Here is a 57,671-nt window from a genome sequence, read left to right on the forward strand (position 1 = left end):
GTTTCTTTTTTAAAATAAGTAAAAGAAACCAAAACCCCTACTAACAAAGCAACGGGCAATATATATTTTGAGTTTATGTAAGGAGTTTTAAATTTACCTCTAGGAATATTGGGTTTATTTTGCAAAACCAAAACGCCAGCACATACCAATACAAAAGCAAAAAGTGTACCTATACTACACAAGTCTGTTACCATAGTAAGGTTTAAAAACAATGCCGGTACTGCCACTACAAACCCTGTTACAATCGTAGCATAAGAAGGCGTTTTGTACTTTGGATGTACTCTAGCATAGCGTTTGGGCAATAATCCATCTCTACTCATACTCATCCAAATACGAGGTTGTCCCATTTGAAAAACAAGTAACACACTTGCCATAGCTACAACAGCACTTACAGCTATAATTCCAGACATCCATTTTAAGTTTAATTTATCAAATACAAAAGCTAATGGATCGCCCACATTCAAATCTGAATATTTTACCATACCTGTTAGTACCAAAGCAATAATAACATACAAAACAGTACAAATTATTATTGCCCACATCATACCTTTGGGTAAATCACGTTGTGGGTTTTTACATTCTTCGGCTGTGGTTGAAATAGCGTCAAAACCAATATAAGCAAAGAAAACTGCTGATACTCCTTTTAATATACCACCTACTCCATTTGGGGCAAATGGGTGCCAGTTATCAACATCAACATAAAAAATCCCCACGGCTATAACCAGTAATATAATACAAAGCTTTACAACAACCATTAGATTACTTGCATTTCGAGATTCTTTCATGCCTCTATAGACCAAATAAGTAATAATAATAATGATTAACAAAGCTGGTAAATCGGCTACAAAATGAAACGCACCCATTTGAGGCGAAGTTGTCCATGCAGTATATGCAAATTGTAAACTTTCGGGTAAATTGGCAAAGGTTTTACCGCTATTCATAAGTGCTGTAGCTTCTTTAAAGCCGTTTGAAGCGGTTAAATAATCCATTTGAACCCATTGTGGTAAATGAATACCACCGCTTTCTAGCAATCCTGTAAAATAATCGCTCCAAGAAATCGCTACCGTAATATTTCCGATGGCATATTCCATAATTAATGCCCAACCAATAATCCAAGCTATAATTTCGCCAAAAGCAACGTATGAATACGTATAGGCACTACCCGAAACAGGAACCATAGATGCAAATTCTGCATAAGCAAATGCCGCAAAACTACATGCAATAGCTGTAAAAATAAACAAGAAAATAACCGCAGGCCCGCCATCGGCACTTGCCTTACCTATAGTACTAAAAATTCCTGCGCCAATAATAGCAGCAATTCCAAAGGCTGTTAAATCTTTGGATGTAAGATGTTTTCCTAGAGCTTGATGCCCGTCGGAATCATTTTTAGAAACTTGATTTAATATATCCTGAACAGTCTTTTTTCTAAATAGGTTGGAAAAATTCATTGAATTTTAATTTTACTTCAAAAACAAATATAGTGTTTGTTTTTTATAAATTTTGAAAGTTTTATTTTTAATAAGCATAATCTATACTAAAATAAATTTATATAATTAAAAATAATAGCTAAAACACCAATTCTGCGCTACCTTTGTAGTATTAAAAATAATAACTTAAACTAATAAATATGGCTTTAGTAGGAAAAAAATTCCCAAACATTACTGTTGATGCAATCTCTTTTATGGGAGATAATTTAAGAATTAATGTGCTTGAAGAAGCAACAAAAAACAACAAAAAAGTATTATTGTTTTGGTATCCAAAAGATTTTACGTTTGTATGCCCAACAGAATTGCATGCTTTTCAAGCTGCATTACAAGAATTTGAATCAAGAAACACTATGGTTATTGGTGCTTCTTGCGACACAAACGAAGTACACTTTGCATGGTTAAACACTCCAAAAAATGCAGGAGGAATAGAAGGTGTTACCTATCCAATTTTGGCAGATACAACTCGTAATTTGTCGGCTGCATTGGATATTCTAGACTCAGAATGGGTTTATGACGAGGCTATGAATGATGAAATTTTAGAAGGATCTAATGTAACATTTAGAGCAACTTATCTAATTGATGAAACTGGAAAAATATTCCACGAAAGCGTAAATGATATGCCTCTTGGTAGAAATGTACAAGAATATTTACGTTTGATTGATGCGTACACACACGTACAAACAAACGGTGAAGTTTGTCCGGCAAACTGGGAAAAAGGTAAAGATGCTATGAATGCTGATAGAAATAGTACAGCTTCTTACTTAGCTTCGCACTAATTCGATTCAAAAATTAATTATTATAACAAAAATCAACTTCAATATCATTAATTAAAACACAAAAAGGTTTGTTTTATTTTTCAAATTTTTGCGTTGAAAATTTGAATTTTGAAATTGAAGTTGAATTTTGAAATTTTAAAACTATGTTTACAGAAATAGAAAAAGACAATCTAGCAGAAATAGTGGCTCAAAACGAAGTTGTAGTAGTTCAATATGCTGCTTCATGGTGTGGTAATTGTCGTATTATGAAACCTAAATTTAAAGTTTTGGCAGCTCAACACGAAAATATTCCTTTTCTAATAGTTGATGCAGAACAGTTTCCAGAATCTAGAAAATTAGCCAAAGTAGACAATTTACCTACTTTTGCTACTTTTAAAAACGGAGTGTTGGTAAACCAAGCACAAACCAACAAAGCTGAAGTACTAACCGAATTGGTTAATGAAGTAGTTTAAACACGCTGTATTTTAAGTATAAAGTTTATTTAAATACAAGAAAAAACTTATACTTTTATAAAAAATAAATTATGAAACTACCCGTAATAAAACACCTTCAGCAATTTATAGAAAATAATGATGCTGACTATTTGATAGAAACAATCGAGGTGCTGGAAAATCTTACTGAACTAGAATCGCTTAAAGAAGAAGAGTTAGACGTTATTGGAGAGCTTATTTCTAATATGTACGGCGCATTAGAAGTACACAAAATGATTAAGGAAGGTAAAGACAAAAAAACCGCTCTCAACGATTTTATGAAGCGTGTATTAGGTTCTATTGATAAATAAATTTTAAAATAAATTGAGATTTTCAGTCTCAATTTATTTTTATTGTAAAGTCTTATAGGTTGTCTATTAGGTACTTTACAACACTTCTCTTTTTATTTTCATATATCCAACATCAATATAATATTTTCAAAAACATGGATTTAGTATTTGCTTCGAACAATCAGAATAAAATTATTGAAATACAAAATTTAGTGCCTAAAAATTTTAAAATACTAAGTTTATCAGATATAGGTTGTTATGAAGATATTCCAGAAACTGGTTCTACAATAGAAGAAAATGCTTACCTAAAAGCAATTTACATAGCTAAAAAATATAATTTAAATTGTTTTGCAGACGATTCTGGGCTAGAAATAGAAGCGCTACATGGTGAACCCGGAGTATTTTCGGCTCGCTATGCTGGTATTCCAAAAAATGACCAAAATAACATAGATAAAGTTTTACAAAAATTGGAAAATATTCCCAATAGAAGTGCTAATTTTAAAACCGTTATTTGTTTAAATATTGATAATCAAATGCATTATTTTGAAGGAAAAGTATTTGGTACTATTATTTCTGAAATGCGTGGTACTAATGGCTTTGGTTACGATCCAATATTTGTACCAGATAATTACAACAAAACGTTTGCAGAAATGTCATTAGAAGAAAAATCAAAAATAAGTCATCGAGCTATAGCAGTACAAAAACTTACGACTTTTTTACAAAAATAGTTCCTGCGGGTAAACTCCAGTTATACTTTACAGCAACAAGCCTAAATAATATAATAAAACCACTAGTACAGATATAAAGCATTTCTTTGGAAATAGAAGTTTTTTGAAGTAAAAAAAACAGAATACCACCTACAATACATAAAGTTGCATAAATTTCTTTGTGAAACAATACAGGAATTTCATTGCATAATATATCGCGAATTACACCACCAAAACTAGCGGTTAATGTTCCTAAAACAATACATATCATAGGACTTAATTCATGCTGTAACCCTTTTTCTATACCAATAAGTGTAAAAACGCCTAAACCAATTGTATCAAACAAAAAAAGTGATTTTCTTAACTTATCCAAATAACGATTAAACAATATCGATAGAAAAAAACCTGCTGTAATGATATAAATATATTGGGTATGATGCATCCACCCTACTGGAGTTTGCCCAATTAGTATATCGCGCAGAGTTCCTCCACCCAAAGCTGTTACAAACGCTATAACATATACGCCAAACAAATCCATTTTTTTGTAAATGGCTGTAAGCGCTCCAGAAATTGCAAATACAAGAGTACCAATAATGTCTAGATATTCAAACATGACATATTATTTTTCTAAAATTGCTTTAATATTTGGTTTAAAGTAATTTGGGCCTTTTAAAACTTTACCATCTTCCCTATATATTGGCTTTCCATTTTCGTCCAGTTTACTCATATTACTACGCTGTATTTCGTCAAAAACTTCTTCTATTTTATGCTGTAACCCGTGCTCAATAATAGTGCCACACAATATATACAATAAATCGCCCAAAGCATCTGCTACTTCTACCAAATCTCCATTGTGAGCAGCTTCTAAATATTCTTCGTTTTCTTCTTTTAATAATTCATACCGAAGTTTTATTTTATCTAATCCAATTTTTGCTTTTGGAGTATTTTGATAGCCCAATTGATAGATTTCGTGGAATTTTTTTACTGCATTAAGTTGTTTTTCCATAACATAGAGCATATATAAAGTTATATACTGCAAATATTAACTATTTTTGCAAAAAATAAAGACAAAATGTTTACTAAAGGACAAATTATTTTTGGCGTACTATTCTTTATAGCTTTTGTAGTAGCTATGATTTTTTCTTATAAAAAAGATAAAAATATGCATGTGATGTTTTATAAAGGAAATTATAAAGTATTACTTGGTTTCATCGTATTTATTGTATTTTTATTTGCAATTAAAGTATTTTTAAAACATTAATTCTTTTTTTGTTAAAAAAAATATATTTTTACCACACAAAATACTATTTTATGAGAATTATCAAATATTTGCTTTTAATGTTGCTCCTTTTTGCTATAGGACTTGCAGTATATATTGCTACGCAAAACGCTTCTTTTGATGTACACGGCAGTAGATTGGTAAAATCTCAAAAAAATATTGTGTACGGATATTTAAATGATTATTCTCAATGGGAAAATTTTGTATCGTGGAATTCCATAGAAAAACCTTTACAATTTACTATAAATAGCAAAACCGGAGGTATTGGTGCTCAATGTTCTTGGAAAGGAAAACATACAGGAAATGTTAAAACTATATATGCCAAATTTAACGATTCTATTGCACAAACTATGGTAAACAACGAACAAAAATCGTTTGTTTCATGGAAAGTTAAAGATACTACTGGTGGAACTCTAGTAATGTGGCATACAAAAGGTAAACTTGATTTTATGACCAAAGTTATCGCTTTTTTTAAAGGTGGTGTGAGTACCTCTGCAGGCGATGTTTTAGACGAATCTATCATTAACTTAAATAGATTAATAGACAAAGAACTAAACACATTTTCAATAAATATAAAAGGCGTTGTTACTGTACCTGCTACTTTTTATATTAAAAAATCTATGTTTTCGAGAGAGAAAGATATTCAAAAAAATATTCGTGTTTTATTACCTAAACTCGAACAATATTTCTCCAAAAATAATTTTACAGCAAACGGCAAACCTTTTGTTCAATACACTAAGTTTGATAGAGAAAATGATATTATAGGATTGAATATTTGTATTCCCGTTAAAGACAGTATTGCAATTATGCCTGGTGGAGAAATAACCTCTGGCGAGCGTAAACCCTATCAAGCATTATCAGTTATACTAAAAGGCGATTATGCACATACACAAAAAGCATGGAATAAGGGTTATACATTTATTGCAAAAAACAAATTAGTACGAAATGGCTCTGAACTCATTACAGAAGTATTCCAAAAAGGGAGAAAAGACACGAAAAACCCAGCAGATTGGGAAACAGAAATACTAATTCCGATATATACCAAAAAGAAAGTATATAGAAAACCTGTAGTTTCCGACTCTACCAAAGTAAGTATACCTACACCATCTGTATCAACACAAATACCAACAACTCCAAATTAACAATTAAACCTTTTTACTCTTTAGTAGTCTAATATAAAAATACTATTGTTGGAAGATAAAGAGTTACTTCATTTATTACGCAACGAGAAGACTCAAAATGAGGGCTTCAAATTTCTAGTGCAACAATACCAACGTAGTTTATATTATCATATCCGAACAATTGTTATCAATCATGATGATACCGATGATGTACTTCAAAATACGTTTATAAAAATATTTAAAAATATACATAGTTTTAAAGAAGAAAGCAAACTCTATTCATGGATGTTTCGCATAGCAACCAATGAAGCGCTTACATTTCTTCAAAAAAAAGCAAAACAAAATACGGTTTCTACTGAAGAAGTTTTGCAAAATGCAGTAAACAATTTAAAAGCAGATACTTATTTTGAAGGTACAGAAATTCAAATACAACTACAAAAAGCTATAGCTCAACTTCCCGAAAAACAACAACTTGTATTTAAGTTAAAATATTTTGAAGAACTTAAATATGAAGAAATATCTGAGATGCTTTCAACATCTGTTGGAGCTTTAAAAGCTTCGTATCATTTGGCAGTAAAAAAAATAGAAGATTTTTTAAAAACCAATTAAACCTTTTTTATAAAATAAAGTCTTACAAATATGAGTCAAGAAGAATTTAACATTCCAAAAATAAAATCGGGATTTCGAGCGCCAGAAAATTATTTTGAAAATTTTAGCGCAAAAATGGTACAAGAAATAGAATTGAGTAAAAAACCTACTACTAAAGTTATTTCTTTACAAAAACATTTCTATTGGCTAGCCGCTTGTATTGCATTTATAATTATAACGCCATTTGCTTATCAATACTATAAAAACACAAAACAAAACACCGAAATTGAAAACTATATCACAGAGCAATCTACCATTTCGCAAGATGATTTAGTAGAATTATTAAATGATAATGACATCAATCAATTAAAAAAAGAATTACAACCCGATAAAGAAGTTGTAAACGAATATTTAGAAAACACTAATGTGGAACAAATACTATTAGACTAATGAAAATACTAAAAAATATAACATTCTTATTTATAATATTAGTTTCTTTTAATACTTGGTCTCAAAGAGGTCGATTGGCACAAAAAAAAGAAGAAGTAAAATCGTTGAAAGTAGCTTTTATAACAAACGAATTGGATTTGACTACTGCCGAAGCAGAAAAATTTTGGCCTTTATTTAATGAGTTTGAAAAAAAGCAAAACGATATTAGAAAACAAAAACTAAAAAACTATATTGATCGATCAGATGCTGAAAATTTATCTGAAAAAGATGCTGCAAGTTTATTGGTTCAAATGGAAACCGCTGAAGAAGAATTGTTTCAATTAAGAAAAAAATTTATAGCTAGCCTAAAAAATGTGTTGCCAGCATCCAAAATTATAAAACTAAAAAGAGCTGAAGATAAATTTAGTAAAAAACTTTTACAGCAAATACGAGATAACAAAAGGTAACTTTTGATTATAATTAGATTGAACTTCATAAAAAGTGCTCATACTGTGAGCACTTTTTAAATTTAAAATCTTAAAATTAGATTAAGTATCTTAAAAAAATCTTAAAAACCCATTTTTGGCATACTAATTGAATTTTGCACTACAAGCGCTTATTATCAATTCTAAAAATCATCATTATGAAAACAAAAATATTTTATTCCGTTTTTTTTGTAGCTTGTTCTTTACTATCATTTGCACAAGACAAAACTACAGTAACAGCTACAAGCTCAGAAATAAGTGATAACCTCGACCTTAGAGCTATTGCTTCTATATTTGGAGATTCAAAAGACTTAGAAGATTTTGAATATAAAATAAACGATCCGAAACAACAAATATCAAACCTAGATTTAAACAACGATAATCAGGTAGATTATTTAAGAGTTATAGAAAACATTGAAGGAAACACACATATTATTGTATTACAATCGGTACTTGGGAAAGATCTATACCAAGATGTCGCTACTATAGAAGTTCAAAAAGATAGAGATAATAGAGTACAAATTCAAGTAGTAGGCGATGTTTATTTATATGGTAGAAATTATATTTATGAGCCTGTTTATGTTCATGTTCCTGTAATATACAATACATTTTGGGTAAATTATTACAGACCTTATTATTCTAGATGGTATTGGGGCTACTATCCTACTCATTATTACGTTTGGACACCATTTCCTGTATTTAGATACCGCCATCATATAGGTTTGTGCATCAATTTAAATCACCACTACAATTATGTTCATACTAGAAGATGTCAAGATGCATATAATGTGTATTATGGAAGACGAGCAAATGCTTATGAAAGACAGTATCCAAACCGTTCTTTTGAAAGCAGAAATAATGGATATGCTAATCGATACGAACTAGACCAAAGAAGAACAACTAGAGATGTTGCTTTTCAATCTGGTAGAGAAACTAGAGTACTAAATGCAAATACAAGAGGTGAAAGAACTTTTGAACCAAGAGAAAATACTTCAACAAGAGAATTATCTCCAAGAAATAACTCTAGCGAATCTAGCAGTGTTCGATTGGAAAATTCCACTCCAAGAACGGAAAATCCAAGAGTGCGAGATGAGCAACCAAGAGAAATAAGAAATGAGAGCCCAAGAAAAGAACAACCTAGAGCCGTACGAAACGAAAATCCTAGAATAGAACAACCAAGAAATAACACGCCAAGAACTATGAATATGGGTGGCGGAAGCAGAAATGAATCTGTAAGAACAGAAAGTCAATCTAGCGGAAGAAATTTTGGTGGAAGTGGAAGAGGTGGTTCTTTTAATGGAGGTGGTAGAAGAAGATAATATTCTAATAAAATTATTAAAAACAAAAGGGTTTGACTTAATGTAAAAGTTAAACCCTTTTTTCTAGTATAGTTTAGAAACTATTTAAAATAGAATTTCCGTTATATCTATATGATTTTATTTATTTAAAATATGATAAGCAATAAGCCCATCTATTGGTCGTCTTAATACATTACCAATTTTAATATTATGTTTACTTAAAACTTCGGTAAGTTCATCTTTTAAGTAAAATGATATAGAACCAACAAAGTGTACTGCTACAGAGTTGTGGTTATCAAATTGTTTGATGTAATTTTCAACAAAGTCTTCCATTTCTGCATAAATATATTTTTTGCAAAAATCAGTATCTTTATGTTTGATTAAAAATTTTGCAAAACGAGCCAAATACGCATTCGGATTGGGCTCTTTGTACAAATTATTTTTTACAAAATCTGCATCTAGATTGTATTCTTCTTCAAACTCCAATGCCATTTCTTTTGGCATTTTATTAAAATAATACCCTCTTAATAAGTGTCTTCCAAAACGATTACCCGAACAATCATCCATAGCAATATACCCCAAAGATTGTACTTTTTGGTGAAGTATTGTGCCATCAAAATAACTACAATTTGAACCTGTTCCAAGTATACATACAATCGCTTGTTCGTCTTTTGGAGTTGTAGCATACACTGCTGCATAGGTATCTTCGTGCACAACTACTTTTGCTTGAGAGAAATAATCTGAGAAAACTTCGGTAAGAAAATTTTTCATTCTATCTGTTCCACAACCTGCTCCATAAAAAAATAAATGGGTGGCTTTATCTTTGTTGTGCGAAATATCAAACTTATCTTCAAGTCTATTTATTATTTCCTCTTTGTCTAACACTTCTGGGTTTAAACCGAGCGTTTGGGTTGTAAATAATACTTTGCCGTTATCATCTATGGCAATCCAATCGGCTTTGGTAGAGCCACTATCTACGAGTAGTTTCATTTTTAACTATATAAAAAAATAAAGAGAAAAGAAATAATGTGTATTGTCTTTTCTCTCTATTTGTTAGATTTTTATAAATTTCCTACGTGTACCGCTAAGTCAATCAATTTACTAGAGTAGCCATATTCGTTATCGTACCAAGATACAATTTTGAAAAAAGTAGAGTTTAGACCAATACCTGCTTTGGCATCAACGATAGAAGTACGAGAGTCTGATATAAAATCTTGCGAAACAACATCGTCTTCTGTATATCCTAATATTCCTTTAAGTTCATTTTCTGATGCTTTTTTCAAAACAGCCATAATTTCTTCATAGCTCGTTTCTTTAGCAAGTTTTACAGTTAAGTCTACTGCAGATACATCGGCTGTTGGTACACGCATAGACATACCTGTAAGTTTTCCGTTTAGCTCTGGAATTACTTTGCCTACTGCTTTTGCAGCACCTGTAGAAGCAGGAATAATATTTAAAAGAGCTGCTCTACCGCCACGAAAATCTTTTTTTGAAGGACCATCTACAGTAAGTTGTGTAGCTGTAGTTGCGTGAACAGTAGTCATAAGACCTTCTACAATTCCGAAATTATCATGAATTACTTTTGCCAATGGGGCTAAACAGTTTGTAGTACAAGAGGCATTTGAAACAATAGTATCGGCAGCAGTAGCTTTGGTATGATTAACTCCCATAACAAACATTGGAGCATCTGCAGATGGAGCTGAAATAACTACTTTTTTTGCACCGCCTGTAATATGAGCTTGTGCTTTTTCTAAAGTGGTAAATATACCTGTGCATTCTGCTACTACATCTACATCTACTTTTTCATCATCCCATTTGATAAGTGTAGGGTCTTTTTCGGCCGTTACACGAATAAATTTATCATTAACATAAAGTTGTCCGTCTTTTACTTCTACTTTTCCGTTAAAACGACCATGCACAGAGTCGTATTTAAGTAAATAAGCTAAATGTTCTACTTCAAGCAAGTCATTAATAGCTACTACTTCTACATTATCTCTATTGAAAGATTCTCTAAAAACGATTCTTCCAATTCTTCCAAATCCGTTAATTCCTAATTTTATTTTAGACATTTTTTTAAATTTTTATTTATTTTTTAAATGTGATTGTTATTTGTTGCTTCTTAATAATGATAATTTAATTCTTAATTAAGTTGTCATTATATCAGAAACTCGAAGTAATTCTTGATCTATTTGAGAGTGTCCTTTAATAGCTTGGTCTAATGGTGTTAAACATACTTTATCATTTAGCATACCAACCATGTAGTTTGACTTTCCTTCAAGTATTGATTCTACTGCTTTTACACCCAATCTTGAAGCTAAAACTCTATCAAAACAAGAAGGAGAACCACCGCGTTGCATATGACCTAATACAGAAACTCGAATGTCGTATTCTGGCTGATTTTCTTCGATATAATCTTTTAGTTCAAATACATTTTTACCAATTTTATCGCCTTCTGCTATTACTACAATACTAGATGATTTGCCAGATAGTTTGCTTTTTCTTAGCGATTCTAGTAAACGTTCTAAACCTAAATCTTCTTCGGGAATCAATATTTCTTCGGCTCCTGCACCTATTCCTGCATTGAGAGCTATATGTCCTGCATCACGCCCCATAACTTCTACAAGAAATAATCTATTATGCGAACTTGCAGTATCTCGTATTTTGTCTATTGCTTCGACCACTGTATTTAAGGCAGTATCAAAACCAAGTGTGTGGCTTGTTCCAAAAATATCGTTATCAATAGTTCCAGGAATTCCTATAACTGGAAATTTATATTCTTTATTAAATACTTCTGCTCCTGTAAACGAACCATCTCCTCCTATGACAACCAGAGCATTTACCCCGTATTCAACCAAATTTTCGTGAGCCTTTGCTCTTCCTTCGGGCGTCATAAAATCTTTTGATCGGGCAGATTTTAATATAGTACCTCCTTTATTTACAATATTATTTACCGATCTTGGTCCCATATTTTCAAAATCGCCTTCTATCATGCCTTGATAGCCTCTGTAAATACCTACGCATTCAACATTGTAATACGCACAGGCACGCACTACCGAACGAATGGCTGCATTCATACCAGGAGAATCTCCTCCAGAGGTAAGTACGCCTATTTTTTTAATTCTTTTGCTCATAATCATTACTAATTATGTTCAAATTTACTAAAGATTTCGCAATAAATTATAGCTATTTTTAACGATATTAACAATACAACAAAATTCAATCGTTTTCGTTGATAAGTTTTAATATTTTTAAGAAAAGTGGTTTTGTAGAATAAAGGTTATTCTTCTGTTTTAACAGCTTCTTTGTTTGGAGTAGTAGTATTACTTTCTTTATTCTTGTTTGAAGGTGTTTTCATTTTGATATAATCAGGAAGTTTTTCATTTTCTTCTGATTTATTTTCGGTTGGTACTTTGTCGATTTTTGTTTTGGTAAAAATTTTGTTTACCAACTCTTTAAACGTATCAAAATCTACTTGATATGACACCCCTAGACCTTGTGTATACCCCACGCCTTGCCCTAAATACGTAATGTCATTTTCTCTATTAAAGACTCTTAAATTAAGAGTTCCATCTTCATTTACTCTATATTTTAATTCAAAATTACCCACGATTGTAGATTCATTTAAGCCTCCTACAGGTACTCCAACTTTTCCGTTTATGGTTATTCTATCACTAACTTTTGTAGAAATAGTGGCCACTACCCTACCATCGTTAGGATTTATAGCGCTTTTATCTGCTTGAAAATAATTCAAGTCTATTTGCATATTTCCAGAGTCGTCGTTGAATAGTTTACCCAAAATAGAGCCTGCCGTTTCAAAAGCAAAGTTAGAATATTGCGCTTGCGACAGACCTTCGGCACTTAAAAAACTTCCTGTAGAAAGCAAAAATATAGCTTGCTTAGATCGGGTATCTTTATCGGCTAATTTTGTTTCTATTTCTGCTTTCATAACCGAACTAACATTTGGAAAATTAATATTAAAATCGGGTTCGGGATTGGTAAGTGTTCCCTTTACACCAATAACAACATCTACAGGTGTTTTTTGGTTTACAGATGTGTTGTCTAGCAATACACCTGGGTTGGCATTGGTATTGTATATAGCCTCTAAATTTAATATGGCATTATACGGATTTCCTTCCCATGCAATATAACTACTTGGTGAAACTTTGAATTTTTTATTGATTAAACCTCCATATCTAAAGTTATATTCGCCTTTGTATACAGCAAAATCTCCCCACATATTTAAATCTCCCAAGGTATTAATTCTAAAAAGCATTGTACCTTTACCATTTCCTTTCATACCATGTCCAGATTCTCTATCCAAAATAACTTCTATATCTGCTTCTGGCGTTATTTTGAACTCGAAATTCATTTGCAACCCATTGTAATTAAGTTCTTTAATTACTTTTGGGTCAGGAATGTTATTTTTTTCATTTTTAGTAACAAAATGAATGTAGTCGTTATCAGAAACCGCATCTGCATTGTTTATAGGAATTTTTACAGAAGTTCCCTCTTTAGACTCTGCATTTACATCTATGACTAATGCATTGGTAGGACCTGAAATTCTTGCTTCTCCATCGATAAAAGCTACACCAAAATAGGCTGCATCTTCGCTATCTTTGGTATTTAGTGCGAGTATTTTATTGGATGATAAATCTAAATCTAATTGCCAATTGCCAAATTGTTTGTGTTTAATAATTCCTTTTAAGTCGCCTTCTGTATTAAATTTTGTATCAAACAATTTTGTTGGTTCTATAATAAAACTATTTTGTGTTACTCGTACTACCGAATTGTTTCGTACCGCATAGTCTACATTAAGATACGGAATAGTCATTCCTGCATCATCAACCAGTAATTTGCCACTGTAATTTACATTACTTACGCTACCATTAATTTTGGCATCGCCCGATACATAGCCTCTTATATTACTAAGAACGTCGCCTCCTAATTTTGCCAAAATACCTAAATTAAAACGTTGAAAGTTTAAGTTTAAGTCTAGTTTGGTATCGTTTTCTACTATTTGAAAATTACCTTCGGCTGTTAATGATTTGAAATTTTCATTTTCGACACTTGCTTCAACATCAAATTTTTTGAATGAATTATCGCCTTCTATATCCAAATTTAAATTGCCTAAACTATTATCATTAACAATTAAATCTTTAATTTCCAGCGAAGCTGTTGGTTGATAAATATTGTTATTTTGTTTTAAATATACATCGCCATTGAGTTTACCGTCAAATACAAACTCTTGAATATCGGGAGTAATTTTGTTTAAGTTTACTTCTTCAAAATTTAAATGCAAATCTTTATTTTTAGTACCATTTATTGTACCATTCAATTGCATTTTTTGATTTTCGTGAGAAACTATTATATTACCAAATTCAAACTCTTTGAACGATTTGTCAAATATAATTCGGTTATCTGCACTTTCTTTTTCATTTATATACCAAAGAAAATCTTTAAACATCATTTCCGATTTTCTAATTCCAACTACACTTTTTCTTTGCTTATCTATAGTATGGTATGCATTGATATTGTAAAAATCATTACCGCTTTCGCCTCCTTTAAACTCAGTTCTAAAATTTAAGGTGTCATTTGAAGTGGCATTAATTAACGAAAAGTCTCTTATTTTGTAATACTTTGTTTTAATGCTATCGAGTTCAATATATGTATTGTATAACGGGTTTTTATTATCTAAACTTACTTGTACATTGTCTAGATGAACATCAAATCCGTCAAGGTATTTTGCGTTAAAATTAAATTTAAAATCGTTGTCGTCTCCATTTATAGAACCCTGAATAACAGCGTTTTCGTCTAATGATATTTTAGGGTTTAGTATCTCAACAATTTTGTTGAAATCTGAAAAATTAAATTTTATATATTGCCCTTTTCGTATTGCATCGGGTTTATAGTTTGAATATAAACTTCCCAACGAATTCATTACCATTTTTTCTATTTGATTGTAATCAAATTTACCTTTTATAGAACCATTTATAGCATCGGGAGATAGTAGAGTTATGGTACGCTCGTTGTCCAATCCAAATTGGGAACTGAGTGTAACTTCATCAAAAAAATAAGTGTCTTTTTGATTTTGATAGGAAGCATTTGTTAATGCTACCGTACCTTTCATATTGTTTAAATTACTCCCGCTTAAGTTACTATCAATTACACCTCTAAAAACCGAAACAGCATCATTCATAAAACCAAGCTTTTTTAGATTTGCATAATCTACTTTGGCATGAAAATCATATATTTTATTTCGTTTATTTAAGTTTACGGTCCCATTAAAATCTAAGAATAAATTTGGATCATTAATGTTTACTTTACCTTTAAAATAAGGCTTTTTAAAACTTCCGTTTGCTATAATATTTTGATAGGTATAGCCATTGTATGTAGCGCTAGAAATTTCTCCAGAAAATTTTGTGTCTAAATATTTTTCTACAAAACCTTTTCCGTCTACAGCAACATCAAGAGTTACTTTGCCTATTTCTTTTTTGTTTAAAAAAGTTCCTAAATCAAATTGAGTTAATGTAATGTTACCATTGTAAATTGCCTTATCGATGTTGTCTAAATTTTTTATAGATAAATCTGAACTTACATTACCTAGTTTTGTTTCTAAGTCAAATACAGCATCAATTGCTTTTGTGGTTACTTCGGCATCTCCTATCAAATTAAACTGACCTATTTTTCTTAAAGAAGTTGGTAACTTTTTACCCAATACATTTGGCAGTAAGGCGGTAAGTTTTTCATAACTAGAAGATACCTTTTTAAACGAGCCTTTCATGTAAAAATCACCCTGATTGGGTTTTGCAAAAAGGTTTTTAAAACGTACATCGCCTTCTATTATTGAATGATTATCGGTAAGTTTTAAATTTTTTGCAAAAAAATCATTGAGTGTTCCATCTACTTTTCCGCTAAACTTAAACTCTTGGTCTTTACCCATTTCTTTCCAAAAATATTTAATATCTGTAGACGAAATGAGTGCAGAATTGGTATTGATATCAAAAACTACTTTATTGTTAAAATCGGCGAAATCTTTTCTGTCATATTTTAAGATAACATCTCCATTAAAATTGGAATATTTGGTTTTAAAGTCTAATTTTTCTAAACGAATATTTTGTTTGGTATATGTAAAATGCGATGCTAAACTCTCTACTTCCATGCCTCTGTGGTCTTTAAAAGACATTTCGTTGATTTGAGTTGTTACGTTTGGCCCTTTAATTTTAAAATTGGTAAGAACGGCATTAAGTTTTGTAAAATCAACATCGAGAGGAACTTCTCTATTTTCGTCTATTTCCATAAAACGACTGTCTGAAATATTGATTTTTTTGGAAGTCATTAAAAATTTACCACTTGAAGGCTTTCCATCGTCAAAAGCTGCAATAAATTCATCTAAACTTGAATCTTTTTCGCCTTTGTACGTTTTAACAATAACAGTCATGCCGTCGGCTCGCATTGCGCCAAATAGTAACTGACCATTAATTAATTTATTGAAATCTAAAATACTAGTATTGATACGTTTGGCATAAATAAGCGTGTCTTTATGCTTATCTTTTATCATTACTTTTTTGAGCTTTACACTACCAAAAACGGTAATAGCTACCTGATCTACAGATATGTCTGTACCAAAATCTTTATTGATTTTTTCTGTAGCGTAATGAGCAATTTTTGTTTGTACAACAGGCAAAGAAAGAGCTATTGCAATCAGTAGCAATAAAATAATAAGTACTAAAATAGTACGAAATAGTATTTTTCTGACAGTTTTTATAACCCGAATATATTATTTTTGCCAAATATAGTTCAAAAATTGTGCCCAATGCAAACCAAAGATACATTTATTCTTGCTATCGAGAGTTCGTGCGATGATACTGCTGCTGCTGTATTGAAAAACAGCAAAGTATTGTCTAATGTTGTGGCAAGGCAAAGTATACATGAAGAGTATGGCGGAGTGGTTCCAGAACTTGCCTCTAGAGCACATCAACAAAATATCGTACCTGTAGTAGATGTGGCTTTAAAAAAAGCTAATATATCTATTAATCAGTTAGATGCTATTGGCTTTACACAAGGTCCAGGACTTATGGGTTCTTTATTGGTTGGGACTTCGTTTGCAAAATCTATGGCTATGGCATTAAATATTCCGCTTATTGCCGTAAACCATATGCATGCTCATATTTTGGCTCATTTTATTGATGAAGAAGGCTATGACAAACCTGAATTCCCTTTTTTAGCACTCACAATCTCTGGTGGTCATACACAAATTGTAAAAGTTAGTAGCTTTTTTGATATGGAAGTTATTGGAGAAACTACTGATGATGCTGTTGGCGAAGCCTTTGACAAATCGGCTAAAATTATGGGACTGCCCTATCCAGGTGGTCCATTAATAGACAAATATGCTCAAAACGGAAATCCAAAAGCATATAAATTTACAAAACCCAAAGTAGATGGTTTGGATTTTAGTTTTTCAGGCTTAAAAACGCAAATTATGTATTTTATTCAAAAAAATACAGCCGAAAACAAATCATTTGTAGATGAAAATTTAGCCAATATTTGTGCCTCTATTCAACAAATTATTATTGATATTCTTATAGAAAAATTAAAGCTTGCTGTAGCACAAACAGGAATAAAACAAATTGCTGTAGGTGGCGGTGTTTCGGCAAATTCGGGTATTCGAAAAACATTACTAGAAGCACAAACAAAATATGGTTGGAAAACATTTATTCCTAAATTTGAATATACTACAGATAATGCAGCTATGATTGGTATTGTAGCTTACCATAATTTTTTAGCACAAAAATTTAGCAAAAACAATATAACATCAAAAGCAAGAATAGAAATGTAATGGGAACTTCTAAAAAAAAGTCGTTTGATAGCAATGTAAATCAAATTGCCGATACTTTTAAGTCGATTGCACATCCTGCCCGATTGCAAGTATTGCATATTTTATTAGAAAAAAAGAGCGCTTCTTGTGGAGAAATTGTTTCGTTGCTACCTCTATCGCAATCTACAGTATCAAAACATTTGATAGAGTTAAAAAAAACAGAACTTATTGGTGAGATATTTGACGGGAAAAAGACTATTTTTTTTCTAAAAAAAGACTCCCTAACACACACCTCTTTATTCTTAAATGACTTTCTAAAGAAAGCTCAAGAAAGTAATTCTTTTGAACCCATTCAAAAAAAATCTTTAAAAAAGAAATCTATTGGAATTATTAACGATATTTTTGTTCAAGCGGTAAAACCTAAAAATAGAATAGCAAATCCTGCTTTAAAGAGTTACAATCATAAGTTTAGCTTTTCAAATAAATTAAAAAACTAAATGCAATTATTTTATACTAATCAAATAAATATACACAATAACCAGTTTACTTTTTCCAAAGAAGAAAGCAAACATATTATTAAAGTATTACGTAAAAAAGAACAAGATAAAATATTTATTACAAATGGTTTAGGCTACTTATTTGAAACTTGTATAACAATTGCTTCAGATAGCCGTTGCACCGTTTCTATAGTTGAACACACCCAACAGAGTGAGCCAGAATTCCATCTGCACTTGGCGGTTGCTCCTACAAAAATGAATGACCGTTACGAATGGTTTTTGGAGAAAGCTACAGAAATTGGAATACAAGAAATTACACCTATTTTTTGTAATCAATCTGAAAGAAAAGTAATTAACCTAGAGCGATTTGAAAAAATACTAGTATCGGCAATGAAACAATCCAATCAATTGTTTTTACCAAAAATTAATGAGCCTATTTCGTTTCAGCAATTTGTTAGTAAAAACTTCGAAGGTCAAAAATTTATAGCTCATTGTGCTGAAGATGATAAAAAATCATTAAAAAATTCATTAGTACAAAATCAAGATGTTTTAATTTTAATTGGCCCTGAAGGAGATTTTTCTGCTAAAGAAATCCAACAAGCGTTGCAGCAAAATTATACTCCAGTTAGTTTAGGAAATACAAGATTACGCACAGAAACCGCTGCTGTAGTAGCGTGCCATACGGTACAATTATTAAATGAAAAGTAAGTATATTTGTAAGAAATTATACCCATTAAGCTAACACATTGCTCTTTATGAAAGTAACAAAATATTTAGTTCTATTTTTTATTTTTAGTATAACCATAACTTCTGCACAAGAAATTGCTTTATTAAAATACAGCGGTGGCGGTGATTGGTACGCCAACCCTACCTCGTTGCCCAATTTAATTAAATATGCCAATCAAAACATAAAAACCAAAATAAAATTAAAACCTGCAACTGTAGAACCAGGTAATCCTGATATTTTTTCATATCCTTTTATTCACATGACAGGTCACGGCAATGTGGTTTTTAGTTCTGGCGATGTAAACAATTTAAGAAATTACTTGCTTTCGGGAGGTTTTTTGCATATAGATGATAACTATGGCATGGATGAATATATTAGAAAAGAAATAAAAAAAATATTTCCAAATAATGATTTAGTAGAAATACCCGCTACTCATCCTATATTTCAAAAACCATATACGTTTGCAAATGGGTTGCCAAAAATTCACCTACACGACAATAAAAGACCACAGGCTTTTGGTGTGTTTGAAAACAATCGATTAGTACTACTTTATACTTATGAATGCGATTTGGGAGACGGTTGGGAAGATCCTGATGTGCACAATGATCCAAAAGAAGTACGTGAAAAAGCTTTAAAAATGGGAGCTAATATACTTTACTACATTTTTAACAACTAAATAGTGTATTAAATATATTTTTAAACATTTTTTTGTATATTATATAATTTTATCGTAAAATTGTTAAACAAAATTTAACCTATTTATTTTATGAAAAAATTATTAGTAACAGCATCTTTAGCCATGATGCTATTTTCTTGTCAAAAAGAAACAGATTCTAATTCATCAACGCCAGAAAACTCAAATGGTGTTGCATCAAAAAGGGCTTGTGCTTCTCAGGATGTATTAGAAGAGCAGTTGCGTGAAAACCCTTCTCTAGCTCTTAAAATGAATCAAATTGAACAATTTACTCAAGATCACATTGCCAATAGAGGTAGCAATTTAAGTAGACTTGTAAATGGTAAAATTGAAATTCCTGTAGTGGTAAATGTATTATATAGAACTGCGGCAGAGAATATTTCTGATGCTCAAATTCAATCGCAAATAGACGTGTTAAACAAAGATTTTAATGCGTTAAATTCTGATTTTTCACAAGTTCCAGCTTTATTTTCAACCGTTAAAGCCAATGTTGGAATCACTTTTGTTTTAGATCAAGTAATTCGTAAATCTACAACCAAAACTTCTTGGGGCACAAAAGATGCTTGTAAAAAAACAACTCAAGGTGGTTTGGCTCCAACATCACCTACTACAAAACTTAATCTTTGGGTAGCAACTATTGGAGGTGGAATTTTGGGTTATGCTCAATTTCCTGGAGGATCTTCTGCTACAGATGGTGTTGTAATTGACTCTAAATATTTTGGAACTGTTGGTACAGCTACATATCCGTACAATTTGGGTAGAACAGCTACTCATGAAGTTGGGCACTGGATGAATTTACGTCATATTTGGGGCGATGCAACTTGTGGCTCAGATTTAGTAGCTGATACTCCTACTCACAATACGGCTAACTATGGCGTTCCAACTTATCCGCATTACAGTACTTGTTCTGGAACACCTGTAGAAATGACAATGAACTACATGGACTATACAGACGACAGAGGTATGTATATGTTTAGTTTAGGCCAAAAAGCTAGAATTGATGCTGTTTTTGCCGTAGGTGGAGCAAGAGCTTCTTTTAGAAATTAAGATTTAAAAACTAAAATATTTAAACTGCTTTAATTAATTTTAAAGCAGTTTTTTTATTTTAGCAAAAAAATAGCTTATGATTACTTCGAAAATTATAGCCAACGGCTTACTTAGAGCTATAGGAATATTAGTACTTATATCGATTGGTTGCTATTTTATATACACCATACAAACTGTACTATATTACATCATTATTGCCTTTTTAACGACGCTTATTGCAAATCCGGTAGTGGAATTTTTTAGAAAAAAACTAAAATTTTCCAATACAATTGCCATTACAACAACATTAATTTTATTTATTTTATTGATGATTGGAATGCTATTATTATTTGTTCCTCTCATTACTTCGCAGAGCAGTAATATGTCTTTTCTTGATAGTAAAAATTTTCAAAAAAGCATACAAGAACTTTACCATCAGCTCGATACTACGTTTAAGCATTATAATATTAACATAGATCGTATAGTATCAAAAAGTAATGTAAGTTCTAAAATAAATTTTTCTGTTGTAACCGATTTTATAAATGAATTAATAAATGTACTAAGCAGTTTTGGTGCTGGTTTTGCATCAGTATTATTTATTATGTTTTTTATGCTAAAAGATAAAGTTTACTTTATAGCTATCTTTAAAAAGTTGATGCCCGATGATCATGAAGATAAAATTTTGGCTTCTATAGAAAAAACCAACACCTTATTATCACGTTATTTTATTGGTTTGTTACTTCAAACGCTTATTATTTTTGTCATGTATTTAATTGTACTCTTGATATTCGGTGTAGAAAATGCCTTTATCATAGCCTTAATAAGCGCATTACTCAATATCATTCCTTATTTGGGTCCACTTATCTCTACAGCTCTTACTACAGTATTGATTTTATTAAGCGGATTGGGTTCTAATTTTCAGTCTGAAGCTATACCTACTGCCATATATGTGTTTATTGGTTTTACAATTGTACAAATAATAGACAATAATGTTTCAAACACGGTTATCTCTTCAAAAAGTGTAAATATGCACCCGCTAGAAGTATTTATTATTACCATAATTGGTGGTTTATTAATGGGGATAGTTGGAATGATAATAGCAGTACCGTTACTTACAGTAATAAAAGTAGTACTCAAAGAATTTTTTCCTGAAAATCAATTTATTCAACTTTTTACCAAAGGCATTTAATGAAATTTATTGAGAAACTAGCTGAAGAGAAAGTTCAAAACTATATTAATGCTCATTTAGATAAAGATATTCATAAACTTTCTTTGTCTAAAAATCCGTTTGAAATACTTGATTTTAAAGCTATTGTAAATCAAATTGTTGCCAAAAACAAAGCAAAAGAAAAACTTCCAACTTGGTTTAATTGCAGTGGAATTATTTATCCAGAAAAAATATCAATAGAGCAAACCTCTTCAGAACTTACAGCTCAATATAAATCAGATTTAATTTCAGGAAAATCGCTCGTAGATTTAACAGGCGGATTTGGAGTAGACGACTATTATTTTTCTAAAAAATTTGACGATGTTTATCATTGCGAACTCAATCCAATATTATCTGAAATTGTAAAGAAAAATTGGAAAACATTACAAATAAAAAATATCCGTTCGTTTTGTGGCGATAGTATAGATTTTTTAAAAAATAGTACTATTCAATTTGATTGGATTTATATTGATCCTTCGAGAAGAAATAATACTAAAGGTAAGGTTTTTATGCTAAAAGATTGCTTACCCAATGTACCTGAACAACTCGATACTTATTTTGATTTTTCAAAAAGTATTATGATAAAAACGGCTCCTATACTCGATATTCAAGCGGGTTTAAAGGAGTTAAATCATGTAAAAGAAATTCATTGTGTAGCTGTTCAAAATGAAATGAAAGAATTACTATGGATATTAGAAAAAAACTATAACCAAACACCTAAAATTATTGCTTGTAATATTAGTAATCAAGGTGTTCAAACCTTTAATTTTTTGGAAAGCGATAGTGTTCTAATGCCATTATCTGAGCCCAAAAAATATTTGTACGAACCCAATACAGCCGTAATGAAATCGGGTGGAATGGATATTTTGGCTGTTAAAAACAATTTAGAAAAACTTCACTTTCATTCTCATTTATATACGTCAAACGATAAAATTGATTTTTTAGGAAGACGGTTTTTAGTTTTAAAGGTGGAAGAATTTTCTAAGAAAGCAATGAAAGAATTACAAAATACCAACTACAACATTACTTTTAGAAATTTTCCCGATACTGTAGAAAACATCAGAAAGAAATGGAAAATTCGAGAGGGCGGAAAAAATTACTTATTCTTTACAACCACTTCATTAGGAAAGCAAATTATATTTTGCGAAAAATGCTAAGGCTCACAATTCCATTTAAAATTGGATATTTTTTCCTTTGTGCCTTCATTTAAATTATAATGCCACCACTCTGAATTGAGAGGTGAAAAATTAGCTTCTTGCATTATACTTTTTAAAGTTTTTCTATTTTTTATAATGGTAGAATCTAATTTTGTATAATTGTGCGATGCTTCTATTCCAAAATAATCGAAAGAAGTGCCCATATCAACATCGTTTTTATTTTTGTCTGTTAGTGTAATATCTACAGCGCAACCTCTATTGTGTACAGAACCGTTTTTAGGATTAGCAACATAATCTGGATTGGGCACTAGCTCCCACATTTTTTTTTGCACATCCAAAGGGCGATAACAATCAAATATTTTAATATAATAGCCTTGTTGCTTAGCAGCTTTGTTGGCTTTTATTAAATAATCGGCAGCTTTTTTTCGTAAAAGACAAGTGGCGCAATCGTAAATTTTTTGTTTTGTAAAATTATCTTCGGTAGCGTATTTTAAATCGTATAAAAAATTGGCATCGTATTTTTGTAATACTACAAAAGTAGTGTCTGAAATATCTTCATACAGAAAATTTTGTTTTAAATCGTATTTTGTATACCCAAATTCTTCTGTAGATTTACAAGAAATAAGAAGTGTAATACAAATTAATATAAAGCCATATTTACTCAAACCAATCATCTTTAAATCCTATTAAATATACCTTGTTTTTTGCTCTAGTTAAGGCAGTATAAAGCCATCTTAAATATTCTACACCAATCCCATTGGGCAAATAGGGTTGTTCTATAAACACAGTATTCCATTGCCCACCTTGCGATTTATGACACGTAATTGTATACGAAAATTTGACTTGAAGTGCATTAAAATACTCATTCTCTTTTACTTTTTGAAATCGTTTATAAGCAGGTTTCTCATCTTGATAATCAAGCATAACTTCTTGATACAATGCATTACTTTCTTCAAAAGTTAATGAAGGCGACTCGCTGGTTAAGGTATTCAAAATCAATACTGTTTCAAAAGGTTTTTGATTTGGATAATCAATCATTCGTATTTTAACCTTTGCAAAACTAAATCCGTATAACTCTTTAAATGAAAAAATTTCTAAAACTTCTACAATATCACCATTGGCTATAAAGTTGGCTTCATCGGTATCTTTTAACCAAAAATAATTATTTTTTACTACCATTAAAAAATCTCCTGTTGCTAGTTGATTTTCTTTACCTAAAATTTTAGATCTAATTTGTTGATTATACTGGTTTGCTCGTTTATTTGAACGCACAATAAAACAAGTATCTACTATAGAATAATTACTGTAGGCTGCTTCTATGGCATCTTGAATTTCATATCCATCTGTAAGTTTTACAATATCTTTAAACTTTTTGAGCTGAAATTTAAAATCGGTAATAAAACTAGATTTCATTTCGTTTCTAATTAGTGTAGCATTATGTAAAATTCCAGAATTTTCTTCTTGACGCATTACTTCTGTAAGCTCTACAACATCGGTTTTTAAATCGTAATGCAACTCTAATGTATCAGAATTTAATGCTGGCGAAATATCTAAATTTACAGGTGGTAATTGTGCCGTATCGCCAATAAATATAAGTTTGCAATTGGTGCCATTATACACATAATAAATTAAATCATCTAAGAGAGAACCGTTTTGGTACATTTTAGAATCTGAATCTGCATCAGAAATCATAGAAGATTCATCTACAATAAAAATCGTATCTTTATGTTTGTTTTGTTGTTTGATAAAACCTACTCCACCGCCCGATATTTTTTTTGGAAAATATATTTTTTTATGAATTGTAAACGCATTCTTACCCGAATAATTTGCAATTACCTTAGCTGCTCTTCCTGTAGGTGCAAGTAATACATATTTCTTTTTTACATCTACTAAATGATTTACTAGTGTAGAAATGATTGTAGTTTTACCCGTACCAGCATATCCTTTTAGAATAAATATTTCATTGAATTTTTCGTTTGTAACAAAATCTGATATTTTATAAAAAAAAACGTCTTGATCATTTGTAGCTTGAAATGGAAAATTATTTTTCAGTATCGATAAAAAATTAGTATTTTTCAAAAATATTTTTTTTTAAAACCTAGCACAAGTTACTACAAAAAGAAACATCTAAAATAATAAACCAAAAATATATTTTATGGAAAACCTTAAGAAATTAATTCCCATTGCTCTACTTGCTTTATTTTCATCATGTAATAATTCAGATGATGGTAATTATCAAGAAATAGCTACTTATCCAAATGTTACGGCTACTTTTGGCTCTAAAATAGATTTGAATAATTTGTATAATTATGCCAATCAAACAGTTCCTGCTTATATTACCAAAAATAATGCTGTAGGTTCTACTATTACCAATGCAGGAGCTACTTTGGGAAGAGTGCTTTTTTACGACAAAAACTTATCTTCAAACAATACTATTTCTTGTGCTAGCTGTCATTTACAAAGTAATGCTTTTGGCGATACAGCAGTAGCTAGTATTGGGGTTAATGGTACAACAGGTAGACATTCTATGAGGTTGATAAACAATCGTTTTGGCAACGAAGGAAAATATTTCTGGAATGAAAGAGCTGCCAATTTGGAAACTCAAAGCACTATGCCTATAAAAGATCATAATGAAATGGGCTATAGTGGTGCAAATGGCGATCAGTCTATAACCGATTTAATTACGAAATTGAGTGCAATAGGTTATTATAAAGAATTATTCAAATTTGTGTATGGTTCTGAAGAAATTACCGAAGCTAGAATGCAAAATGCGCTTTCTCAATTTGTGCGAAGCATTCAATCTTTTGATTCTAAATACGATATTGGACGAGCGCAAGTAGCCAATGATGCGACTCCTTTTCCAAACTTTACGCAACAAGAAAACAATGGTAAAAATATCTTTTTAACACCACCTGTTTTTGATGCTACAGGCACTCGAACTTCTGGCGGGTTTGGTTGTGCTGGTTGTCATGCTGCACCAGAGTTTGATATTGATCCAAACTCTAAAAATAATGGTATAATTGGTACAATTGCTGGTGGAGGAATTGATATTACAAATACAAAAGCACCTTCACTAAGAGATTTGGTAAAAGCAGATGGTAGCTTAAACGGGCCATTAATGCACACTGGAGTTATTACCTCTTTGCAAACAGCTATAGGGCATTATGGAACTATTAATATTGCACCAGGGAATACCAATCTAGACCCAAGATTAATGCCTGGTGGAGTTGGACAAAAACTTAATGTTACTGCACCAGAAGTAAATGCTGTAATTGCTTTTTTGAAAACACTTACAGGTACTGCTGTATATACTGACCCAAAATGGTCTAGTCCTTTTTAAGGAAATACTATATTTTATATTAAAAGAGTTCGATATTGTATCGAACTCTTTTGCTTTATGATAGTTTTTTTATCTATTTTTTTACGAAAGTCCGTAAATTTTACCCTCATTATCTATATCAATACGTTCTGCATTTGGAATTGCAGGTAAACCAGGCATACGCATAACATCGCCCAAAAGTGGAACGATAAAACCCGCTCCTGAAGAAATTTCAAATTCACGAATGGTTATAGTAAAATCTGTAGGACGACCTATTTTTTTTTCATCATCAGAAAAACTCATAGGTGTTTTTGCCATACAAACCGAAAATTGATTAAAGCCTAATTCATTAATCATATTGAGTTGCGTTTGGGCTTTATTTGTATAATTTACATTTGAAGCACCATAAATTTCTTTGGCTACAATTTCTATTTTTTCTGTAATACTATTTTCAGGACTGTATAGTGTATGGTAGTTATTACTTGCTGTTTCAATAGTACTAATAACTGTTTCTGCCAATAAAGCACTTCCTTTTCCTCCTTCTGCAAATGCTGTACTAACAAGTGCCTTTACTCCTTTTGATGCACAAAGTTCTATTAGTTTTTCGTATTCAGAATGGTAATCTTCTGGAAAAGCATTAATACAAACTATTGGATTAATACCAAATTTTTGAATATTCTCAATATGCTTTTCTAGATTACAAAACCCTTTTTCTATAGATTGTACATTTTCAGCTTTAAACTCATCGGCAGTTAAACCCGCATGATGTTTTAAAGCTCTAATTGTAGCAACCAAAACAACAGCATCGGGTTTTAAATCGCTTTGCGCACATTTGATATGAAAAAACTTTTCAGCTCCCAAATCTGCTCCAAAACCTGCTTCGGTAACTACATAATCACTCAATGAAAGTCCTGTTTTTGTAGCTATTACAGTATTGGTGCCTTGTGCGATACTGGCAAAAGGACCACCGTGTAAAATAGCTGGGTTCCCTTCTAAGGTTTGTACTAGATTTGGTTTTATTGCATCTTTTAATAAAGCAGCCATTGCCCCTACTACTTTTAAATCTCTAGAAAAAATGGCTTTTCCATCAAGGGTTTTACCTATGTAAATATTTCCTAAACGAAATTTTAAATCTTCTAAATTTTTAGATAAACAAAGTATTGCCATAATTTCGGAAGCCGGAGTAATATTAAAACCATCTTCTCGCATGGCACCGTTTCCTTTAGCTCCAACACCTATAATAATTTGACGTAAAGTTCTATCATTCATATCCATAACTCGTTTCCAAGCTATAGATTTTGGATCTATATGTAATGAATATTTAGGGTTTTGAAGATTATTATCTATCACTGCCGAGAGAAGGTTATTGGCTTTTTCTATAGCCGAAAAATCTCCCGTAAAGTGTAAATTAATATCTTCCATTGGGATGACTTGAGCGTAACCTCCGCCTGCAGCTCCGCCTTTCAATCCAAATACAGGCCCTAAAGAAGGCTCTCTTAAAACTGCCACGGCATTTTTGCCAATATAATTTAGACCATCTACTAAGCCTATAGACATGGTGGTTTTTCCTTCTCCGTATTTGGTGGGCGACATCGCAGAAACCAATATAAGCTTACCATTTGGTTTTTCTTTTTGTAAAGACAAAGGCAATTTTGCTTTATACTTACCGTAAAATTCTAAATCATCTTCATGAATATCTATTTTTTTGGCTATTTCTTTTATGGGTTTAATTGTAGCTTGTTGAGCTATTTCAATATCGGAAGGGAATGACATAGTGAATTATTTTTACCAAATTTAAAAAGCATTATTTATAAAAAATACGATAATTATCATATAAAATTAATCAAGGCTTAAAGTTATTTGACCGTCGTCATCTAGTTGAATATTAAAATTTTGAATACTATTACTTGGTTCATCACTTTCAGTATTTATTTCTACTTCTGCATCATTATCCAATATCTCTTCGTAAGGAAGTGGATCTAACAAATTAACTTGTTTTAATTTATCTGTGGTAAGTTGATTACCAAGTGCTTTTATTCCTTTAATCGAAATGAATTGTTCTAAATCGATAATTTGATTTTCTTTTTGTATTCCTTTACTTTTTGCAAATACAACTTCAGCCACAGGACGCCAATCGGTAGAAACAATTTCGAGTTGCGATTTTTCATGCTCAGATATAAAAATCTCTTCTTTATTTTCATTTTCTACTAAAAATCGTTTTACAAAATAACGTTCTTTATCGCCATCATAATAAATACAAGAAACCGGTTTTTTTGGATTCCATTTTTCCAAAACAATCATATCATCATCAAAATGGGTTGTAAGTTCTGGAATTATCGTTTTTAATTTTCCACTTTGATTGATGATTAAAAGGCGGTCGTTTGGTTTAAATTCGCCCAAAAGTTCACCTCTACCGTCTACATTAAGGCGCTGTACTGTTTCGTCAAACCAAATTTTTCGAGGACGAAGTGTAGAAATACCTTTTTCTTTGAGCTCTATTTTTTTTATAGGATATTTCGTAACTGTATTTCCTTTGGAAGCTCTACCTTTTATGGCGATTTCGGCAAAATCTAAGTCCCATTTTAATTTTTTAACACTACCTATTTGACGCAGTAATATGGTTACAGTTTCTGCCTCGCCATTTGGATTTGCAGTAAAATATAATACTTGACTTCCTGCTTTTTCTTGTGTTAAATCGTATTCTTTATCACGGGTAACTCCCGATACGTTGAACCTTTTTACAAACGAAGAACCATTTTTACCATCGCGGTAAATCATATTATAAATTGTACGTTTATCATTTCTATCAAAAACCGCTACATGAATGATGTCTTTTCCAATAAACTTTTTTTCATCTACTTTGGTAATTACCATTTTACCATCGCGTAAAAAGATAATTACATCATCAATATCGCTACAATCGGCAACATATTCATCTCGTTTTAAACCTGTTCCAATAAAGCCTTCTTCTTTATTTACATACAGTTTTGTATTACGCAAAACTACTTTTGTGGCTTCAATAGTATCAAAATTTCGAAGCTCAGTTTGTCGTTCTTTACCTTTACCGTATTTATCTTTAAGCGTTTGAAAATAATTAATCGCAAAATCAATAATGTTCGCCAAATGGTGTTTTACTTGTTCCATTTCGGCTTCGAGTTTTGCAATACCTTCGTCTGCCTTAAATGAGTCGAAACGAGTAATACGAATCATAGGAATTTGCGTAAGTTTTTGCAAATCGTCGTCATTAATTTCACGGATAAAATCTTTCTTAAATGGCTCAAATCTTTGGTATAAATAGTCAAATAATGATTCTTTATTATCGTACAATTTGAAATCGATATACATTTCTTCTCTAATGAATATTTTTTCTAGAGTAGAAAAATGCCATTTATTTTCAAGTTCATCAAGCTGAATTTCAAGCTCTTTTTTAAGTAAATCAACCGTTCTATTGGTAGAAATTTTAAGCATTTCTGATACTCCAATAAATAGTGGTTTATTATCTTGAATTACACATCCTAATGGTGCAATAGACGTTTCGCAAGCTGTAAAAGCATACAAGGCATCTATGGTTTTATCTGGAGAAACTCCTGGCGGAAGATGAATAACAATTTCTACTTCGGCTGCCGTATTATCTTCAATTTTTTTAATTTTAATTTTACCTTTTTCATTTGCTTTTAAAACGCTATCTATCAATGAAGTTGTGTTTGTTGAAAATGGTATTTGGGTAATAACGAGCGTTTGCTTGTCGAGTTGCGAAATTTTGGCACGAACTCGAACACGTCCGCCACGCATTCCGTCATTATAATTTGAAACATCGGCAATACCTGCGGTAGGAAAATCGGGATATAACGTGAATGGTTTACCTTTTAAAATTTTTATGGAATTGTCAATCAGTTCGTTAAAATTATGAGGCAATACTTTGGTAGAAAGTCCTACGGCTATACCTTCTGCACCTTGTGCCAATAGCAATGGGAATTTTACGGGTAGATTAATTGGCTCATTTCTTCTACCGTCGTAAGAAAGTTGCCATTGAGTTACTTTGGGCGAATAGAGAATGTCGTGTCCTAGTTTTGAAATTCGAGCTTCTATGTAACGAGAAGCGGCTGCGCCATCACCTGTGAGAATATTCCCCCAGTTTCCTTGCATGTCGATAAGCAATTCTTTTTGCCCAATTTGCACCATAGCATCGCCAATACTCGCATCACCATGAGGATGGTATTGCATAGTATGCCCAACTATATTGGCTACTTTGTTGTAACGCCCATCGTCTAACTCTTTCATAGAATGCATTATACGACGTTGTACTGGTTTAAAACCATCTTCTATAGCGGGCACGGCACGCTCTAAAATTACATAAGATGCATAGTCTAGAAACCAATCTTTGTACATACCTGTTACTTTGGTAATGGTATCTTCTGGATTTTCGTTGTTTTCGTAAAAATGATTACCCTCAAACTGATTTTCTTGTGATGCTTCATCAAAAGAATTGTCATTTTGAATGTTATCGTTTTCTTCTGGTGTTATGTTTTCGTTTTCGTCTTTCATTCTTTTTGTAGTAATATATTACTCTCCGTTTTCCCCAAAATATTTTATACCAACCTTCTTAAAAAAATCTTTCATATCAGTCATGCAATATTTCTGATAAACTTCAATATTTGATGAATATCTTGAGCCAACACATTCAATGCAAATTTCATTATAAGCAATTATTGTATCTTTTTTATTTTTAAATAATATTAAATGTCTTGGCATATAACAAGCAGCGACCATTTCTTTTGGTTCACAAGAATCACTTGACATTAATTGCGTTAATTCTAAAATTTGTTCTTTATTCAAATTGATTATTTCTTTGATAAATTTTGATTCAAAAGTTAACTTATTGTTTGATATTAACTCTTTATCAAATGGAGTCATTCCATTAAAAGAAATAGTGTCCCACAAAATCCTGTTAGGATATGATAAAATCTCAATTTTAGATAATCTATCAAGTTTAAAAATTCTATTTGTTTTATTTATACTTTTTGAAATTGGAATTTCATAAGTATCATTATTTTTAATACTTGTTTGATTCTTTTTACAAGATAAACCAGCAATTAAAACTATAAAACAAAGTAATTTTTTCATTCTAAACCTTTTAGTTTGTCAATTCATCAACAGTATCCAACTCAACTTTTAAATTATTGATAATAAACTCTTGTCTATCGGGAGTATTTTTACCCATATAAAATTCTAAAAGTGTTTCTATAGTGGTCGCTTTATCAAGCATTACAGGGTCAAGACGAATACTCTCGCCAATAAAATGCTTAAACTCATCGGGAGAGATTTCTCCTAATCCTTTAAATCGAGTTATTTCGGGTTTTGGTTTTAGTTTTTCAATAGCATTTTTACGTTCTTCATCGCTGTAACAATAAATGGTTTCTTTTTTGTTTCGAACTCTAAACAAAGGCGTTTGTAAAATAAACAAATGTCCTTCTTTTATCAATTCTGGGAAAAATTGCAAGAAAAAAGTAATTAACAACAAACGAATATGCATACCATCGACATCGGCATCGGTAGCAATTACAATATTGTTGTAACGTAAGTTTTCGTAGTCTTCTTCTATGTCGAGAGCGGCTTGAAGTAAATTAAATTCTTCATTTTCGTAGACAATTTTTTTTGTCATTCCGTAAGAATTTAACGGTTTACCTCGTAAACTAAAAACAGCTTGTGTATTTACATCACGACTTTTTGTAATAGAACCCGAAGCCGAATCTCCCTCGGTAATAAAAAGTGTACTTTCTAGACATCGTTCATTTTTACTATCGGTTAAGTGAATACGGCAATCACGCAACTTTTTGTTGTGCAAACTTGCTTTTTTGGCACGTTCTTTTGCCAGTTTTCTAATACCCGAAAGTTCTTTGCGTTCACGTTCTGCTTGAAGAATTTTTTTAAGCATTGCATCGGCAACTTCGGGATTTTTATGCAAAAAATTATCAAGCTTTGTCGAGATAAAATCATTTATAAAAGTTCTTACAGTTGGTCCATTTGGTCCGATATCTGTAGAGCCTAATTTGGTTTTGGTTTGCGACTCAAAAACAGGTTCTTCTACTTTGATAGACACGGCTGCAACTATTGATTTTCGTATATCTGAAGCTTCAAAACTCTTGTTGTAAAATTCTCTAATAGTTTTGACTACCGCCTCACGAAAAGCGTTTAAATGTGTTCCGCCTTGTGTAGTATTTTGCCCATTTACAAACGAGTGATATTCTTCGGAATATTGTGATTTACTGTGTGTTAAGGCAAATTCAATATCTTCTCCTCGCAAATGAATAATCGGATATTGCATATCTTCTTCGGCAATGGTTTCTTGCAATAAATCTTTCAAACCATTATCTGAAGCATATTTTTCGCCATTAAAATAAATAGTAAGACCTGTATTGAGGTAACAATAGTTTTTAAGCATTCGCACCACATATTCATTGCGGTATTTGTAATTTTTAAAAATGGTATCGTCTGCTATAAAAGATACTTTTGTGCCTTTACGCTTGGTTGTTTCTTGAATATCTTCTTCAATAGTAAGATTTCCTTCGCTAAATTCGGCTGCTTTTTGTTGGTTGTCTCGAACACTTTCTACTCTAAAAAAGTTAGACAAAGCATTTACGGCCTTAGTACCCACACCATTTAATCCAACCGATTTTTTAAAGGCTTTGCTATCATACTTTCCTCCTGTATTCATTTTAGAAACTACATCGACCACTTTGCCCAACGGAATGCCACGGCCGTAATCGCGCACAGTAACGAGTTTGTCTTTTATGGTAACCTCTATTACTTTACCAGCACCCATAACAAACTCATCTATACAGTTGTCTATCACTTCTTTAACAAGTATATAAATACCATCATCGGGCGAAGAACCGTCTCCTAATTTACCGATATACATACCTGGACGCATACGGATATGTTCTTTCCAATCGAGCGAGCGTATATTTTCTTCGTTGTACTGCGTAAGTTCGGCCATTGTAAGCAATTTTAACGCATAAAAGTACGATTTTTTAGCGGATTAGTAAAACAAAAAACAGGAAGTTATTAAGAATGTTTTTGACAATTTTTAATTTGAATGAAAGCCCTAAAAAAGGAAATTAAGGATTTTAATTTTATTGATAATGACAGAAAATACCCGTATCCGATATAGTCCATAAAGCCGCTTTTTGATGAGCTGCTTTTAGGGCTTGATTAGCCCATGAATTGCAGGTATAAAATAAAGAATAATGCCCTTTGGCTTCATAAAAAGCATCATTAGTTCCATAAACACTTTTTGTAGGTATTAGTAGCGCTTTTTCTCTTTGGATTTGAAAAGAATCTTCAATATATAGTACTAATTTTTCATAATCGTTTGTAGACATTACTACTTTTTTACAATTTTGATTTTCTTGCAACTTTTTGTAAAAAGTTGCGTGAATAGCCGTAGTATTAAAACCTGAAACCGCTTTAAGCGCTGTAGAAACTTTTAAATCTGCCCAAGTTGGAGTGTCTAAATAAAATCCTTTATCTCCCCAACCTAAACCTACATATTGCGCAGTAGTATCGGGTTGTTGGGTATGATTTATTGAAATAACTTCATTCCAATTTTTAATATTATTTTTTACAGGAACAACAATATCGGTATGTACACCATTACTTTTTATATAAATTGTTACACCTTGATTGGGTTTGACACAATCACTATTTACCGTAATTTTTGAAATTAAGGTAACTATAGCAGCATAAGACACCAGAAAAAGAAGTAAATAACCAATTATTTTTAAAGATTTAAGTATATATTTCATTTCTAGATAAGTTAAAGGTTGTATGCGATTAATTATTATTCATTTATAAATTATTTATAATAAAGTTATTGTTAGTGATGATAGACTGACATAAGCACTACAATTCTCATTTGAGAAAATAATAGGTTTCAAATTCAAATTCTTTCATGCGAAGTAATTTTCTAAAATCGGCACGCGTTGGTTTGAGCAAAACGTATGCTGTATCTTGTTGATTCATTACAATTTCTCTAGGTATGTGTAGTTGTTTTTCTATCTTATTAGCATCTTTTAAAGTTCCTAATTGAAGGTATTTATTGTAAGTGGTGCTAAATGACAGTATATTTACTTGGTACAAATTATTTATTTCTCGGTTAAGAATAAGAGATGATTTATACACCTTTACTATTTCGTTGTCTGCAAATGAAAAAAGTGTATCATTTGTACTTGTTTTCCAATAAATAGAATCATTCTTTATTGATGCTTCATGTTTTTTACCTGTTTCTTTTTCAATAACATATCCGCTCTCGTAGCGCAAATTTAAACTATCCAATGTAGTGCGTTTTTCAAAAAAATCTTCGGTAATTTTTCTTAAAATACATTTTGATTTTACTATAATAGATTCATTAAAATTGAGAGAAAACTTTCCTTGAAACTTCAATGGAATTTCATTTACAACATCTACATTTTGTGGTTGTGGTTGATTAAAATAAATAAATGTATTCTCTAGAGCAGAATCTTTACAAGAATACACAAAGAATAATACCAAAACGATGAAAACTTTTTTCATATATAAAAATTTAAGACATTTTTAACATTTTCAAAAGTTGTGCCAAAAAAGCCGCAAAATCTCTTTTGCGGCTTTTTTCTATGTCTTATTAATTTTTTGTTTTCTAAAAATTATACGTTGAATCGGAAGTGCATTACATCGCCATCTTTTACAATATATTCTTTTCCTTCTACTCTAAGTTTTCCAGCTTCTTTTACTTTAGCCTCGCTACCATAATGTGAAAAATCTTCATACGAAATTACTTCTGCACGAATAAATCCTTTTTCAAAATCGGTATGAATAACTCCCGCTGCTTTTGGTGCGGTATCACCTACATTTATTGTCCAAGCACGAACTTCTTTTACACCAGCCGTAAAATAGGTTTGCAATTTTAATAACTTGTATGCTGCTCTAATTAATACGGCAGATCCAGGCTCATTTAATCCTAAATCTTCAAGAAAAACCTGACGTTCTTCATAGCTTTCCAATTCATTTATATCGGCTTCTGCACCTACAGAAAGTACTATAACTTCAGCTTCTTCATCTTTAACAAGTTCACGAACTTGGTCTACATATTTGTTACCATTTACTGCCGATGCTTCATCTACATTGCATACATACAACACGGGTTTGGTTGTAATAAGCTGAAAACTTTCCATAAGTTCTTGCTCATCTTGATTTTGTGGAAGTACAGTACGAGCAGATTTTGCCTGCATTAAAGCATCTTTAATTCTATCTAAAAGGGCTTTTTCTGCTTGAGCTTCTTTATTGCCTGTTTTGGCAGCACGATTTACTTTTTCCAATCGTTTTTCAACCGTTTCTAAGTCTTTTAATTGCAACTCAATATCTATAGTTTCTTTATCGCGAATTGGATTTACATTTCCATCAACGTGAACAATATTATCATTATCAAAACAACGTAAAACATGAATAATTGCGTTACATTCTCTAATATTTCCAAGAAATTGATTTCCTAAACCTTCGCCTTTACTTGCTCCTTTTACCAAACCTGCAATATCTACAATATCTACGGTAGCCATTTGAACTCTTTCGGGTTTAACCAATTCTTCTAAGCGAACAATTCTAGGATCGGGAACATTTACTACACCTATATTGGGCTCTATAGTACAAAACGGAAAGTTAGCGCTTTGTGCTTTGGCATTTGACAAACAATTAAATAGTGTTGATTTTCCTACATTGGGCAATCCTACAATTCCTGCTTTCATTATATTTTATTTTTTGGTGTGCAAAGATAGTTTTTATAAGCGAAAATAGAAAATGCTATTTTCCTAACTCCGATAGCTTTTGAATTATTGATAATTCTTCATCTGTTGCAGTAAGTCCAGAAATATCCCAGTAATTTGTAAGTATATGATTGGGAACGTTATACAAGGTTTTTCCTTTAAAAATTTCATTGTCTTTGTAGGTAAAATGCTTGGTAGAAAAGGCTGTTGTAACCATGGTATTACTTACTTCAACAACACGAGGCACTTTGTTTATTTTTCTTTTAAGTTTGATTTCTTCTCTCGAAGAAAAAAAATAATATTGATTATCATCTATTTTATAAATTGTTTTAAAACTAGATTTTTCAATTTCTTTGGGGTTTAAATGAGGTCTGTCTGATAATTTAGCAAGCATTTGATCGGATAATACCGAACTCACTTCTACAATAAGCTTTTTTTTATAATCATAAACAATGTAATAATGGTCGTAAAGCCCTACAGCATTATCTGTAGGAATTATTTGCATTATATAGTATGAATGGGTTTTGGAATATGATTTTATAATAAATTCAAAATCTTTTTTGGCACTAGTTGTTAGAAGAAATTCTAAATATTTAAAGTTGTAATAATTTTCAGAAATATTATCCAAATTATATCCTACAGCGTCATCTCCAACAAACTCATCTTTAAGACCATACGACCTATTTTGTTCAATTAAAATATCTGTTCTGGCTATGTTGGGGTTACCTGTGAGTTGAAAATTTAATAAACCGTCATTAAAATAAGCGTACTTATCATCTAGTTTTAAAAACTCTCTTTCATAAACCTTTAAACGAGCAGGCATCGTAAAATGAGCTATCGAATTATCAATAAGCATTTTAAGTATTTTTTGCGGATGCTGTTTCGTTATAATAATTTCATCAAGTTCTTTTGTGTTTTTCTTTAGTAATATTGTGTTGTTATCTTTTAAAAAACTTGCTCGAACGGTATTTGTTTCATAGGTAGCATGTGTAATTTTTAAAGCAGATTCACCTTTTATAGAAATAGTAACTTCTCCAAGCTTATTACTCAAATAAAATTGCTTGGTTTTCAAAACGGTTACGGTAGCATCTTGTACAGGAAGCTTAGTTTCAGCATCTAGAATAACCAATGTTTTCTGTAAATTTTGACTAAAAATACAGCTTGTACTAAATACAAATAATAACGATAATATTAACTTCATACAAAATGTGTATACACAAATTTATAAAATTTAAGTTATGCGTAACAACATTATTAAGTATATAATGTATAAAGATTTAATAAATTGTCAATTCTGTAAAAATTAATTACATTTGTAATACATTATTAATAGTTAAATCTAATAAAGTTTAAGTATGCAACAAATTCCAAGTGTTGACTTACGTGATTTCCTGTCGGACGACCCGACACGTAAACAAAAATTTGTAAATGAAATCGGAAAAGCTTATGAAGAAATTGGTTTTGTAGCTCTAAAAGGGCACTTTTTGGATAACCAATTGGTAGAAAATTTATATACAGAAGTACGTAACTTTTTTAATCTTCCTTTAGAAACAAAATCAAAATATGAAATTCCAGGAATTGGCGGGCAAAGAGGCTATGTTTCTTTTGGTAAAGAGCATGCAAAAGGTCGTTCTGCTGGAGATTTAAAAGAGTTTTGGCACTTTGGTCAATATGTTTCTGAAAATTCAAAATGGGCAAACGAATACCCTAATAATGTAGAAGTATCAGAACTGCCAAACTTTAATAAAGTAGGTGAAGAAGCATACAAAATGCTCGAAAAAACAGGTAAATATGTACTTAGAGCTCTAGCCTTACATATTGGTTTAGATGAGTTTTATTTTGACAACTTTATCAAAGATGGAAATAGTATTTTAAGACCTATTCACTACCCTCCTATTACCGACGAACCAAAAGATGGCGCTGTACGTGCTGCTGCACATGGCGATATCAATTTGATTACACTTCTTATGGGAGCGCAAGGAAAAGGATTGCAAGTACAAAATCACGACGGGCAATGGATTGATGCTATGGCACAACCTGATGAATTAATGATAAATGTTGGTGATATGCTATCTAGACATACCAACAATAAATTAAAATCAACCATACATCAAGTTGTAAATCCTCCAAGAGAACTGTGGGGCACTTCAAGATATTCTATTCCTTTCTTTATGCACCCTGTAAGTGATATGCGCTTGGATTGTTTACCTCAATGTATTGATCAAGACAACCCAAAACGATTTGACGATATTAGTGCAGGAGAATTTTTACACGAAAGACTTGTAGAATTAGGACTCATAAAAAAATAAATTAGAATAATTTTTCCTTATAAAATTCCAAATTCCAACTATTTATGGAGTTTGGTTTTTTACTTTTGGGAATTGGTAAATAATTAGTGCACTATGGATTTACAAGAACAATTAAAAAAACTATTTCCAGATCATGAACCCTCTCTTGAACCTGAAGAAATAGCCCACGAAGAACATATTTTATATATGCAAAAAGAACCTCTATTGTGCAAATATGAAAAAAGAAAAGGAAAACCCACTACAATAATATCGGGTTATGAAGGAGAAGAAAATGACTTTAAACTATTAGCCAAAGATATTAAAAACAAACTTGCTGTTGGAGGCACTTTTAAAGATAACGAAATTATAATACAAGGCGATTATCGAGATAAAATAATGAAAATTTTACAAGATAAAGGCTTTAAAACCAAACGAGTTGGCGGATAAATTTTAAAATAAATTCGAATCGTAACTCACTTTAAAATAATAAAATTAAATAAAAAATAATATGATTGCATCATCAGAACTTATACTAAATCCAGACGGTAGCGTATATCACTTAAATTTAAAACCAGAACATATAGCAAAAGATATTCTTTTTGTAGGTGATCAAAATAGAGTAGAAAAAATTACAAACCATTTCGAAAAAATTGAGTTTTCTCAACAAAAAAGAGAGTTTAAAACACAAACAGGTTATTACAAAGGAAAACGAATTACGGTAATGTCTTCTGGTATTGGTCCAGATAATATCGATATTGTAATGAACGAGCTCGATGCTTTGGTAAATATTGATTTAAAAACCCGAGAAGTAAAAGAAGAACTTACGTCACTAAATATTATTCGCATTGGAACCTCAGGCTCGTTACAAGCCGATATTCCTTGTGATAGCATTGTATTAAGTCAATACGGTTTAGGTTTAGACAATATGCTTCGCTCTTATTTAATCGATGATATTTCGGAAAAAGAAATCGAAGAAGCCTTTATAAAACAAACCCAATGGGATATGAAAAAAGGTCGTCCGTATGTGATAAAAGGTAGCGAAATACTCGAAAAAAGAATGGAAAGCGAAACCATTTTTAAAGGATTTACTGGAACTGCAGGTGGCTTTTATGGCCCTCAAGGAAGAGTATTACGCTTAGGGATTCAAGATCCTGAATTGAACAGCAAAATGGATAGTTTTGAATTTGAAGGTATTAAAATGACCAATCTAGAAATGGAAACGGGTGCGATATATGGTTTGGGTAAACTTTTAGGTCACGAATGTTTATCTCTAAATGCCATTATAGCCAACCGTGCAACTGGAACTTTTAGTGATGATCCATACAAAGCTGTAGACGCATTGATTGAATATGCTTTGGATAAGTTAGCCGAATAGATTAACAATTTAAAAGTTAAGATTTTAAAAGTTAAAAATGGAAAATGAATTATGTTGTAACACTATGAAATATCATTCAGAATTTAAATGTGATATTCATAAAGATGATTTCGATTGTCCAGACAAAATTATATATTCCACTAAAAAAAATAAAGAATTTGGAATAATAATTCATGATGGAGGAACTTCATTTATTAAAATAAAATTTTGCCCTTGGTGTGGAAAAAAATTAAAAAATAAATCCAATGTATAATTTAATGTCTTAAATTAATAATTAAGATTTATGAACTTCAGATTTGCTAGACATACCAACAATTTAGAACAACTTAAATTCTTTTATATTGATATTTTAGGTTTAAATTTACTTGGTAGTTTTGAAAATCACGATGGTTATGACGGCATATTTATTGGTAAACGCAATGAAAATTGGCATTTAGAATTTACAAAATCAGACGAAATTGTTCCTTTTAATTTTGGAGAAGAAGACATTTTAATTTTTTATCCCAACACCAAATTAGAATTTGATTTGATACACGATAAAATACTCGCAAACAAAATTGAATTTATAGAAGCCAAAAATCCCTATTGGAATGAAAATGGTAAAATGATTCTTGATCCTGATGGATATCGACTAATTATTTCAGATAAAAAAATCAATACATAAAATAAATATGGACTTAGTACTAGAAACACCAAGATTAATACTTAGAGAAATGCGTCATGAAGATGCAGAAGCATTATTTGAAATGGATTCCAATCCTAATGTTCATACGTATTTATGGCAAAAACCATGTGTTGAAATTCAAGAAGTGTATGATTATATTGAAATGGTTCAAAAACAATATCAAGAACGAGGAATTGGACGATTTTCAACTATTTTAAAAGAAACAGGAGAACTCATTGGCTGGACAGGAATTAAATTTGTAAATGACCATGTAGAAAACGGAAATACTAATTTTTATGATTACGGCTATCGATTAAACGAGAAATTTTGGAATAAAGGTTATGCTACAGAAGCTAGCAAAGCGTGGTTGAAATACGGATTTAACACTATGAAAATCAAAACTATGAACGCTTATACGCATGCGCAAAACGGAGCATCGAATCATGTTTTACAAAAAGTAGGTTTTCAGTTTATAGAAGATTATCCCGATACTCATGGAGTAACTTGGAAATGGTGGCAATTACATCATGATATATAAACTATGATGTAAAAAAATTCTAGAAGTATAATACATTTTTTATTCAATGAAAAAAATAAAAATAGTTGGAGTTCCAGAGCATTTTAATCTTCCTTGGCAATTAGCGATTGAAAATCATGAATTTACAGAAAAAGGAATTGATTTACAATGGACCGACATACCCGAAGGAACAGGTAAAATGTGCCAAATGTTGCGCAACGGAGAAACCGATATAGCAGTAATACTTACCGAAGGCATTGTAAAAGATATTGTAGAAGGCAATCCTAGTAAAATTGTACAAGTGTATGTAAAAACTCCTTTGTTATGGGGTATTCATGTAGATGCTAATTCGAGTTACTATACCCTTTCAGATTTAGAAAATAAAAAAGCAGCAATATCTAGATACGGTTCGGGTTCGCAATTAATGGCTTATGTTAATGCTAATAACCAAGGCTGGAATGCAGAAAAATTACAATTTGAAGTTGTAAACACCATAGATGGCGCTGTTGATGCTCTTACAAATAGAGAGGCTGATTATTTTATGTGGGAGAAATTTATGACTAAACCTCTTGTAGACAAAGGTATTTTTAGAAGACTTGATGATTGCCCTACTCCTTGGCCTTGTTTTGTAATTGCAGTACGCGATGAATTATTGGAAAAAGAACCCAATATAGTAAAACAAATACTTGAAGTAATAAACGCTAAAACCAATCATTTTAAGTATATTACAAATATTGAAAAAATATTATCCGAAAAATACAATCAAAAAATAGAAGATATAAAAACTTGGCTATCTATTACAGAATGGGATAAAAACCCACTCGAAAAAACTATGTTAAACAAAATTCAAAATCAACTATTTGATTTAGAAATTATTAAGAAAAAAGTTACTTTTGCAGAAATTGTAAAACATTTATAGCGTTTTGCAGTTTATACAAAATGGCTACAACAAACCGTATAACATTTTTAAAAAATTTAATAGTAAAACTCCAAATTAAACAACCTTGGGATTTAATTATTATTGCCATTATTGCAATATTACTTACTGTTCCTAGTTTTTTAATAGCCCACCAAAATTTGGTAAATTTAAATTGGAACTACCATTTAGACCGAATTATTTTGTTTGTTTTAATTGCATTAGTCTATTTTTTTATTTTAAAAATTATTCGCAAAATTACAGTTATCTCTATCCTACTCTATGTAATTATTCTTTTTGTAGGTAGCCTCATAAATGGTTACGGGTTTAATAGCATATATAATGATTATCAAGCTATGTTATATTCTATGACCGATAATCCGTATCCGCAAGATATTATAATCAACAAACTTCTTCCTTTTCCCAACAAATCAAAAGTAATACGAGCAATAGATTATAGCAATCCAAAAGTTAGAAATTACGCTTTGGCGGCTGTAAATAAAAATTTTACAAATATAAAAGGCTATAATGATTATTTTACATTGATACAATGCTTTGCTGTTTTTAAAGAAATAAACAAAAATTGGCATTATGTAAGCGATCCAAAAGGAGAAGATTATATTGCAAGCGCTTCAGAATCTTTAAAATATCTTTCTGGAGATTGTGATGACCATTCTATTTTAATGGCTGCATGTGTTCGTGCTATTGGCGGTACACCTCGACTTATACATACCGATGGGCATATTTATCCTGAAATTTTAATTGGTACTCAAAAAGACTTAGAAAACATAAATTATTTAATAAAAAAAGAACTTTTTCGTAGAGAGAATAAAGGAAAACCTCTAAATTACCATATCGATGAGCACGGACAAATATGGCTTAACCTAGATTATACAGCTCGATATCCAGGTGGCCCATTTTTACACGAGGTAATTCTTGGCGCTTTAACATTAGAATAATACTACCACTCTATTTCAGGCTTACCTATCGATTTTAAATAAGCATTTGTTTTGCTAAAATGCTTGTTACCAAACCATAATCCTCGATTTGCACTTAAGGGTGAAGGATGCCCTGTTTCGAGTACAAAATGCTTGTTCCTATCAATTTTACTTCCCTTTTTCTTTGCAAATCCACCCCATAATAAAAATACTACTCCTTGTTTTTCTTTTGATATTTTGTCAATTACAGCATCGGTAAATTGTTCCCAGCCTTTATTTTGATGACTTCCCGCTGTATTTTCTCTCACGGTTAAAGTCGCATTGAGTAATAAAACACCTTGTTTTGCCCAACGTTGCAAATTTCCAGTAGCTGGAAAAGGAATATTCAAATCAGACTCTATTTCTTTAAAAATATTTACTAAAGACGGCGGCATGGCAACACCATCATTTACAGAAAAACATAATCCGTTGGCTTGCCCTAATCCATGATACGGATCTTGACCTATAATTACTACTCGAGTATCTTCAAAAGTACAACTATCAAAAGCTGCAAATATCTCACTTCCTTTAGGAAAACATCGATGAGTAGCGTATTCTGCTTTTACAAAATTTACCAAATTTACAAAGTATTCTTTGTCAAATTCAGCCTGTAAAATGGCTTGCCATGAAGGATTTATTTTAATTGTCATCTGTACAATATTTATTTTGCAAACCTACTATTTTTTATAAGAGAAATTAAAACATATTGGCAAAAACAGCTGTAAAACGATTCAATAATGTAAGGCTAAATAATGTAAATTTGCAATTCGATTTTACGCACTATGATTTCAATAAACCAAAAAACACTACAAGATTTAGAATTTGCTACCCTATTAAAAACCATTTCTAGTTACTGTGTTACAGAAATAGGAACAGAAAAATCTTTTGCAATACAGCCCTTTAAAAATGAAGAAGAATTAATGCCTGCTTTACGGCAAACGTCTGAATATCTTTCTTCATTTGAAAATAACAATGCACTGCCCAATCATGGTTTTGAATCGATTACAAACGAAATAAAATTTTTAAATATTGAAAACAGTTTCTTAGAAGTAGAAAGTTTTAAAAAAATAGCCACACTTGCTGAAACTGCTTATAACTTGCTCATTTTTCTTAAAAAATTCAAAGAGTACTACCCTAGTTTGTATCAAAAGTCTGAGAGTATTGAAGCAACAAAATTAATCAATCAAAAAATAGATGCTGTTCTGGATAAATACGGACAAATAAAAGACAATGCCTCGCCCGATTTGGTTCAAATACGTCGGAATATAAATACTGTACGAGGCAAAATAAATCAAAGTTTTGGAGTGGCGCTATCACAATATCACGGTTTGGGTTATCTTGATGATATTAAAGAAACAATAGTAGATAACCGTAGAGTTTTGGCGGTTTTGGCCATGTACCGTAAAAAAGTAAAAGGAAGTATTTTAGGAAACTCAAAAACAGGAAGCATCGCTTATATTGAACCCGAAGCTACTTTGAGATATTCTCGGGAATTAAACAACTTGGAATATGAAGAGCGAGAAGAAATTATAAAAATATTAAAACAATTAACCAATAATATTCGTCCGTTTACAGAATTACTTATTTCCTACCAAGATTTTTTGAGCGATATAGACGTTGTTGCTGCAAAAGCTTATTATGCCCGAGAAATAAATGGTATATTACCCAATATAACCAACAAAAAAAGGTTGTATTTTAGAGATGCTTTTCACCCTATATTATATCAAACAAACAAATCTAAAAACGAACCTATATACCCACAAACGATAGAATTACAGCAAGACAATAGAATTATTGTTATTTCTGGACCAAATGCAGGAGGAAAAACCATATCGCTTAAAACCATTGGGTTACTACAACTAATGCTACAATGTGGCATACTAATACCCGTTCATGAAAGAAGTGAAACTTTTTTGTTTGATAGAATTTTAACCGATATAGGTGACAATCAATCTATTGAAAATCATTTGAGTACATACAGTTACAGACTCAAAAACATGAATTATTTTTTAAAAAAATGCAACGCTAAAACCTTGTTTTTAATTGATGAATTTGGAACAGGTAGCGACCCCGAACTTGGAGGAGCTTTGGCAGAAACATTTTTGGAAGAATTTTACCATAGAGAAGCCTTTGGAATCATTACAACACACTATACCAATTTAAAAATTTTGGCCAACGAACTTCCTTGCGCTAGTAATGCAAATATGCTCTTCGACGAACATTCATTGGAACCAAAATACAAACTTATTTTAGGACAACCTGGTAGCTCGTTTACATTTGAGGTGGCGCAAAAAAACGGAATTCCTTATGGGCTTATTAATCGAGCAAAAAAGAAAATAGAAAAGAGCAAAGTACGATTTGACCAAACGATTGCTACGCTACAAAAAGAACGCTTTAAACTCGAAAAAACTTCTCAAATATTAAAAGAAGAAGAAAGTAAAGCACGTGAAGAAAGTAAAAAAATGGAGCACATCAACCAGAAAATTCAAGATAAACTAGAACGTTATCAAGAATTGTATGATGCCAATCAAAGATTAATTTATATAGGTCAGAAAATTGATGATATTGCCGAAAGTTATTTTAATAATAAAGATAAAAAAGTACTAATTGGTGAGTTTTTAAAGATGATTGAAATAGAAAATTCTAAGCGAAAAAAAATTTCTGCCAAAGAGAAAAAAGCCATTGAGAAAATTGAAAAACAAACCATAGCCGAAGTTAATGTAAAAGTAGAAGCAATACGAAAAGAGAAAAAAGTTAAGAAAATAAAAGCAAAACAAGAAGCCGAAAACAAACCTAAAGTAGAAATTATTTTGGGCGATAAAGTACGCATGATTGATGGTAAAGCTACAGGTATAGTAGAAAAAATAGATAAAAAAACAGTAACTGTTAATTATGGTTTATTCATATCAAAAGCTAGTATGGAACAACTCGAATTTGTAGAAAGACCTAAAAAATAATTTATTTAATACTTTCTTCTTTAAGCATAAAATCTGCTATTTATTTAATAATCACTATCAAATAAAATACCCCGAAAAATAATAACTCAACTATTTTTCGGGGTACTTATTTAAGTAATAACTATTTTTTAATTTAACTCTTCATGAGTGTCTTTATCAAAAGGTCTTTTTCCAAAAATTTCTTCTAAATCATCTTTAAAAATAACCTCTTTTTCAATAAGAATATCAGCTAGTTTAATGAGTTTATCTTTATTTTCTTCCAAAATTGAAACAGCTCTATCCAATTGTCCGTCTACAATATTCTTAATTTCTTGATCTATAGCAACTGCAGTTTCTTCAGAATAAGGTTTAGAAAAGCTGTATTCGCTTTGCCCCGATGAATCATAATAGGTTATATTACCTATTTTTTCATTAAGTCCATAAATAGAAACCATTGCACGAGCTTGTTTAGTAGCTTTTTCTAAATCGCTTAAGGCTCCAGTAGAGATATCATTAAAAATAACTTTTTCAGCAGCACGACCGCCCATAGTAGCACACATTTCATCAAGCATTTGATTTGGTCGAACAATTAAACGTTCTTCTGGCAAATACCAAGCTGCACCCAAACTTTGTCCACGAGGCACTATCGTTACTTTTACCAAAGGCGCTGCGTGTTCTAGCATCCAACTTACTGTTGCATGACCAGCTTCGTGTATAGCAATGGCTCGTTTTTCGTCTTTAGAAACAATTTTATTTTTCTTTTCTAATCCTCCTACAATTCGATCTACTGCATCTAGAAAATCTTGTTTTGTTACTTCTTTTTTATCCTTTCTTGCAGCTATTAAAGCTGCTTCATTACAAACATTTGCAATATCTGCACCCGAAAACCCTGGTGTTTGTTTTGCTAGAAAATCTGTATCTAAATCATTTCCTTTTTTAAGAGGTTTTAAATGTACTTCAAATATTTCTTTCCGTTCTCTAATGTCTGGTAAATCAACATAAATTTGGCGGTCAAATCTACCTGCTCTCAATAATGCTTTATCCAAAACATCGGCTCTATTGGTAGCTGCCAAAACTATAACATGTGTATTGGTGCCAAAACCATCCATTTCTGTAAGTAGCTGGTTTAAGGTGTTTTCTCTTTCGTCATTAGCACCCGAAAAATTATTTTTCCCTCTGGCTCTTCCTACAGCGTCTATTTCGTCTATAAAAATAATAGCTGGCGATTTTTCTTTAGCTTGTTTAAACAAATCTCGTACACGTGATGCTCCTACACCTACAAACATCTCAACAAAATCAGAACCAGAAAGTGAAAAGAAAGGTACTTTAGCTTCTCCTGCTACAGCTTTTGCTAATAAGGTTTTACCTGTACCTGGAGGCCCTACCAACAAAGCTCCTTTGGGAATTTTTCCTCCTAATGATGTATATTTTTCAGGATTTTTAAGAAATTCTACAATTTCTTGTACTTCTTCTTTTGCTCCTTCTAAGCCTGCTACATCTTTAAATGTTACTTTAACATCTGTTTTTTCATCAAATAATCTTGCTTTAGATTTTCCTATACTAAATATTTGACCTCCGCCTCCAGCGCCACCGCCGCCCATTCTTCTCATCATAAATATCCAAACAGCAATAATAATTACCAATGGCAAAATTGATGATATAATAAATGACATCCAATCGTTCTCAACTTTGTATTCAAAAGTTTTGATTTTCTTTTCTTTGTTGGCTACACTCAATTGATCTTGAATACTTTTGGCATCGCCTACTTGAAATGTATAATGTGGCCCTTTATTAGGGTTATTGAAAATATCTTTCGCAACCTTTGCATTGGCTTTTTCTTTTAAAGCCTGTTGTGTTAAGGTAACTTCTGCTTTCCCAGTACTATAAACAATAACTTTTTCTATTTGACCTTTTTGCAATAAATCATCAAATTTTGAATAACTGATTACAGATTGATTTTCTAAAGCAGAATTTCCAGAAAAATTAATTATAATTAACAATAAAACTAATAATCCCGGTATAATCCATGGATTAAACTTTGTTCCGTTTGGTTTTTTATTTTCGGACATAGTATGTAATTAATAGGTGTATATTAATATTTGTTTTGAATAGAAGTTATCTTGGCATCGCCCCACAACCCTTCTATATTATAATATTCTCTTATATGTTTTTGAAATACATGAACTACAATACTAACATAATCCATAAGAACCCATTCGCCATTGTCTGCACCTTCTACATGCCAAGGTTTATCTTTAAGCTCTTTGGAAACAATTTTTTGTATAGAATGTATTATTGCATTAACTTGGGTATTCGAATTACCATTGCAAATAACAAAATAGTCGCAAACAGCGGTGTCTATTTCTCTTAAATCAAGTATATCAATATCATTACCTTTTACTTCTTCAATGCCTTTTATAATATTTGCTAACAAGACATCTGTGCTAACTTCTTTTTTTACCATGTATGTTTTAATATAATTTGCAAATGTATCAAATTTTGTGCTTATTTTTGAGGCTTAACATAAGTTTAAATTTTTACATCTAATGTCAATTATCAAACTCAATGCCACAAGTTCTACAAATGATTATTTAAAAACGTTATCCAAAAATCAATCTTTAAAAAATTATACTGTTATACTTGCCGATGAGCAAACAAATGGCAGAGGACAAATGGGAACTACATGGAGTTCTGAAAAAGGTAAAAACCTTATCATGAGTGTTTTAATAAAGAATGTGATGAGCGATATTCAACATATTTTTTATTTAAACATGGCTGTTTCTCTATCTGTAGTTCAAGTATTAGAAAGTTTAAAACTTGAAAATATAGCCATAAAATGGCCAAACGACATTATGGCAGGGAATAAAAAAATTGCAGGTATTTTAATAGAAAACACAATAAAACCTGACAATTGTATAGATATTATAATTGGTATAGGGCTCAATGTAAATCAAGAGAATTTTAATAATTTACCCAAGGCAACCTCTTTGTACTGCTATTGTGGAAAAACATTTAATATTGAAGAAATTTGCAAACAAATTGTTGCAGTACTACAGAATAACGTATCAAAACTTCTGGAAAACCATACTTTTCAAAAAGAGTACCATCAGTATTTATATAGAAAAGATATTCCTTCTGTATTTTCAGTAAATAATTTACAATTTATGGGAATAATTGTAGGTGTAAATAGCGAAGGTAAGCTACAAATAAAAGATGAAACCGATACCGTAACAAATTATTCATTAAAAGAAGTAGCGTTGTTAAGTTAAATTTTATACTTTTTTTTATAAGAAAAGCATGACGAATATCATGCCTGTTCATAATTATTCTGTCGAAATTTGTTCTTATTTTAAACAGATATATTATGGCAAATTTTGATATACAACACATTAAAAATGTTGTACTTGTAGGACATACAGGAAGCGGTAAAACCACGCTTATAGAATCTATGCTTTTTGATGCAGGTTCTATTACAAGACGAGGATCAATTATCGATAAGAACACCGTGGGTGATTATACAGAAATCGAACACGAAAAGCAAAAAACACTTTTTTCCAAATTGATTAACACAAAATGGAAAGATTATAAAATTAACCTATTAGACACTCCAGGCTTTGACGATTTTGCAGGTGAAATAATTGGAGCAATGCGTGTAGCAGATTGCGGTCTTATGCTATTAAACGCTACTATGGGTGTAGAAGTAGGTACCGACATTATTTGGGAATATACAGACCAATACAAACTCCCAATGCTTTTGGCAGTAAATCATTTGGATAATGAAAAAGCGGACTTTGATAAAACAGTACGACAAGCAAAAGCTCATTTTGGAAACAATGTAGTTGTAGTTCAATATCCTGTAAATCAAGGAGAAAAATTTGACACGATTATTGATGTACTCAATATGGTTTGTTATAAATACCCAGCAGAAGGTGGAAAACCAGAAAAAATAGCCATACCAGATTCAGAAAGAGAAAGAGCAAATACGTTACACCAAGAACTTATTGAAACGATTGCAGGCAACGATGAAACGTTAATGGAGCGCTTTTTTGAAAAAGGCGAATTGAATGAAGATGAAATGAAATTAGGCTTGCATCATTCATTAATAAAACATGAGATATTCCCAATTTTTTGTGTTTCTGCAAAAAGCAATATGGGTTGTGGCAGAATTATGAGTTTTATAGACAACGTTTGTCCATCTGCTTACGAAATGCCAAAACAAAAAACAATAGACGATAAAGAAATACAATGCTCTGAGAAAGAAAGAACCTCTATTTTTATATACAAAACACTATCTGAACCTCATGTTGGTGATTTAAGTTTTTTTAAAGTATTGTCGGGAAAAATAAAAGTTGGAGATGAACTTACAAATGAAAACACAGGTCAGGTTGAACGTATAAACCAATTATTTGAAGTAGAAGGAAATAAAAAAACTTCTGTAAATGAACTCGTAGCTGGTGATATTGGTGCCACATTAAAACTTAAAGACACACATATTAATAACACTCTACACGAAAAAGGTTTCCCTATAGAAATTATACCTATCGATTTTCCGCATCCAAACTTAACTATCGCTGTTGAGGGTACTAAAAAAGGAGAAGAAGAAAAACTTTCGATGGCTTTACATCAATTGGTAGAAGAAGATCCAACAATAAAAGTAGAAGTTTCTCCAGAATTAAAGCAAACACTTATTCATTGTCATGGCGAACTACATTTGTCTGTAATAAAATGGAAACTTGAAAATGCTTTTAAACTTTCGGTTGAATTTAAAACGCCAAGAATTCCATATAGAGAAACCATAAGAAAATCGGCAGAAACAATCTATAGACACAAAAAACAATCGGGCGGTGCAGGACAATTTGCCGAAGTATCTATGAAAATTGAACCATGGTACGAAGGTATTGAAGAACCTACAGGTTACAGTATAAGAGGTAAAGAAGAAATAGATTTACCTTGGGGTGGAAAACTTGTTTACTACAACTGTATTGTGGGTGGTGCCATAGACGCTCGTTTTCATCCATCTATATTAAAAGGGATTATGGATAAAATGCAACAAGGCCCATTAACTGGTTCTTATGTAAGAGATGTAAGAGTTATTGTTTTTGATGGAAAAATGCACTCTGTAGATAGTAACGATATGGCATTTAAAACTGCGGGTATGATGGCTTTTAAAGAAAATTTCCATAACGCAGACCCTTTATTACTTGAACCTTTTCATCATTTAAAAGTGCATGCTCCAGAAGAGCTCACAGGGTCTATTATGAGTAATATGCAAACGCATAGAGCTGTGGTAGAAGGAATGGATTCTGAAGGACATTTTACTGTAATTACAGGGCATATCCCTTATGCCGAATCGCATAAATTTAGTAGTGACTTACGCTCACTTACACAAGGTAGAGCAAGATTTGAAATGGAATTTAGCCATTATGAACCAGTTCCGTTTGAAATGCAAAAAAATTTAGTAGAACATTTTAAAGACGAAGACGAAGTAGAATAATTTAATAGTTTAAAAAAGCCCCAATAAACAAAATTTATTGGGGCTTTTTTTCTTAATTCTTTAAAACTTTAAAAGTAGTATTGGCATTCGAAGATGTTGATAACTGAATCAAATATAAGCCCTTAGATAAATTACTCATATTTATTTCGTTGCATGTATCAGTGTAAGTGCAATCTTGAATTACATTTCCTGTTATATCATAAATTTTTGAAGCTGTAATTTTTTGAAAACTTTTTACTTTTACAATATCTGAAGTAGGATTTGGGTACAGTTGAATTTCAAAATCAATACTAGTTGGATTAATAGATAGGGTTGGACAATTTATTGATACAGGTGCTAATCTATTTGTGGTTGTTCCATCTCCTATTTGCCCCCCTCCGTTTGCTCCCCAGCCAAACAATTGTGTAGTAATTTTAATAGCTATAGAGTGTGAATCTCCTCCAGTTGCTTTAACCCAATCTGTATCTGTTCCTATTTGTACTGGAGTAGCTCTGTTTGTGGTTGTACCGTCTCCTACTCTACCATTATTATTAAGCCCCCAACCCCATAAAGTTCCATTGGTTTTAATTAAAAAATTATGAAAATCTGCAGCTCCTATACTTAGCCAATCTGTTGCGCTTCCTATTTGAGTAGGTACAATTTTATCTCCAGGAGAGCCATCTCCTAATTGATAATAGGCATTTTGCCCCCAATTCCAAACAGTACCATCATTTTTTTTAGCCAAAGTATGGCTGTAACCAGCACTAATAGTTTGCCAATTTGTAGCCGCTCCTACTTGTGTTGGAACCGATTTTAATGAGTAAGTACCATCGCCTAATTCTCCAGAATCATTTTTTCCCCAAGTCCATAAAGTTCCGTTTGTTTTCAAAGCAACCGAATGATAATATCCATTACTTACGCTTTGCCAATTTATATCTGTTCCAATTTGTACAGGGCTTAGCTTATTTACATTTGTTCCATCGCCAAGTTGTTTAAATACATTGTCTCCCCATGCCCATAAAGTTCCGTTTGTTTTTATAGCTAATGAAAAATAACCTCCTCCGCTAACAGATTGCCAATCATTAGAAGAACCAATTTGTACAGGAGTATTTCTCTGTGTTGTTGTTCCATCTCCTACTTGACCATAGCTATTACTACCCCAAGCCCAAAGTGTTCCATCCGTTTTTATAGCTAATACATGCAATCCTCCAGCATCTACTTTACTCCAATTAGTATCAACTCCTATTTGTGTTGGTACATTTAGACCATTTCCCCATGTCCATAGTGTACCATCAGATTTTATTCCAACTGTAAACGAATGTGCGGTAGTTACAGATTGCCAGCATTGTGCAAACAAATGTGCAGTTAAAAAAAATAAAAATAGTGTAATTTTGTTTCTCATTTTAAATTATTTAATATTAGTAGTAATTATTATTTAAACCTAATAACGTTGATTAGTGTTAAAATTTTGTGCAAAAATAATGAAGAGTAATGTCTTATTTTAACATTTTATTTAGAATAGTATAGCAATTAATGAGTTTTTATATAAAAAAATTAACTAAATAAGTATTTTCTTATATAAAATATAAAAATATAGAGTATTATCAATTTATGTTTTATAAGACAATTCTTATTCAAAAATTATATCCTGTTAAACCATTATAAATTTTACTACAAAAACGTATCTTTGTGCCATGAGATTACACAGAAATTTAGTATACACTACTATAGATTCTATCAATGCCATTTTTAATAATGGAGATTATGCAGACAAAGTAGTTGCCTTAGCTTTAAAAAAAGACAAACGTTGGGGAAGTAATGATCGTAAATTTGTTGCAGAAACTATTTATGATATGGTACGCTGGAAAAGGCTATATGCTGAAATAGCAGAAGTAAAAGAACCCTATTCTAGAGAAGATTTATGGAAAATGTTTGCCGTATGGGCTGTATTAAGAGGTTATCCTATACCCGATTGGAGACAACTTGAAGGAACTCCAAACAGAAAAATTAAAGGTCGATTTGATGAATTGTCAAAAAATCGAGTATTAAGAGAATCAATTCCCGATTGGATTGATAAATTATGTAGCGAAGAACTTGGCGAAGAAATTTGGACTCAAGAACTAGCTGCTCAAAATAAACAAGCTCAAGTAATATTAAGAACAAATACACTTAAAACTACAAAAGAAAAACTTCGAGCCATTTTGATGGATTTGAATATTGAAACCGAATTTCATCAAGAGTATAAAGATGCATTAATACTTAAAGAAAGAGCCAACGTATTTTTAACAGAACCTTTTAAAGAAGGCTTTTTTGAAGTTCAAGATGCATCTTCTCAGCTTGTGGCAGAATTTTTAGATGTACAACCTGGTATGAGAGTTGTAGATACATGCGCTGGTGCTGGTGGAAAAACACTTCACATTGCTTCGCTTATGCAAAACAAAGGGCAAATCATTGCTATGGATTTGTATGAAAGCAAAATGAAACAATTAAAACTTCGAGCCAAAAGAAACGGCGCTTTTAATATAGAATATCGCATTATAGACTCTACAAAAGTTATAAAAAAATTGTACGATAAAGCCGATAGAGTTCTTATTGATGCACCTTGTAGCGGACTAGGTGTTTTAAAAAGAAATCCAGACAGTAAATGGAAACTACAACCCGAGTTTATTGAAAACATAAAAAACACACAACAAGAGATATTACAAAATTATTCAAAAATCGTAAAGCCAGCAGGTAAGTTAGTCTATGCTACTTGTTCTATATTACCTTCTGAAAACCAAAATCAAATTAAGCAATTCTTAAGTTCTGAACAAGGTAAAAATTTTACATTTGTAAAAGATAAAAAAATTCTAGCTTCAGAATCTGGTTTTGATGGGTTTTATATGGCTTTGTTAGAAAGAAAAAATTAAACAATGAAAAAAATGAATCTTTGCTATCTTTTTTTGATAGCTGCAACAGTATCTTTTGCTCAAATCCCTACAGGGTATTACAACACGGCTACAGGAACAGGCTATACCCTAAAAACAAATTTGTATAATATTATAAAAAACCATAATGCTCAAACTTATGGCGATTTATGGACTTTATACACAAACACTGCTTTTAGAGATCACTATTATGAAAATGATAATTCTCTTTTAGATGTGTATTCAGAAAAACCAAATGGGCCTGATGCATATTCTTATACTTCAACTTCTCAACAATGTGGCAGTTATTCGGGTGAAGGAGGGTGTTATAATAGAGAACATACAATACCACAATCTGTTTTTAATTCACAATTGCCTATGTATTCTGATGGGCATTTTGTAATACCTTCTGATGGATATGTAAATGGAATTCGTAGTAATTATCCTTACGGAAAAGTTGGCACTGCTACTTACACATCTAGTAACGGAAGTAAAAAAGGTAATAATCTTAACAGTGGTTATTCTGCTGGATATACTGGAGTAGTATTTGAACCTATAGATGAATTTAAAGGAGATATTGCTCGATGTTTATTTTATTTTGCAACAAGATATCAAGATGTTGTTTCTGGATTTACTTACGATATGTTTAACGGAAGTTCAGATCAAGTATTTACCAATACTTTTTTAAATATTTTAATTAAATGGCATTTAGACGACCCTGTAAGTGCTTATGAAATTGCAAAAAACAATGCCGTTTATGTTCATCAAAACAACAGAAATCCATATATAGATCATCCAGAATATATATGTATGATATGGGGTACACAATGTGCAGCCTTAGCAAATGAAAATTTTGTTGCAACAAATCAAGAAATTACAATTTATCCAAACCCTACTTCACAAAATTTTGTTACCATCAATTCAGCATTATCTGTAAATGATATAGAGGTTTACGCTGTTAATGGCCAATTGATACAAGCTATTCATCAACCTGCTTTTGACAATAATGAGTATCAATTAAATAATTTATCTTCAGGCTTTTATTTGATAAAAATTAGTTTAGAAAACGGTTCTTCGGTATTGAAAAAAGTTATTGTTAATTAGTAATAAAAAAACAATTACAAAAAAGGCTGTCTTTATGTTTAGACAGCCTTTTTTGTTTATATATTTTACTCAATTTCTACGACATTATTATTTTTAAAAAATGTAAAATTAATTTGCCAAAATATTAATGAAATTAGACCGTCAAGTTTTGTAAATTTGTACTATTAAATCGAATTGTTATGAGTAATGCTATTGCGCACAGAATTGCAGATTTTTTAAAAGACTATGAGCCATTTAATCATTTGAATTTTAAAGATTTGACAGAAATATCATCAACTGTAAATGTTTTAAATTTGAATAAAGGCAACATATTATTTCAAATAAATGATACATTGCATGATAGTTTTTATGTGGTTGCCTCTGGTGTAATACATTTATCTGTTATTTCTGATGCCGAAGAAGCATTGATTGGCAAATGCTATGCAGGAGATATATTTGGATTGCGTCCGTTTTTTGCCAAAAATAATTATCAAATGACTGCCAAAGCGCGTGAAGATAGTATTGTTTATGCCATTCCTATTGATACATTTAAGCCGTTTGTAGCTCAAAATCCAGATGTTTTAGACTTTCTATTACAAAGTTTTGCAACAAATTCGAAAAGTAGTATCGATAACAAATCAAAAAATGCTATTTCAGATTCTTATAGTATTACAGAAAGTCAAAACGATTTACTCTACTTTCAATCGCTTACCTACAATAAAAAGCCAATCATTATTGCTGCAAAAACTCTCATAAAAGAAGCCGCGCAATTAATGACAAACAATTTACATGACAACGCACTTATAATTGAAAATGATCAACCTATAGGCATTGTTACCGATAAAGATTTTAGGTCTAAAGTTGCTACAGGCAGGGTTTCTCTATCTCAAACTGTAGATCAAATTATGGCATCGCCTGTTATTACAGTTGCCGAAAATATCTCGGTTGCCGAAGCTCAACTCGTTATGCTTAAACACGAAGTTTCACATTTGTGTGTAACACACGATGGCACAGATAAAAGTCATGTAAAAGGAATTATTTCTGAACACGATTTAGTTGTTTCTCAAGCAAATAACCCAGGTGTATTAATTAAAGAAATTAAGAGAGCTCAAAATTCTAAAGACCTAAAACAAGTACGTGACAAACTGACTGATATTATTTTAAACTCGATTCAAAAAAATATACCTCTTTCACATATAAATAGTTTATCGGGCGAAATTACCATTGCTATGGTAAAAAGAGCTGTAGAACTTTCAATACTAGATTTAGGCTCACCTCCTGCCCGATTTGCTTTTTTATCTATAGGAAGTCAAGGCAGAAAAGAACAATTGCTTTTTACAGATCAAGACAATATTTTGGTGTTTGAAGATGTAGCTCCAGAAAAATATAGAGATATTAAGGATTACTTTGTAAAATTATCCAAAAAAACGACATCTATATTAGAAAAAACAGGATACAATCTTTGTCCATACGGACATAATGCAAGCAATATTAATTGGTGTAAATCTGTTTCAGAATGGGAAAAAATATACAACAGTTGGATGAATACTCCTGGAGAAAATACTCAAGACATCAGTCCAATCTTTTTTGACTATGAAATGGCTTTTGGAGAACAAAAAATTGAAGATTTTATTACCGAAATTATATTTAAAAACCCGAAAAAGAATACTCTATTTTTTGATTATTTAGGAAACTATACCATAAAAAAACCTGTTCCTTTAAACTTCTTTAAAAAATTCACTGTTGAAGAAGAAGGCTCGTATAAAGGGAAATTTGATATAAAAAACAAAGGTATTGCTCCTTTGGTTGATGGCGCTCGACTTATGGTACTCTATTTAGGTATTAAAGGCTTCAATAGTACCTATTTACGTTATAAACAATTGGCTATTATAGACCCGAAATTTTCCGAAATTTACCTCAATTGCGCCGAAGCATTTTTAACATTAAGTAAATATAGAACTCTAGAAGGTATTAAAAATGATTCTGACGGGCAATATATTAATTTAGATGAATTGTCAAAAATTGACAAAGAAAAAATTAAAGCATCTTTTACAGCCTTTAAAGATTTGGAAGAAATGATTAAAGATAGAATTCAACTCACTCAATTTTCATAAATTATGTTGGATTGGTTAAAAAACATTGGGAAAGATTACCCTGACTATTGGAAAAATTATCTTTCAAAATTTGAAAAAAAACCATCACGTTTTGTAGCTTTAAGCTTAGAAACTACAGGATTGAACCCCAAAAAAGATATTATTCTTTCGGTGGGTGCAATTGGTATTGAGCATAATAAAATTGTCGTGAAAGATGTACTAGAAATAGAATTTCCTAAACCTATTAAAGAAGAAGTTTCTGAAAATGTAATCGATC

54 protein-coding genes (2 of these 54 cut by a window edge) are annotated in these 57,671 nt (G+C 31.3%); 33 read left to right on the forward strand and 21 right to left on the reverse strand.

Annotation, left to right across the window (positions count from 1 at the left end; genetic code table 11):
- A protein-coding gene (locus Q361_RS07985) for an amino acid permease (protein ID WP_103726199.1) crosses the window boundary here: on the reverse strand, positions 1-1,448 show its 5' portion. It extends 466 nt beyond the left edge of the window; 1,448 of the gene's 1,914 nt are visible here — the first part of the coding sequence; its start codon is at positions 1,446-1,448; its stop codon lies beyond the left edge, outside the window.
- Between the two features lie 179 nt (positions 1,449-1,627).
- Between Q361_RS07985 and Q361_RS07990 the strand changes: the two genes are divergently transcribed.
- The 4 genes from Q361_RS07990 to Q361_RS08005 all read left to right on the forward strand — a co-directional run bounded on the left by Q361_RS07990 (position 1,628) and on the right by Q361_RS08005 (position 3,751).
- On the forward strand, positions 1,628-2,263 hold the full coding sequence (locus tag Q361_RS07990) for a peroxiredoxin (protein WP_103726200.1): 636 nt from the start codon (positions 1,628-1,630) through the stop codon (positions 2,261-2,263).
- A 143-nt stretch (positions 2,264-2,406) separates the two neighbouring features.
- A complete protein-coding gene (locus Q361_RS07995; RefSeq protein WP_103726201.1) occupies positions 2,407-2,715 on the forward strand; it encodes a thioredoxin family protein in 309 nt (102 codons plus the stop codon).
- 71 nt (positions 2,716-2,786) lie between these two features.
- Complete coding sequence (locus Q361_RS08000) at positions 2,787-3,044, forward strand: DUF6952 family protein (RefSeq protein WP_103726202.1); 258 nt, start codon at positions 2,787-2,789, stop codon at positions 3,042-3,044.
- A 134-nt stretch (positions 3,045-3,178) separates the two neighbouring features.
- On the forward strand, positions 3,179-3,751 hold the full coding sequence (locus tag Q361_RS08005) for a non-canonical purine NTP diphosphatase (RefSeq protein ID WP_103726203.1): 573 nt from the start codon (positions 3,179-3,181) through the stop codon (positions 3,749-3,751).
- On the opposite strand, the gene Q361_RS08010 is transcribed toward Q361_RS08005, so the two are convergent.
- Positions 3,729-4,343, reverse strand: coding sequence for a trimeric intracellular cation channel family protein (locus Q361_RS08010; RefSeq protein ID WP_103726204.1), 615 nt, complete (start codon positions 4,341-4,343; stop codon positions 3,729-3,731). The genes Q361_RS08005 and Q361_RS08010 overlap by 23 nt on opposite strands.
- 6 nt (positions 4,344-4,349) lie before the next feature.
- Positions 4,350-4,736 carry a pyrophosphohydrolase domain-containing protein gene (locus Q361_RS08015; protein WP_103726205.1) on the reverse strand — a complete coding sequence of 129 codons (387 nt, stop codon included), beginning with the start codon at positions 4,734-4,736 and terminating at the stop codon, positions 4,350-4,352.
- A gap of 66 nt (positions 4,737-4,802) precedes the next feature.
- Here Q361_RS08015 and Q361_RS08020 point away from each other — a divergent pair, with 66 nt between their 5' ends.
- From Q361_RS08020 to Q361_RS08045, 6 genes are all read left to right on the forward strand, one after another.
- Positions 4,803-4,991 (forward strand): hypothetical protein, encoded by a 189-nt coding sequence (locus tag Q361_RS08020; RefSeq protein ID WP_103726206.1) that lies wholly within the window; start codon positions 4,803-4,805, stop codon positions 4,989-4,991.
- A gap of 50 nt (positions 4,992-5,041) precedes the next feature.
- Positions 5,042-6,151, forward strand: a complete 1,110-nt coding sequence (locus Q361_RS08025) for a hypothetical protein (protein ID WP_146046993.1) — start codon at positions 5,042-5,044, stop codon at positions 6,149-6,151.
- A gap of 45 nt (positions 6,152-6,196) precedes the next feature.
- Positions 6,197-6,739: an RNA polymerase sigma factor gene (locus tag Q361_RS08030; protein ID WP_103726208.1), complete on the forward strand. Its 543-nt coding sequence runs from the start codon at positions 6,197-6,199 to the stop codon at positions 6,737-6,739.
- 30 nt (positions 6,740-6,769) lie between these two features.
- Positions 6,770-7,168 carry a hypothetical protein gene (locus Q361_RS08035; protein WP_103726209.1) on the forward strand — a complete coding sequence of 133 codons (399 nt, stop codon included), beginning with the start codon at positions 6,770-6,772 and terminating at the stop codon, positions 7,166-7,168.
- Entirely contained in the window at positions 7,168-7,614 is a 447-nt protein-coding gene (locus Q361_RS08040; RefSeq protein WP_245874620.1) for a sensor of ECF-type sigma factor, read from the forward strand. Before Q361_RS08035 ends, Q361_RS08040 begins: the two co-directional genes overlap by 1 nt.
- A gap of 176 nt (positions 7,615-7,790) precedes the next feature.
- Positions 7,791-8,951 carry a hypothetical protein gene (locus Q361_RS08045; protein ID WP_103726210.1) on the forward strand — a complete coding sequence of 387 codons (1,161 nt, stop codon included), beginning with the start codon at positions 7,791-7,793 and terminating at the stop codon, positions 8,949-8,951.
- Between the two features lie 117 nt (positions 8,952-9,068).
- Here the strand turns inward: Q361_RS08045 and Q361_RS08050 are convergent, their stop codons facing one another.
- From Q361_RS08050 to Q361_RS08065, 4 genes are all read right to left on the reverse strand, one after another.
- Positions 9,069-9,920: an N-acetylglucosamine kinase gene (locus Q361_RS08050; protein WP_103726211.1), complete on the reverse strand. Its 852-nt coding sequence runs from the start codon at positions 9,918-9,920 to the stop codon at positions 9,069-9,071.
- Positions 9,921-9,991: 71 nt separating this feature from the next.
- Positions 9,992-10,999 (reverse strand): type I glyceraldehyde-3-phosphate dehydrogenase, encoded by a 1,008-nt coding sequence (gap, locus tag Q361_RS08055; protein WP_103726212.1) that lies wholly within the window; start codon positions 10,997-10,999, stop codon positions 9,992-9,994.
- Positions 11,000-11,074: 75 nt separating this feature from the next.
- Positions 11,075-12,061: a 6-phosphofructokinase gene (gene pfkA, locus Q361_RS08060; protein WP_103726213.1), complete on the reverse strand. Its 987-nt coding sequence runs from the start codon at positions 12,059-12,061 to the stop codon at positions 11,075-11,077.
- A 146-nt stretch (positions 12,062-12,207) separates the two neighbouring features.
- Entirely contained in the window at positions 12,208-16,641 is a 4,434-nt protein-coding gene (locus tag Q361_RS08065) for a translocation/assembly module TamB domain-containing protein (protein ID WP_245874621.1), read from the reverse strand.
- Positions 16,642-16,743: 102 nt separating this feature from the next.
- On the opposite strand from Q361_RS08065, the gene tsaD reads away from it, so the two are divergent.
- The 7 genes from tsaD (at position 16,744) to Q361_RS08100 (ending at position 23,053) form a co-directional block, all read left to right on the forward strand.
- The gene (gene tsaD, locus Q361_RS08070) at positions 16,744-17,766 is read left to right on the forward strand and encodes a tRNA (adenosine(37)-N6)-threonylcarbamoyltransferase complex transferase subunit TsaD (protein ID WP_103726214.1); all 1,023 of its coding nucleotides are present in this window, start codon (positions 16,744-16,746) and stop codon (positions 17,764-17,766) included.
- On the forward strand, positions 17,766-18,242 hold the full coding sequence (locus Q361_RS08075; RefSeq protein WP_103726215.1) for an ArsR/SmtB family transcription factor: 477 nt from the start codon (positions 17,766-17,768) through the stop codon (positions 18,240-18,242). The genes tsaD and Q361_RS08075 overlap by 1 nt, the downstream gene beginning before the upstream one ends.
- Positions 18,243-18,950: a 16S rRNA (uracil(1498)-N(3))-methyltransferase gene (locus Q361_RS08080; RefSeq protein WP_103726216.1), complete on the forward strand. Its 708-nt coding sequence runs from the start codon at positions 18,243-18,245 to the stop codon at positions 18,948-18,950.
- Positions 18,951-18,997: 47 nt separating this feature from the next.
- Positions 18,998-19,645 carry a DUF4159 domain-containing protein gene (locus Q361_RS08085; protein WP_103726217.1) on the forward strand — a complete coding sequence of 216 codons (648 nt, stop codon included), beginning with the start codon at positions 18,998-19,000 and terminating at the stop codon, positions 19,643-19,645.
- Between the two features lie 90 nt (positions 19,646-19,735).
- Positions 19,736-20,710, forward strand: coding sequence for a zinc metalloprotease (locus Q361_RS08090; RefSeq protein ID WP_103726218.1), 975 nt, complete (start codon positions 19,736-19,738; stop codon positions 20,708-20,710).
- Between the two features lie 76 nt (positions 20,711-20,786).
- Entirely contained in the window at positions 20,787-21,878 is a 1,092-nt protein-coding gene (locus Q361_RS08095) for an AI-2E family transporter (protein WP_103726219.1), read from the forward strand.
- The gene (locus Q361_RS08100) at positions 21,878-23,053 is read left to right on the forward strand and encodes a class I SAM-dependent methyltransferase (RefSeq protein ID WP_103726220.1); all 1,176 of its coding nucleotides are present in this window, start codon (positions 21,878-21,880) and stop codon (positions 23,051-23,053) included. The genes Q361_RS08095 and Q361_RS08100 overlap by 1 nt, the downstream gene beginning before the upstream one ends.
- Here Q361_RS08100 and ddpX read toward each other — a convergent pair.
- Both ddpX and Q361_RS08110 read right to left on the reverse strand, forming a co-directional pair.
- Positions 23,050-23,727, reverse strand: a complete 678-nt coding sequence (ddpX, locus tag Q361_RS08105; protein WP_103726221.1) for a D-alanyl-D-alanine dipeptidase — start codon at positions 23,725-23,727, stop codon at positions 23,050-23,052. The genes Q361_RS08100 and ddpX overlap by 4 nt on opposite strands.
- Positions 23,711-25,132 (reverse strand): ATP-dependent DNA helicase, encoded by a 1,422-nt coding sequence (locus Q361_RS08110; protein ID WP_103726222.1) that lies wholly within the window; start codon positions 25,130-25,132, stop codon positions 23,711-23,713. Before Q361_RS08110 ends, ddpX begins: the two co-directional genes overlap by 17 nt.
- Positions 25,133-25,208: 76 nt before the next feature.
- On the opposite strand from Q361_RS08110, the gene Q361_RS08115 reads away from it, so the two are divergent.
- Entirely contained in the window at positions 25,209-26,393 is a 1,185-nt protein-coding gene (locus Q361_RS08115; RefSeq protein ID WP_103726223.1) for a cytochrome-c peroxidase, read from the forward strand.
- Positions 26,394-26,474: 81 nt separating this feature from the next.
- Here the strand turns inward: Q361_RS08115 and Q361_RS08120 are convergent, their stop codons facing one another.
- From Q361_RS08120 to Q361_RS08155, 8 genes are all read right to left on the reverse strand, one after another.
- Positions 26,475-28,145, reverse strand: coding sequence for a formate--tetrahydrofolate ligase (locus tag Q361_RS08120; protein WP_103726224.1), 1,671 nt, complete (start codon positions 28,143-28,145; stop codon positions 26,475-26,477).
- Between the two features lie 66 nt (positions 28,146-28,211).
- Positions 28,212-30,917 carry a DNA gyrase/topoisomerase IV subunit A gene (locus Q361_RS08125; protein ID WP_103726225.1) on the reverse strand — a complete coding sequence of 902 codons (2,706 nt, stop codon included), beginning with the start codon at positions 30,915-30,917 and terminating at the stop codon, positions 28,212-28,214.
- 18 nt (positions 30,918-30,935) lie between these two features.
- Positions 30,936-31,496, reverse strand: a complete 561-nt coding sequence (locus Q361_RS08130) for a hypothetical protein (RefSeq protein WP_103726226.1) — start codon at positions 31,494-31,496, stop codon at positions 30,936-30,938.
- Positions 31,497-31,506: 10 nt separating this feature from the next.
- Complete coding sequence (locus tag Q361_RS08135) at positions 31,507-33,369, reverse strand: DNA topoisomerase IV subunit B (protein ID WP_103726227.1); 1,863 nt, start codon at positions 33,367-33,369, stop codon at positions 31,507-31,509.
- 136 nt (positions 33,370-33,505) lie between these two features.
- The gene (locus Q361_RS08140; protein WP_103726228.1) at positions 33,506-34,177 is read right to left on the reverse strand and encodes a TIGR02117 family protein; all 672 of its coding nucleotides are present in this window, start codon (positions 34,175-34,177) and stop codon (positions 33,506-33,508) included.
- 106 nt (positions 34,178-34,283) lie between these two features.
- Positions 34,284-34,943 carry a hypothetical protein gene (locus tag Q361_RS08145; RefSeq protein WP_103726229.1) on the reverse strand — a complete coding sequence of 220 codons (660 nt, stop codon included), beginning with the start codon at positions 34,941-34,943 and terminating at the stop codon, positions 34,284-34,286.
- A 110-nt stretch (positions 34,944-35,053) separates the two neighbouring features.
- Entirely contained in the window at positions 35,054-36,148 is a 1,095-nt protein-coding gene (gene ychF, locus Q361_RS08150; RefSeq protein ID WP_103726230.1) for a redox-regulated ATPase YchF, read from the reverse strand.
- Positions 36,149-36,203: 55 nt separating this feature from the next.
- Positions 36,204-37,367: a hypothetical protein gene (locus tag Q361_RS08155; protein ID WP_103726231.1), complete on the reverse strand. Its 1,164-nt coding sequence runs from the start codon at positions 37,365-37,367 to the stop codon at positions 36,204-36,206.
- Positions 37,368-37,521: 154 nt separating this feature from the next.
- On the opposite strand from Q361_RS08155, the gene Q361_RS08160 reads away from it, so the two are divergent.
- From Q361_RS08160 to Q361_RS08195, 8 genes are all read left to right on the forward strand, one after another.
- Entirely contained in the window at positions 37,522-38,475 is a 954-nt protein-coding gene (locus tag Q361_RS08160; protein WP_103726232.1) for an isopenicillin N synthase family dioxygenase, read from the forward strand.
- A 93-nt stretch (positions 38,476-38,568) separates the two neighbouring features.
- Positions 38,569-38,901: a translation initiation factor gene (locus tag Q361_RS08165; RefSeq protein ID WP_103726233.1), complete on the forward strand. Its 333-nt coding sequence runs from the start codon at positions 38,569-38,571 to the stop codon at positions 38,899-38,901.
- Between the two features lie 61 nt (positions 38,902-38,962).
- Positions 38,963-39,829, forward strand: coding sequence for a nucleoside phosphorylase (locus Q361_RS08170; protein ID WP_103726234.1), 867 nt, complete (start codon positions 38,963-38,965; stop codon positions 39,827-39,829).
- A 64-nt stretch (positions 39,830-39,893) separates the two neighbouring features.
- Positions 39,894-40,082 carry a DUF6980 family protein gene (locus Q361_RS08175; protein WP_211290371.1) on the forward strand — a complete coding sequence of 63 codons (189 nt, stop codon included), beginning with the start codon at positions 39,894-39,896 and terminating at the stop codon, positions 40,080-40,082.
- 30 nt (positions 40,083-40,112) lie between these two features.
- Positions 40,113-40,493 carry a VOC family protein gene (locus Q361_RS08180; protein ID WP_103726236.1) on the forward strand — a complete coding sequence of 127 codons (381 nt, stop codon included), beginning with the start codon at positions 40,113-40,115 and terminating at the stop codon, positions 40,491-40,493.
- 7 nt (positions 40,494-40,500) lie between these two features.
- The gene (locus Q361_RS08185) at positions 40,501-41,031 is read left to right on the forward strand and encodes a GNAT family N-acetyltransferase (protein WP_103726237.1); all 531 of its coding nucleotides are present in this window, start codon (positions 40,501-40,503) and stop codon (positions 41,029-41,031) included.
- 46 nt (positions 41,032-41,077) lie between these two features.
- On the forward strand, positions 41,078-41,929 hold the full coding sequence (locus Q361_RS08190) for a substrate-binding domain-containing protein (protein WP_103726238.1): 852 nt from the start codon (positions 41,078-41,080) through the stop codon (positions 41,927-41,929).
- Between the two features lie 20 nt (positions 41,930-41,949).
- The gene (locus Q361_RS08195) at positions 41,950-42,885 is read left to right on the forward strand and encodes a transglutaminase (RefSeq protein WP_103726239.1); all 936 of its coding nucleotides are present in this window, start codon (positions 41,950-41,952) and stop codon (positions 42,883-42,885) included.
- A 2-nt stretch (positions 42,886-42,887) separates the two neighbouring features.
- Here Q361_RS08195 and Q361_RS08200 read toward each other — a convergent pair whose 3' ends face one another.
- Positions 42,888-43,553 carry a uracil-DNA glycosylase gene (locus Q361_RS08200; RefSeq protein WP_103726240.1) on the reverse strand — a complete coding sequence of 222 codons (666 nt, stop codon included), beginning with the start codon at positions 43,551-43,553 and terminating at the stop codon, positions 42,888-42,890.
- Positions 43,554-43,685: 132 nt separating this feature from the next.
- Here Q361_RS08200 and Q361_RS08205 point away from each other — a divergent pair, with 132 nt between their 5' ends.
- Positions 43,686-45,860 (forward strand): endonuclease MutS2, encoded by a 2,175-nt coding sequence (locus Q361_RS08205; protein WP_103726241.1) that lies wholly within the window; start codon positions 43,686-43,688, stop codon positions 45,858-45,860.
- 128 nt (positions 45,861-45,988) lie between these two features.
- On the opposite strand, the gene ftsH is transcribed toward Q361_RS08205, so the two are convergent.
- Positions 45,989-47,908 carry an ATP-dependent zinc metalloprotease FtsH gene (gene ftsH / locus Q361_RS08210; protein WP_103726242.1) on the reverse strand — a complete coding sequence of 640 codons (1,920 nt, stop codon included), beginning with the start codon at positions 47,906-47,908 and terminating at the stop codon, positions 45,989-45,991.
- A 23-nt stretch (positions 47,909-47,931) separates the two neighbouring features.
- Positions 47,932-48,303: a ribosome silencing factor gene (gene rsfS / locus Q361_RS08215; protein WP_103726243.1), complete on the reverse strand. Its 372-nt coding sequence runs from the start codon at positions 48,301-48,303 to the stop codon at positions 47,932-47,934.
- An 82-nt stretch (positions 48,304-48,385) separates the two neighbouring features.
- On the opposite strand from rsfS, the gene Q361_RS08220 reads away from it, so the two are divergent.
- Positions 48,386-49,108, forward strand: coding sequence for a biotin--[acetyl-CoA-carboxylase] ligase (locus Q361_RS08220; protein WP_103726244.1), 723 nt, complete (start codon positions 48,386-48,388; stop codon positions 49,106-49,108).
- A gap of 95 nt (positions 49,109-49,203) precedes the next feature.
- A complete protein-coding gene (locus Q361_RS08225) occupies positions 49,204-51,333 on the forward strand; it encodes an elongation factor G (protein WP_103726245.1) in 2,130 nt (709 codons plus the stop codon).
- A 52-nt stretch (positions 51,334-51,385) separates the two neighbouring features.
- Here Q361_RS08225 and Q361_RS08230 read toward each other — a convergent pair whose 3' ends face one another.
- A complete protein-coding gene (locus Q361_RS08230) occupies positions 51,386-52,714 on the reverse strand; it encodes an RCC1 domain-containing protein (RefSeq protein WP_103726246.1) in 1,329 nt (442 codons plus the stop codon).
- Positions 52,715-53,006: 292 nt separating this feature from the next.
- On the opposite strand from Q361_RS08230, the gene Q361_RS08235 reads away from it, so the two are divergent.
- The 4 genes from Q361_RS08235 to Q361_RS08250 form a co-directional block, all read left to right on the forward strand.
- Positions 53,007-54,221 (forward strand): RsmB/NOP family class I SAM-dependent RNA methyltransferase, encoded by a 1,215-nt coding sequence (locus Q361_RS08235; RefSeq protein WP_103726247.1) that lies wholly within the window; start codon positions 53,007-53,009, stop codon positions 54,219-54,221.
- A 3-nt stretch (positions 54,222-54,224) separates the two neighbouring features.
- Positions 54,225-55,322 carry an endonuclease gene (locus tag Q361_RS08240; protein ID WP_103726248.1) on the forward strand — a complete coding sequence of 366 codons (1,098 nt, stop codon included), beginning with the start codon at positions 54,225-54,227 and terminating at the stop codon, positions 55,320-55,322.
- A gap of 179 nt (positions 55,323-55,501) precedes the next feature.
- The gene (locus tag Q361_RS08245) at positions 55,502-57,415 is read left to right on the forward strand and encodes a DUF294 nucleotidyltransferase-like domain-containing protein (RefSeq protein ID WP_103726249.1); all 1,914 of its coding nucleotides are present in this window, start codon (positions 55,502-55,504) and stop codon (positions 57,413-57,415) included.
- 3 nt (positions 57,416-57,418) lie between these two features.
- On the forward strand, positions 57,419-57,671 hold the beginning of the coding sequence (locus tag Q361_RS08250; protein ID WP_103726250.1) for a 3'-5' exonuclease. The gene runs 356 nt beyond the window's last position; only the first 253 of its 609 coding nucleotides appear in the window; the start codon lies at positions 57,419-57,421; its stop codon lies beyond the right edge, outside the window.

This window comes from Flavobacterium croceum DSM 17960 (genome assembly GCF_002917885.1).
GTDB classification, from domain to species: Bacteria; Bacteroidota; Bacteroidia; order Flavobacteriales; family Flavobacteriaceae; genus Flavobacterium; species Flavobacterium croceum.

Excerpts from the sequence above, each read along its gene's own strand:
- Q361_RS07990 (WP_103726200.1), top strand. The coding sequence starts at position 1,628 with ATGGCTTTAGTAGGAAAAAAATTCCCAAACATTACTGTTGATGCAATC.
- Q361_RS07995 (WP_103726201.1), top strand. The coding sequence starts at position 2,407 with ATGTTTACAGAAATAGAAAAAGACAATCTAGCAGAAATAGTGGCTCAA.
- Q361_RS08000 (WP_103726202.1), top strand. The coding sequence starts at position 2,787 with ATGAAACTACCCGTAATAAAACACCTTCAGCAATTTATAGAAAATAAT.
- Q361_RS08005 (WP_103726203.1), top strand. The coding sequence starts at position 3,179 with ATGGATTTAGTATTTGCTTCGAACAATCAGAATAAAATTATTGAAATA.
- Q361_RS08010 (WP_103726204.1), bottom strand. The coding sequence starts at position 4,343 with ATGTTTGAATATCTAGACATTATTGGTACTCTTGTATTTGCAATTTCT.
- Q361_RS08015 (WP_103726205.1), bottom strand. The coding sequence starts at position 4,736 with ATGGAAAAACAACTTAATGCAGTAAAAAAATTCCACGAAATCTATCAA.
- Q361_RS08020 (WP_103726206.1), top strand. The coding sequence starts at position 4,803 with ATGTTTACTAAAGGACAAATTATTTTTGGCGTACTATTCTTTATAGCT.
- Q361_RS08025 (WP_146046993.1), top strand. The coding sequence starts at position 5,042 with ATGAGAATTATCAAATATTTGCTTTTAATGTTGCTCCTTTTTGCTATA.
- Q361_RS08035 (WP_103726209.1), top strand. The coding sequence starts at position 6,770 with ATGAGTCAAGAAGAATTTAACATTCCAAAAATAAAATCGGGATTTCGA.
- Q361_RS08040 (WP_245874620.1), top strand. The coding sequence starts at position 7,168 with ATGAAAATACTAAAAAATATAACATTCTTATTTATAATATTAGTTTCT.
- Q361_RS08045 (WP_103726210.1), top strand. The coding sequence starts at position 7,791 with ATGAAAACAAAAATATTTTATTCCGTTTTTTTTGTAGCTTGTTCTTTA.
- Q361_RS08050 (WP_103726211.1), bottom strand. The coding sequence starts at position 9,920 with ATGAAACTACTCGTAGATAGTGGCTCTACCAAAGCCGATTGGATTGCC.
- gap (WP_103726212.1), bottom strand. The coding sequence starts at position 10,999 with ATGTCTAAAATAAAATTAGGAATTAACGGATTTGGAAGAATTGGAAGA.
- pfkA (WP_103726213.1), bottom strand. The coding sequence starts at position 12,061 with ATGAGCAAAAGAATTAAAAAAATAGGCGTACTTACCTCTGGAGGAGAT.
- tsaD (WP_103726214.1), top strand. The coding sequence starts at position 16,744 with ATGCAAACCAAAGATACATTTATTCTTGCTATCGAGAGTTCGTGCGAT.
- Q361_RS08075 (WP_103726215.1), top strand. The coding sequence starts at position 17,766 with ATGGGAACTTCTAAAAAAAAGTCGTTTGATAGCAATGTAAATCAAATT.
- Q361_RS08080 (WP_103726216.1), top strand. The coding sequence starts at position 18,243 with ATGCAATTATTTTATACTAATCAAATAAATATACACAATAACCAGTTT.
- Q361_RS08085 (WP_103726217.1), top strand. The coding sequence starts at position 18,998 with ATGAAAGTAACAAAATATTTAGTTCTATTTTTTATTTTTAGTATAACC.
- Q361_RS08090 (WP_103726218.1), top strand. The coding sequence starts at position 19,736 with ATGAAAAAATTATTAGTAACAGCATCTTTAGCCATGATGCTATTTTCT.
- Q361_RS08095 (WP_103726219.1), top strand. The coding sequence starts at position 20,787 with ATGATTACTTCGAAAATTATAGCCAACGGCTTACTTAGAGCTATAGGA.
- Q361_RS08100 (WP_103726220.1), top strand. The coding sequence starts at position 21,878 with ATGAAATTTATTGAGAAACTAGCTGAAGAGAAAGTTCAAAACTATATT.
- ddpX (WP_103726221.1), bottom strand. The coding sequence starts at position 23,727 with ATGATTGGTTTGAGTAAATATGGCTTTATATTAATTTGTATTACACTT.
- Q361_RS08115 (WP_103726223.1), top strand. The coding sequence starts at position 25,209 with ATGGAAAACCTTAAGAAATTAATTCCCATTGCTCTACTTGCTTTATTT.
- Q361_RS08120 (WP_103726224.1), bottom strand. The coding sequence starts at position 28,145 with ATGTCATTCCCTTCCGATATTGAAATAGCTCAACAAGCTACAATTAAA.
- Q361_RS08125 (WP_103726225.1), bottom strand. The coding sequence starts at position 30,917 with ATGAAAGACGAAAACGAAAACATAACACCAGAAGAAAACGATAACATT.
- Q361_RS08130 (WP_103726226.1), bottom strand. The coding sequence starts at position 31,496 with ATGAAAAAATTACTTTGTTTTATAGTTTTAATTGCTGGTTTATCTTGT.
- Q361_RS08135 (WP_103726227.1), bottom strand. The coding sequence starts at position 33,369 with ATGGCCGAACTTACGCAGTACAACGAAGAAAATATACGCTCGCTCGAT.
- Q361_RS08140 (WP_103726228.1), bottom strand. The coding sequence starts at position 34,177 with ATGAAATATATACTTAAATCTTTAAAAATAATTGGTTATTTACTTCTT.
- Q361_RS08145 (WP_103726229.1), bottom strand. The coding sequence starts at position 34,943 with ATGAAAAAAGTTTTCATCGTTTTGGTATTATTCTTTGTGTATTCTTGT.
- ychF (WP_103726230.1), bottom strand. The coding sequence starts at position 36,148 with ATGAAAGCAGGAATTGTAGGATTGCCCAATGTAGGAAAATCAACACTA.
- Q361_RS08155 (WP_103726231.1), bottom strand. The coding sequence starts at position 37,367 with ATGAAGTTAATATTATCGTTATTATTTGTATTTAGTACAAGCTGTATT.
- Q361_RS08160 (WP_103726232.1), top strand. The coding sequence starts at position 37,522 with ATGCAACAAATTCCAAGTGTTGACTTACGTGATTTCCTGTCGGACGAC.
- Q361_RS08165 (WP_103726233.1), top strand. The coding sequence starts at position 38,569 with ATGGATTTACAAGAACAATTAAAAAAACTATTTCCAGATCATGAACCC.
- Q361_RS08170 (WP_103726234.1), top strand. The coding sequence starts at position 38,963 with ATGATTGCATCATCAGAACTTATACTAAATCCAGACGGTAGCGTATAT.
- Q361_RS08175 (WP_211290371.1), top strand. The coding sequence starts at position 39,894 with ATGAAATATCATTCAGAATTTAAATGTGATATTCATAAAGATGATTTC.
- Q361_RS08180 (WP_103726236.1), top strand. The coding sequence starts at position 40,113 with ATGAACTTCAGATTTGCTAGACATACCAACAATTTAGAACAACTTAAA.
- Q361_RS08185 (WP_103726237.1), top strand. The coding sequence starts at position 40,501 with ATGGACTTAGTACTAGAAACACCAAGATTAATACTTAGAGAAATGCGT.
- Q361_RS08190 (WP_103726238.1), top strand. The coding sequence starts at position 41,078 with ATGAAAAAAATAAAAATAGTTGGAGTTCCAGAGCATTTTAATCTTCCT.
- Q361_RS08195 (WP_103726239.1), top strand. The coding sequence starts at position 41,950 with ATGGCTACAACAAACCGTATAACATTTTTAAAAAATTTAATAGTAAAA.
- Q361_RS08200 (WP_103726240.1), bottom strand. The coding sequence starts at position 43,553 with ATGACAATTAAAATAAATCCTTCATGGCAAGCCATTTTACAGGCTGAA.
- Q361_RS08205 (WP_103726241.1), top strand. The coding sequence starts at position 43,686 with ATGATTTCAATAAACCAAAAAACACTACAAGATTTAGAATTTGCTACC.
- ftsH (WP_103726242.1), bottom strand. The coding sequence starts at position 47,908 with ATGTCCGAAAATAAAAAACCAAACGGAACAAAGTTTAATCCATGGATT.
- rsfS (WP_103726243.1), bottom strand. The coding sequence starts at position 48,303 with ATGGTAAAAAAAGAAGTTAGCACAGATGTCTTGTTAGCAAATATTATA.
- Q361_RS08220 (WP_103726244.1), top strand. The coding sequence starts at position 48,386 with ATGTCAATTATCAAACTCAATGCCACAAGTTCTACAAATGATTATTTA.
- Q361_RS08225 (WP_103726245.1), top strand. The coding sequence starts at position 49,204 with ATGGCAAATTTTGATATACAACACATTAAAAATGTTGTACTTGTAGGA.
- Q361_RS08230 (WP_103726246.1), bottom strand. The coding sequence starts at position 52,714 with ATGAGAAACAAAATTACACTATTTTTATTTTTTTTAACTGCACATTTG.
- Q361_RS08235 (WP_103726247.1), top strand. The coding sequence starts at position 53,007 with ATGAGATTACACAGAAATTTAGTATACACTACTATAGATTCTATCAAT.
- Q361_RS08240 (WP_103726248.1), top strand. The coding sequence starts at position 54,225 with ATGAAAAAAATGAATCTTTGCTATCTTTTTTTGATAGCTGCAACAGTA.
- Q361_RS08245 (WP_103726249.1), top strand. The coding sequence starts at position 55,502 with ATGAGTAATGCTATTGCGCACAGAATTGCAGATTTTTTAAAAGACTAT.